This window comes from Sphingobacteriales bacterium (assembly GCA_016706405.1).
In the GTDB taxonomy this organism is placed as follows: Bacteria; Bacteroidota; Bacteroidia; order Chitinophagales; family UBA2359; genus BJ6.
Genome location: JADJJT010000003.1, coordinates 634,386 through 692,056, shown reverse-complemented (window position 1 = coordinate 692,056; position 57,671 = coordinate 634,386). Strand labels below are relative to the sequence as shown.

Below are 57,671 nucleotides of genomic sequence, written 5' to 3'. Positions count from 1 at the left end.
ACCAACCAACAAATTAAACCAATTTACAACAATGTAAAAGGCGGTTTGGGCTTGTTTGCTTCGAGGTCGTCCACCAAAACTGCCAAACTACAACTAAGTGCCCCAAGCTTAGACGAGCTTGGTTGCCTGCCCGAAAATAGCGCAATGCAATTTGCCCCGTCAAAAAATAACCCGCAGTATCCTTATTGCCAGTAGTAATAAGAAGCAAGTTAAATATAAGCTTGGCCGGAGATGCTTTAATGCTTAGCAGTTGGTTTTTTTATTTGAAACTTATTGCCGTTTTTTAAACAAACTTTCAACGTAGTTGCGTTTATTAAACACTTGTAGGCGGTCAACAGTTTCGCCAACGCCCACGTATTTGATGGGTATTTTAAATTGATCAGCGATAGAAATTACCGCTCCTCCCTTTGCTGTACCATCTAATTTGGTTACGGCAATACAAGTAATTTCGGTAGCTTTAGTAAACTCTTCGGCCTGGTGCAGGGCATTATGTCCTGTTGAGCCGTCGAGCACCAACAATACATCGTGGGGTAAATTGGGATGAACTTTTTGCAAAACGCGCTTAATTTTTGAAAGTTCGTCCATTAAATATTTTTTATTGTGCAGCCGTCCAGCCGTATCAATAAGTAGTACATCGGCTTTGCGGGCTATGGCGGCTTGGGCGGCATCGTAAGCAACGGCGGCGGGGTCCGTATCTTGGGGGTGTTTAATAATTTCTATACCAACACGTTGGGCCCAAATATTTAGCTGTTCAACGGCGGCAGCCCTAAAAGTATCGGCAGCCCCAACCATAACATTAAGGCCACGTTGTTTAAATTGCCACGATAATTTGCCAATAGTTGTAGTTTTTCCGGCGCCATTAACTCCCACAACCAACATAATATACGGCAAAGGTTTTACATCCGGAATATTAAAATTGGTGTAATCTGGTGTATTACTTTCGGTTAGCATGTCAATTATTTCTTGTTTTAACATACTGTAAACCTCGTTAGTATTCAGGTATTTGTCGCGGGCAATTCTGTCTTCTAACCGTTTAATAATTTTAATAACCGTATCTACCGCTATGTCCGAGGCTACCAAAGCTTCTTCAATAGCATCCAAAACATCTACATCAACCTCGGTACGCCCGGCAATGGCCTTGCTTATGCGGTTAAAAATGCCATCATTACTTTTTTCTAAACCATCTTCTAAGGCTTTTTGGTCGGCGGCTTTATTTTTACCAAATCCTAAAAATGAGAAAAAGCCTCCACCTTCGTTTTTTTCGGTTGTTGTGTCCTCATTGCTTGAAGAATTTTGCTGTTCCGCTACCGGAGTGGGCGATGGTTCGGAGGGTTGTTGCTCCTCTTCTTGATTTTCTTGGCTTTCTTCCGGAGTTTGGGTAGTAGTTACTTCCTCCGGATTAGTGTCCTCAAAATCCGGATCCTGTGGTATTTCGGTTTCTTGTTGTGGTACTTCGGTTATAAGGGGCTCTTCTGTTTGGGGTTTATTTTTTTTGCCAAACAATTTATCAAAAAACGACATTGGGCTGTATTTTAAGTTGCTTATATAAATAGATGGATAGATGCAGGTAGCGAGGTGGTTGGGTATTAAAAAATAAAGAGCCTCCCTATGGCATTGAGGGAAGCTCTTTACCTATTAAAGCATAGGATAATTGTAGCAACAAACACAAATGTCTATTCTTTCAAATTGACACTTAAATAATATACATGATTAATAAAATCAAATATATTTAAATTAAGCGTTGCCTTTAAGGGCTTCTTCTAATTTGTCTTTGTGTACAATTTTCGATTTATAAACGTAAGCACCGGTTTTAGGGTCGCGTTCGCATACTACCACTTTAACGTGATCTTTGCCACCACCACCCCGGGTTACACGGGCGTTTTTAGATACTTTTGCCATTTTATAATATTAATATTTTGTGTTTTGTAATTTTAAAGATAAATACTGACAAACAGATGACAGTTATTTAACTGCAATATTGTTTCGCTGTTTATTTAACTTCTTTGTGTAAAGTATAGCGACGCAAAATTGGGTTATATTTTTTTAACTCAATACGGGCTGGCGTATTTTTGCGGTTTTTAGTTGTAATGTAACGCGAAATTCCGGGTACACCGGTTGCTTTATGCTCAGTACACTCTAAAATTACCTGAATTCGATTTTCTTTTGATTTTTTAGCCATGGTGGTAAATTAATTACAATTTTAAAAGTTAACAGATACACCCTTGGCACTAAGTTCGTTTAAATACGCACTAATACCTTTTTTATTGATGGTGCGCAATGCCGAGGTAGATATTTTTAAGGTTATCCAACGGTCTTCTTCAGGAATAAAGAAACGCTTTTTTTGCAAATTGGGGGCAAACCAACGATTGGTTTTGCGGTTCGACTTAGAAACCGAGTGGCCGGTAATGGGCTTTTTTCCGGTTAATTGGCAAATCCGTGACATATTCTATTACAATGCTTTTTTAATTAAAGTGCAAAGGTACGATTATTGTTTTGATTATACAAACCTTTAGGTGATTTTTTTGTAATTAATTCTTTAAAAACTATGTAGCCTAACAAAGATACACATAAACCCATCGCTAAAATTGCTTCAAACATAAAATAGATTTTTTGCTACCCAAAAATGGTACAATACTTTAAACTTGTAAAAAGGGTTGTAACTTTGAACTTTGTTAGTTCATTAACTTGTTATAGGTGCACGCAATTCGCTCGCGTGTGTATCTGTTCAGATGTAATTTAAATTTAATTAATAAAACATAAACTAAATATAATATTTTTTTATAGATGCCAAATAATTCTACCTCACCCACTAATAATACCGACCTGCTTATTTATGGTGCCAATGGCTATACGGGGCAATTAATAGTTGAGCAAGCAGTGCAGCAAGGCCTTAAACCTATATTGGGCGGTCGCTCGCACGAAAAATTAGTGCCCATAGCCGCAAAATATGGCCTTAAAATATTGGTTGCCGACCTAAAGCAGCGCGAAGCAGTAAATGATATGGTATTGGCTGCCGACGTGTTAATTAACTGTGCCGGGCCTGTTATAAATACTTTCGAGCCGTTAATAGAAGCGTGTATGAAAAACGGCTGCCATTATTTAGATATAACGGGCGAAATTGCCGTTTTTGAAAAAATAGCTACTTACGATTATTTGTTAGAGCGAGCAGGGATAGTGGCCATTCCCGGAATGGGCTTTGACGTGGTGCCAACCGACTGTTTGGCGGTTTATTTAAAAAATAAATTGCCCAGCGCAACGCATTTAAACTTGGGCGTTATGGGCTTTGGTGGCGGATTTTCGCAAGGAACGGTAAACACAGCACTAATGAGTTTAGGCTATGGCAGCGTGGTTAGGCGCAATAACCAATTGCTAACCGTACCACATACCGACTATTTGCGCGAAATAAATTTTGAGGGCAAACGGCCCCGATTGGCGGTAAGTGTACCTTTGGCCGATGTTTCGTCGGCGTGGTACAGTACAGACATACCCAATATTACAACTTTTTTAGGCATCAACAACACTTTGTTGCGCATGTTTAAATTGGCCGATGGCGCTAAATGGTTGGTTAGGCGTAAGTTTATTAAAAATATAATTACCAGTATGACCCAAAAAATTTATGGCATTGGCCCCAACGAAAAAAACCGGCAGCGCGGCAATAGTTTAGCCTGGGGCGAAGTAACAGATGAAAACGGAAACTTGGTATCAGTAAGGCTAATTTTGCCCGAAACCTATACCTTAACCGCCTTAACCGCCATAGCAGGGGCAAAAAAACTGCTCAATAAAACCGATAATTCGGGCCAAAATTTGAAAGGCTTTTTTACTCCCGCACAAGCATTTGGACCCAATTTTATTTTAGAAATACCCAATACCATACGCGAAGATTTAACCCAATCTATTCAAATAAAAGTAGGATAATTATTTGCCAATAATCTGCAAACTTTGCTTATCTCAAGAAAAACAAAATAATAACAAAGTAGTAAAACCATGAAAACTAATGCAGTTGCTAATTTTACGGAGGGCATTCTAAATAATAGTTACCAACAGCCCGTTATTGCTTATTATCAGGCTGAATGGAGTAGCCCCTGTTACAAAATGGGAGTTATTTTAACTGCGCTGGCTCAGAAAGCAGCCGGCACATGGGTTTTGGCCAGCATTGACGTTGATAAAAACAGAGAAATTACCCAAAAACAAGGCATAAGGGGCGTACCACATTTGCAAATATTTTTTGAGGGGCAAAAAATTGCCTCCTTAGTTGGCGTACATACGCAAGAAACCATTGAAAAATGGCTCAATGCAGCGCTAAATAAACACCAGCTTGTTAATGTTAAAAATCCGGAAAACGAAGGAATAAATCCGGAAAATGAAGGAATAAATCCGGAAAATGAAGGAATAAATCCGGAAAATGAAGGAATAAATCCGGAAAATGAAGGAATAAATCCGGAAAATGAAGGAATAAATCCGGAAAATGAAGGAATAAATCCGGAAAATGAAGGAATAAATCCGGAAAATGAAGGAATAAATCCGGAAAACGAAGGAATAAATCCGGAAAACGAAGCTAAAGAGGTAGAAGCAAACCTTATATCTAATTCAAGTATAGATAATTTTCAAACTTTAGATTTGGATTATATAGCCGACCTTGAAAAGGAGCTTATTTTATTGGTTAATCAGCACAGAGCTAATGCCAACCTTGCCCCCTTATTACAAAATTCGGTCTTACTAAATGCCGCCTCTGACCATGTTGCCTATCAGGTGCAAACGCAAAAACTATCGCACCAGCAAGCTGTTGAGGGCAAAAAAACGGTTATTGACCGGGTGCAATTTTATGGTGGTGATTTCTTCAATGTAGTGGAACTTTTACAGCAAAAAGGATTAGCACAGCATCAAAAAGGCGGCGTTACACGTTATGTTTTGCCATCAGCTACAGGTTTGGCTCGCGAAATTTTAAGTTTATGGCAGAATTCAGTTAGCCATAATACTTATCTTTTTAATGCTAATTTGAGCCATATTGGTTTAGCTGTTGCAGCATCGCAGGCCGGTAATAGTTTGTTTGTTACTTTGGTTTTAGGCAGAGATTAAGTATAACGTTAAGCAGGAGGTTTTCATCAATAAGCAATAATAAAATACTACCGTGAAACTTGTCAGAAAAGTATTACCGCCATTTATTGTTATATATTTAATAATTGTGGTTGCCTTGGGTATTGTTCTGCTGTTTGCGGTAGGATACTGGTATTATAACGATATAGAAAGTAATTTAGTAGAAAAACGCGACCACGTAGTGAGGCAACTCATGGAAACAAAAGATATTAATATTACTTTAGAATCGTTTAAAAACGATAAAGACGTTGTTATCACCGAAATTGAATCGAACCCGCTTAAAATTAACTATACCGATTATTTTACCCGCGAAGTATCGTACCACGCACCGTACTCGATTTACAAAGTATTAGTTGTAAACACCTATATTGAAGGCCGGTATTACGAAATAAAACTGCGGCAATATACTAATAACTGGTTTAGTTTTAGCATGTCAATACTTATGTATTTGGTTTTATCGATTGTGTTAATGTGGTTATTTATACGGTTTGCCCGTTGGTACACGCGCGGCCTGTGGCAACCTTTTTATAACTCCTTAACAGCCCTGCGAAAATACGACCTCGAAACAAACAGCCAACTTAATTTGCCTGCTACCGATATTGAGGAGTTTAGCCTGCTAAATACTACTTTAAACAGAATTGCCCGCAAAGCACACCAAAACTATATTAGCCAAAAAGAGTTTTCAGAAAATGCCTCGCACGAGTTGCAAACGCCTATTGCTTCTATGCGTGTAAAATTAGAACTGCTAATGCAAAGCGAAAACTTAGGCCGCGAAGAAATGGACACCATCCAAAGCATAGATGACCAGTTAGGCAAATTATCGAGGTTGGTAAAAACTCTAACCTTGTTAAGTCGGATAGAAAATCGCCAGTTTACCCTTACCGAACCCGTAGATATGTCGCAATTGGCAAAGCACGCTGTTGATATGATGGAGTTTCAGATAGACCAAAAGCAACTAACCATTGAAAACCAAGTGCAACAAAAACTAATGGTAAATATGAACCCTACTTTGGCCGAGGTGCTTATGAATAATTTGGTCAAAAATGCCGTATTGCATAATATTTCCGGCGGCTTTGTCCGGATTAGTACCCTTCCGCGCGGTTTTGTAATTGATAATTCGGGCGCACCTTTGCGGGTTGACCCCGATACCTTGTATCAGCGTTTCTTTAAAAATGACCAGGCAAGTAAATCAATGGGGTTGGGTTTGGCTTTGGTTAAAAAAATATGCGATTTATATAATTTTACCATTACTTACAAATACCAATACAACTCTCATCATATTGAAGTGCGATTTTAATATATTCTATCTATTTGCTCCTTCCTTTAGGTAATTGAAGCGTATTGACAGCTATTATTTTATCCGGAAAAAAATAACGGTAATTTGCCTTCCTAATTTATTGTTTTATAAATTTTTGACTCAAAGGTGTAATTGATTTGTCTTTTGAGTATAACGAGGCTAAATAAATTCCTTTTGGCAAATGGCTTAAATTTAGCAGCAGGGGTTGGTTGTCGGTAGTATTTATAGACGTACTAACAATTAATTGCCCCAACATATTATACACTCTAAATATTGTTTTTTTCATTTTGATATTGCCGTTTAAAACATTTTGCGCGTTTAAACTAAGTGAAAACCATCCATCTTGCGGGGTAGGTAAAATATGCCAGTTTAATGCCGTTGCCGACTGATTTTGCACTGTTTCGGCACTTGTAATATAAGGGTAAGAGGCAACTAAAGTGGTGGCGCAGCCAAAATAATCGGCAATAGTACAAAATATTGTTGGCGTTTCGTTGGGGTCAAAACTAATATTATCAGTAGTTGTTTCGCCATTGTACCAGTTAAAAGTGTAAGGCGGGGTGCCGCTTTTTGTAATGGCAGTTACCTGCAACATATCGTTGGGCAACACGGTGAATTTAAAAACGGCATCTAAAGTGTCGCTAACTTTAACGATTATCTTTTTGCGTTCAACTTTTCCGCATAAATCGTTTGATATTAATAAGGTATAATAAGTTGTTTCTGCCGGCGAAACGGTAAAGCTATTCGTGTTTTTTGCTAAAATATTGTCTTTTGCGTCCATCCACACCAAAAAGAAATTGCCCATTGTTGTGGCTTCAATTGTTGCCGACTGACCCTTGCACATGCTAACTTGGTTGGGCACACTAACGCTAATTTTAGGCGTTAGATTTACTGCAATAGTATCTTCAAAACCGCCACAATCATTATAAGCAGTTAATATTATTTTGGCCGTGTTGCTAATTGTATCCGTAAATAAAACAGTTATACACGATTCATCTTGGGCAATTATGGTAGCACCTTTAGTTTGCCATTTAAATATGGTGTTTGTTCCCGTAAAACAATATTCAGCGGTAAAACCTACACAAGAAACAGTATCACCGATTAAAATGGTTTTAGGCGGGCCAGTTACATACACTTTTATAGGGGGCGACATGGGCCCTTTGCAGCTGTAATAGGTCTCTTGTACGGTTACGTCAAATACGGTTCCGGGCGGGCTATTAAAAAATACCCCCATTGCCGGGCCATGGTAAAATGAACTTCCGTTAAAAAACCATTCGTAAGTCGAGGCGGGGTCAACGTTGGTAACATAGAAAAAAGCTGTGTTACCCGTACAAACTACCGTGTCGGTGGCATATACCGATGGAGGAGTAAGTTTTTTAACACCGATAGTTAAATGGATGAGCGTGCCCAATAAATTTTCCGGATCGTTTGAATTAGTGCCTACAATACGCATATAATACATGCCGGGTTTCATGCCCAAAGCCCCTAAATCGCCCCATTTCGGCATACATACCTGCACTACATCGTTGCTAGTTCCGGGAAAAATACCCAAGCCACCCATATTCACCAAGTTAAGAAACATAGGGTCGCGTATTTCGACTATAAAATTATTAGCCGGGTCGTATAAAATATTGGGGTCAAAATAGTTGATATCAATTTTAACATCAACACAAGCACCTTCTTCGGCGGTTATACAAACTTGTATATCTTTTTTGTCGTTGGTTTTAATATCGCACTGTTTGATGCAGAATGGCCCCCAGGGCGCACCAAAAGTACCTGGCAAACTCGAGTTTACCCGTATGTAATAGTTGGAGTAATGGACAAAAATTAGGCTATTTTTTAGACGCTTGGTTCAAGTGGACATTTTTAATGCTGTTTTTTTATTCACTTTTTTACATTATTCTTGAATATTTTATTTCTTTGCATGTCTGTAAAAACGGAAACAAGCTCTGCTGGGGAGCAACTTGTCAGGGATAAAACAGATGCTTGACGAAAATGTCTTATCAAAGGCTTACTGTATATTGTAAGCCTTTGATATTTTCAGAAAGCCCTTATACCTTTAAAACCCATCTATAAATTTCATTTTCCGTTTCATTGATAGGCCATTATGGTTTCTTAATTTGTTTTTAAATCTGCGAAATGTCCATCAATAGCATTGGTTGTGTTAGGTATTTGAAGTTCCTGTTATCGTGCCAAGTAAACAAACCAGGTAAATTATTCTTCAAACTACGATAAGCACTTCTAAGCCTTTTATGCGTATAAAACGATTTGTTTGTAGTCGGATTTACAGTTCTCTCGTTTAGAAACACTTTCCATTTTTCAAGCCATAGCCCTAATGCTCCGACAAAGCTTTCTTTGTCTGTTTGCTTCATCAAATCTACAACATCCATCAGCTCTTGTGCAGCTTTTAGCTTTGGCTTACGGGTCAAATATCTTCGAATTATTGCTGCTTGATGAAACTGGCACATTTGAACAGGAATACCCTTAAACGACGCAATTAAGCCTTTTCTTCCGTCCTGAAACAATAGCCGAAATAGTAAAACCTCGCCTTTTTAACTCCTTAATTCCTTCTATATACAGCCCATTGGTCTCTGTCTTTACATAATATTTCAAAAGGTTTTCTTTGGTGTAGGCATCTTTAAAAAGCATTACGCCAAAACCCCGCCCCCAATAGGTGGTGTCCATTAATACAACGACTACTCTACCTGTTTTTTTCGTAGCCACTATTTTAATCTTGTCTAACCGCCTTTGAATCGTTTTAACAGAACAATTATACTTGTGAGCTAACTGCAAATAGGTCTGTTTACCACTTTTGTATTCTTCCCATATTTGCTCGTTATTGATGCGTTGCCCACCTAAAAATTGTTTCCCACAATGAGCACACTTATACAATTGAACTCCTTTTACAAGTCCGTTTTTCTTTACAAACCTTTTACCACAGTAAAAGCATTTTTTTTATTCATAACCTTTGATTGTCCTCAAAGCTAACAATAGTAATGCTTTCGAAGGTTTTTAGCCTAAAAAATGTCCATTAAGCCTAATAGTTGCAACTTTCGGGGATGGTATCGGGAACTAACCCGCCCACACTGCCTACGGGTGGGAAAAACAAATCGTTATAGGTTTTATCATCCGGATTTTTGCCTAAAATTTTAGGTTTGCCCGGAGGTGGGAAAGTGCCATCGGGTTTGCTTAACTCAAGCATATAAAGATTACCCGCATTAAATACCCCCCAGCTTTGAAAGGGGGCATCAATGACGCTGCCCATGCACAGGGTGTCGCCGTTGCCCTGCTCAAACGTGACCGGCGGCTGCCTGGTGGTTATAGTATTATCGCAATCTAATATTTTAAAACATACCGAGGCAATACCTTCAAGGGCAGGCAAAGGTGACAAGCGATTGATTTTAATTTTATAACAATTGCCCGGATATACATCTGTTGGAAGGGTTAAACCAAAAGTGCCCGTAGTGAAAGGGTAGGGGTAACTGAACGACCAATAACTGGTTGGGTTATCAAACGAACCCGTGTCGTCTGAAAGCATAATTAAATACGAACCATCGCAAAGGGTGTCGGTAAACTCGAAGGTAAAAATAAAAGTGGTTCCTTTGCAAACTTCAGCAACAATATCGCTAATAATAATATCAACGGGGTTGGCGTTGGGGGCGTAGGTGCCAATTATATGCACATCGTCAATGGAAAACGACATGCTGTTTTGCGATTCGCCGCCTGGATTCACCCACCTGAAAGCAAAACGCAAATCTTCAACATTTTCAAACGAAACGTCTTTAATTTCTTCAAATTTCCAAATGCCTTGATTATTGTATTTGGTTTGGCCAATTTGCGTCCAAGCGCCATAGTCGGCGCTATAATATACTTCGCCAAATGAGTTTGCCGAGCCTTCGGCCAACCAAAAAAACACAAACCTAATATCAACCAACGACATGGTGCAAATACCTTGCGGTAAAATTGCCCAGGTTTCGCTGGCATTAGTTGGGTCAAAATTGGCATTGGCTGCCCCGCCGGGCTTTTTCGAGTCGTGAATATGTAAATAATGTTCGTTGGGATTGCCTATTTGCTCAGACATAGTTGTGTTTTGGTCGGTAGTATTGGGGTAAACGCCCGAGCCATTGTAAGTTTTATTGACAATCCATTTATTGTCGCCTTTGGCCGGAATGGTATCCGAGTTTAATTGAAATTGAAAATACTTAGGTTTTTCAAAATTCTCTGAAAACAAACTAAAAATTTTAGTTTGGGCTTGGCCATAAATAGAAGCCATTAAAGTACATACGAAAACAAAAATATTGCCCTTAAATAAGTTCTTTTTCATGGGAGTATCTGATTATGAGAAAAAAAAACTCTTGTCTAAATTTACGGCAATATTAGGGTTAATCATCAAATTAATTTGTGACTTTTTTCCCTCTTGTCGCTTAATTTGGTTCGATTATTTAGAACAAAACACCTTAGATTACATCGTTACCGCCAAGTTTACCCACCCAATACAACACCTCATTTACAGCTATCAGGCGTGGGTTTCGGTAGATGACGGCATAGAAATATGCAGCAAAACCTACAAAACTTATAACTCGAAGCAAGAAAGAAGAATAGTCATTGTGAGGCAAAAAATTCAGCAAAGACCTAATGCACCCGGAAAAATACTGTCGCTATTTCCCGAAGACGAACTGCATAGAAACTACCGATATTCAGCCTATTTTACCAATTTAAAACATAGTGCCACCGACATTTGGAGAAGCTATAGCGCTAGAGGCGATGCCGAGAACCGAATAAAAGAACTCAAGAACGATTTTGGAGCAGAAAGTTTTAATTTAAAAGGTTTTTTTGCAACAGAAGCAGCACTAATCTTTGTGATGATTGCTTATAATCTCATGTCCCGGTTCCGCTTCTTTGTGTTACAAGAAAAAACCCAAAAAACATTATCCACGCTCAGATACAGAGTCTTTGCTATTGGTGCTTATTTTGAAAAAGTAAACGGCGCTTTAAAACTCAAAATAGCACTCACCAAAAAACGCCGAAAATGGTTCGCCGCTCTTTGGGATTACCCCATCGACTTTAACCCCAAAAATCCTATCGCCTATTTTGGGTAAATAATCCAGCACTTACCTTTCTTTTTTGGGAGCCACAGCACGACCAAAATCTTACTTATATTTCTTTGGTATGGAGGTAGTCAGAGATAATGCTAAGATTTTGCAAGGCACTTAAAAACATGCGATTATAACATAGTCGAATAATAGGCTGCGCTTAAAATTTTATTCCGGATTTCGATTGCCTTTAAAACGCTCCCAAAGCAAATGAAGTGCCTTGCCCAAGGTTAAATTGGGGTCGTAAGTTTCAACCTGTTGCATACTTACCTGCTCTTGCGCGTTTTCGCTAATTTTAAACCCAAATACATAATTATTGTCGTTTCCACGCCCAACAATATTCATCCGGCCAAAAATTAGGTTATACATAAACAACTCGTTGTTTTGTTTGCGAATCGTATAATAATTGCGACTAAACCATTTAATACGGTTTACCACATAAGCATTTTGCATGGCTGGGGTAAGCAGCGAATCATTTCGACTTACAAAGTCGAGGTCAATATGCGGGCCATCGTCAAAAAACGAATAGTAGCCCATATAATAGCCATCTTTTGTTTCGCCTATGCCGTACCACATAAGGCAGTTGAAGGGGGTAGCATCGGTTAAGTAGCGGCTAACGTGTAAGTTTTGGTTGGCAAAAGCTTGTTCAAAGCGGTAATTGGCATATTGTTTGCAAACCAAGCCAAAACACAAATAAGCACAACTCATTATTAAACCAATACGGTTAATTTTGCGCCGTTTTGGGCTTTGTTTGGGCAGTCGCCAGCACCAAATTACAGTTATTAAAAAAGGTAAGGTATAAAACGGGTCAACAATAAAAACACTATTAATACCTACCCTTAAATCGGTAAATGGCCAAAATAATTGCGTACCATAAACTGTCAGTGCATCGAGCAGGGGGTGGGTTAGCAAACCTAAAAAAAACAGCCAAAGCCAGTCGGTATAAGTGGTGGTATTGGCAGTGGCAGGGCTATTTTTGTACCATCTATGCAGTAAATAAGCCAAAACAGGAGCAATAACTACCGAAAAAAATATGGAATGGGTAAAACTTCGGTGGATGGTAATTTTACCTAACTCGTCTAAAAATGGGTTGGCTAAAATATCTAAATCCGGAATTGTGCCGGCCAAACCGCCCCATAAAATAGCTTTGTTACCTATTTTTCGTCCTAAAACTGCTTCGCCAATACCGGCACCAAGTACAAATTGAGTAAGTGAATCCATACAATTATTGTGTGTAGTAAAATATATTAATTTATTTTTTGTGTGGCCCCAAACAATAGCAGGTTTAAATTTTGCGCTTGAATTACCGTAGGTTTTTTTTGCTTTTTTATAATAAAACTACGCCTTACCAATTTTGTTTGCGCTGGGGCGGTTATTTGTATTTCGGAAGTTTGGCGTTTTACACTAAGGTGTATCGTGTCGGTTGGCTGCGGGTTGTAAAGCAGGTATTGCAGTTTGCCAAACAGTGCAATGGTAAGGGGTTCGCCGTTTATGCTAAGCAACTGGTCGTTGTTTTTTACATTTAAATTATTTGCCTTAACCTTTACAAAATGCAGCGATTTTTGTTTGTAGTTGGGTGTAATCCAAAATTTACCGTAAGTACCCAAAGTATCGGTATAGTTTTGATGAAAGGACAAGCCCATGGGCAACAAAATTTCATTAATAGGAAGTGGCTGCCGGCCAGCTATAAATAGGTTGTACCAAGCAATTATTTCCGGATAATTTGCCAACAAAGCCCAAATTTCGGGCAACAATGTTTCGTCAAATGGTTGATTTTTTTGTTTTTTGGCCATTTTTTGAAGTAATTCTATCAGGCTAATTTGTTTATTATGCTGTAACTGGGCATCGAGCAAAAAAGCTACGGCGGCACCTTTGTGGTATAACATGGGCATAGCCCATTTTGGCGATTTTTTAGTATTGATTTTAGCCGATGTTTCGGTTAGTGAAACATCCGGATATTGTTGTGTTTGAAACAGGTATTCGCCCATTTGGTAAAAAAACTCGTGTTCGGTTAATTGTTTTTCGCGCAGCAAGGCTAACAACGTAAAATATTCGGTAAAACCCTCGTATAACCACAATAGTTTTGTTGGTGGAGTGTTGGGGCAAAAGCCAGCGCAGGCTGCCTCTGCGCTAAACAAATGGTAGGGCAAAAACGTATGTAGCAACTCGTGCGTAAAAACGTGCTCGGTTCGTTGTAGTAAATGCTCGGTTTTAGTAATATCGGGCAAAACAAAAAAAGCACCCATGCCGCCCGTAACTCCGCCGTACGCCGATATAAATTTGTTGGCACTATGGCCACGGGCATCTAACAAACTGCTATCGGCCAGTTCGTTAAAAAATAGGCTGCACGTATATTGTTTTACCTCAAAACCGCCCAAAAAATTACTCGCTGCTTTTGCCGCCCTTTTAAAGGTGTAAAACAGTTTTTTGCTGTTTAATTTATTGCCGGTGCTATAAACGGCTAAGGTAAAACGTGTTTGGCCTAAGGTAAAGCCCATTGTATCGGGCAGGGCATATAAAATTGGGTGCTGCGCTAAATTAATAAACGAATCGGCGGTAAAAATATCGCTCGTGTCGGTGCTATTAATATTGGCTAAACCTGTTGCCCCATAATAGCCTTTAGGTTTGATTACGGTTAATTCAACGGGCAAATCCGGATATTGGTATAAATAGCCAAGGCATCCGCGGGCATAAATTAGCCATGCTTTTTTTTGAGCATTGTCTATAAAAGTTGCCGCCGACGGGGCCGGGTCGTTAGTGGGCAGTTGCATTTCATATTCAATATACTGCAGTTCTGTGGCATTAAAAATAGTGAATCCATCGTTATTAAAGGTTTCAATTTTTAATTTTTTGCCTTTTTGGTCAATAGCTCTAAATAAACTTAGCCTGTCTGAAAGTTTTAGCCGGCCTGCGTTGCCATAACCTGCTATCGGAAAAACAAAAATACAGGTTGTGGTCGTTTGTTTAGGCACATATTGTTTTACTTTAATGGTAGCAGCACTTTCATTGGCTTCGTTAATTTCTAAGGTTATTTTGTAGCCATTAGTTTGTGCGTTAGCCGTTTCAACTGGGTTTAAAATAGTAAACAGCCCAAAAACCACTGCTGTTAATAGCCTAAATTGGCCGATAATGCCTAAATTTGCACCTTGTTTTACCATAATTGCCGGCAAAGATAATCATAGGCTATCTATTTTGTGAACAATACACTTTATTATCAATTATTGCATAAAGAGGCCAAATTGGCTGTAATTGGCTTAGGCTATGTTGGCTTACCTATTGCGCTTGAGTTTGCCAAGTTTTTTTCGGTGATAGGTTTCGATATTAATGCAGCGCGCATTGATTTAATGCGGCAAGGTATTGACCCCAGCCGCGAATTAGAAAAAGAAGCTTTTTTAAATTGCGATATTTTATTTACCCATACTCCGGATGATTTAAAAAATGCCCAATTTTATATAGTGGCTGTGCCTACTCCGGTAGATGAACATTCTGTACCCAACCTCGAACCTTTAAAATCTGCTTCGCAAACTTTAGGACGGGTGCTTAAACCGGGCGATTATTTTGTTTACGAAAGTACGGTTTACCCCGGATGTACCGAAGAAGATTGCCTGCCAATACTCGAGCAAATATCCGGATTAAAACACGGTCGAGATTTTAAAATTGGCTACTCGCCCGAGCGCATTAATCCAGGCGATAAAGACCATACCTTAACCAAAATTACCAAAGTAGTATCGGGCTGCGACGAAGAAGCATTAAATACCATTGCCCAAGTATATGAACATATTATTACCGCCGGCGTGTTTAAGGCAAGTTCTATAAAAGTTGCCGAGGCTGCCAAAGTAATTGAAAATACCCAGCGCGACCTCAATATTGCCTTAATGAATGAGCTGGCGCTTATTTTTGACCGGATGGGCATTAGCACCCACGATGTTTTAGCTGCATCAAGTACCAAATGGAATTTTTTGCGCTTTTATCCCGGATTAGTGGGCGGCCACTGTATAGGCGTTGACCCCTATTACCTCACGCACAAATCGAATCAATTGGGCTACCGGCCACAAGTTATACTAAGCGGGCGCAGCGTAAATGACGAAATGAGTTCGTTTATAGCCAAAAAAGCGGTTCAGTTTATTTTGCGGGTGGGTAAAAATTTAAGCCAGTCAAAAGTGTTGGTTATGGGCATTACCTTTAAAGAAAACGTTAGCGATATTCGAAATACTAAAGTTACCGACTTAATAAAGGAACTACAATCTTTTTCGGTGCAGGTTGATATTACCGACCCCTTTGCCGACTCTGCCGATGTTTACCACGAGTACGACCTCGAAATGGTTGGGCAACCCAAAGGAAGCTATGATTGTATTATTATAGCGGTGCAACACGAGCAGTATTTAAACCTTGAAGAGGCATATTTTCAATCAATTTCAGATAAAAACGGCATTATAATTGACATAAAAGGAATTTACAAGGGAAAAATTAACGAACTTAAATACTGGACCTTATAAATGCCTGACCATGCCTTTGATATACAAACGGTTTTTTTTTCTCCGGATAGAAAATATCACTAAAAATACATCTTTGAGCTAAAAAGCAACGCCTGCATTAAGGCGGTCGTTTTATCTAATAATCCAATTTTGTTCTTTTAAAAAATGTGTTTCACTAATATGCGTGCTTCTCTTTGTTTGGTATTAACTGTTTTGGTCTTCAGTTTAAGTGGTAAAGCCCAAACCTTAAAAAATGGCAATTTTGAGGACTGGGAAGATGCCAAACTATGTTTCGAGTTTGGGGGCTCGTTGCCTTTAAACTGGACTACGCCCTGCGACGAACCACTTGGCTTTTTTAGCGGCCTAAAACAGACAACGCAAGCCTATGCAGGCAAATATGCTGCCGATCTTTCGCCCTCAACGCAAGGCGATTTTGTTGCCATGCCCATACCAACCTTGCTTAAATATAATTTAGAAAAACCAAATGCCGGCAATTTTTTATTGGCTGGGTATTACCAATATGCAGCCAATTGTACCAACTGCGAAGCCATGGTTTATATTGCAAACTGGGCGGGCGGCAGTTTAAAGAGCGAAGTTTCGCAAAACTTAATTGTTAACAAAGAGTACGAACAGTTTTCGGTAAATGTTAAAATTGAACAAGGAACAGACAGTACCACTTTTATTTTTTCAAGCCGTGTATTGACTCCAACAGATATTGCTAATTATCCGGCGGTTACCTCCGATTTTGATTTTGACGGCGAACTGTATTTAGACAATCTAAGTTTTGAACAACCGAGCGGCAATCCGGAACTAATTTTTGGCAACTTTACAAATCCAATTGTAAAAATGCAAAATGACGGCCTACACTTGATAATTGACCAACTACCCTCTCATTTCAACAATTTTCAAGTAGCGGTTTACAATATTCAAGGCAGTTTAGTAGCAATTTCTAGAAATACATTAAATATGGGCAATAACGGTAATATTGCCACTTTAAATCAACGAGTAAACACGGGCTTATATTTGGTTGAAATTATAAGCGCAAACGGTTTTAAATATACTTCAAAAATACAAATTAGCAGGTAAGATATTGATTGTTAAATGTTGGAGCAAATGTTAAGCCAAGGTTGTTTAAACAATAACCTATAATTATGCTAATATCCGGATGAGCATTTCGCGCAAAATTTCAGCATCGTCAGTATTTGGGTTGTTTACACCTTTGCTGTGTAAATCGGCAAGGTATAGTGCCTCAATGGCTTGTACAGTTTGGGGTGCTGTAAATTGTTTTGCCGCTGTTTGATAATCAGATAAAAAATACTTGCTGCTCATATCCATAGCAGCTAAAATTTCGGCTTCGGGCTTGCGGGCTACCGTATGAAAGACTAATAATTTGGCAAAAAAACGATATAAACTGGCTACTACAACCACCAAAGGATTATTTTTTAGGTTGGCGGCAAAATAGTCGGCTATTAAAAATACTTTATGCGTATTGCGGGTTGCCAAGGCTTTTTGAAGCTCAAAAACGTTAAATTCTTTGCTTATGCCTATATTGTCGGCAATTAGGTTGTGGGTTATAGTGGCTTTGGGGGGCAAGCCAATAAGTAATTTCGAAAGTTCGTTTGTAATGCGGCTCAATTCATTGCCCAAATATTCGACCACCAATGAGCTGGCATTAGGCTCAATAGAAAACCCCTGCTTTTTTAGCCACCCCGAAACCCAGGCAGGAACTTGATTTTCGTAGAGCTTTTTTGAAGCAAAAAATATACCGTTCTGGGCTATGGCTTTAGCTAATTTACTGTTGGCATTTAAACTTTTTCCTTTGTATGTAAAAGCCAAAACGGTTGTTGATACTGGTTTTTGTACGTACGAAAGCAATTTTTCTATATCGCGAAGGTGTTGGGCTTCTTTTACAATAATTACTTGCCTTTCGGCCATAAGCGGATAGCGCATAGCCGCGCTGCGTACGGTATCTACGTCAACATCTTTACCATAAAAAATAGTCTGATTAAAACTTTGCTCGGCAGGCTCAAGCAAACAAGTTGACAGTAATTCGGTAATTTCGTCAATAAAAAAAGGCTCGTCGCCTTGTAAAAAATAGACGGGCTTTGGCAGACGCTGCCTTATGCCGCGGCAAATATCTTCAAAATCGTTAACCGACACAAAAAAATATATATAAAGTTAAATTTAATTAAGTAAATTGATGCGATAGGACTTTAATCCGGATAAAACAATTGTTGCCCATTTTCTTTTTCGGTTTTTTTAGCTGCCTCCCATAATAGGTCCATTTCGGCAAGGGTCATATCGGCTAAACGAAGCCCTTTTTGAGCTGCCATTGCTTCCATTTTTACAAATCGGTTGGTAAATTTTTTATTGGTGCGTTCAAGGGCTTCTTCGGGGTCAATATTAATAAAGCGGGCATAATTAACAATGGCAAACAGCAAATCGCCCAATTCTTCTTGCATGTTTTTTGTTTGGTTTTGGGCGGCTGCTTCGGCTAATTCATTGGTTTCTTCAAGCACTTTTTCCCATACTTGTTCGGGTGTGTCCCAATCAAAGCCTATTTTTTGGGCTTTGGCCTGTATTCGCATTGCTTTTACCAAGGCGGGTAGGGCGGTTGGCACGCCCGCTAATGCCGATTTTTTACCTTCTTTAAGTTTCATTTGTTCCCAGTTGCGTATTACTGCATCGGCGTCAGTTAACACCATATCGCCATAAATATGTGGGTGGCGGCGTTCCATCTTGTCGCACAAGGTATTTATGATGTCGGCAATATCATATTCGTTATTTTCTTCGCCAATTTTTGCATAAAACACTAAGTGCAGCATTAAATCGCCTAGTTCTTCGCGTTTTGCGCTTGCATCGTTGTTTAATATTGCATCGGCCAGTTCGTAGGTTTCTTCAATGGTAAGCGAGCGCAAACTTTCGTTGGTTTGTTTTTTATCCCAAGGGCATTTTTCCCGCAGTTGGTCCATTAGGGCGAGTAAGCGGGTAAAAGCTGCTATTTTTTCGGGCAAATTTTGCGACATAAAATTTCGTTTGAGTGGCCAAAAATACGGCTTTTTTAGTTTATACCCCAGTTTAAATTGTTCCGGATGTAAGCGATAGTATTTTTATAATTTCCGGATAACCATTTTTTACAGCCTTGTATGTTTAGTGAGGTAAATCCGTTTTCAACAGGCAAGTTATGCGCTGCGGCAATATTATCATCAATTTGCACTATTTGTCCCTTGCAAACTACTAATTGAATATTTTTTGTTTGAGTCAATGCCCATTGAGAGGCCGTATTGTTGGCCAAATCATCCGGATTGGTGGCTGATATTAGCTCCGGATAGGTAGTTACAAAAAAGTCTGCCTTAGTATCATTTGTTATTATGCCGGCATTATTGTAATCGGGCAGATTAAAAATGGATGCTCCTGTTTTTGTGGCTGCTTGGTACAACGTTTCGGGGCTTAATAGTTGGGTTTGGGTAGCTGTTTGTATGTGTTGCCACCAGTCCCAGTGGCTGCTTAAAGTTGAGTCGGTGCCAAAAGCAATGGGTAGTTGACTTGTAAGCGTTTGGAGGGGTGCTGTGGCTCCATACAATTCTAAATTCGAGTAGGGACACCACACAAGGCCTTTCAGTTGCTTTAAAATGGGGTGGTTGGCTGTTAAAGTAATGCCATGTATGGCTATAAATTTACAATAACGGGGTATTATTTTTTGTAATTCGTTTGGCTCGGCGGCGGCTAAAAAACTACTACCTTCGGCAAGGTGTATGGTGGGTAGCCTATGTGGTTTGGGTAGCCAAAATTGCCAAAATCGATATTTTTTTTCGTGTGCTAACGAGTGTAAAGTGCGGCAGTAATAAACGTTTATGGGTGGGGCGGGTAATAATTTAGCATAATTGCGTCCATGTTGGCAAATAGTAGTTACCCCGGCTAAGATATTTTTTACCATAGTGCATTGCAGGCGCAATGTAATTGGCAACGCTTCTATTTTTGCGATTTGTTGCCTGCATGTCTGATGCAAAAAGTCAGCCCATTGGGTATAATCGGCAAATTTTTGATTGGTGAGGGTGGGGTAGGCGTTGAAAGCTAAATGCTCGTGAGCGTTAATATTTCCGGGCCAAAGCCATCCATTTTTTATCCGGATATGGTATTGAGCATGGGCAATAAATTTTGGGTCAAGGCTTTCATCGGGATAAATATTTTTAATCTTTCCTTCGGAAATACAAATCGCAACAGTTTGATTTTGGTGGGGTAAATGTATGCCGCTTAACAGCCAATACGGTTGGTTTGGGGTAAGCTGGCTGGGTTGCTGCGGCATTTTTGTACTTTAATCTATTTTATGAGGCAACAAAATTAGTGTTTTATTTTCGGGCAAAAATAAACTTTATAGGGCAATATTTGTCTTAAAAGCAGCGTAATACACACTAAACTAAGTTTTGTTTTATTTTACCGTACTTTAATTTATTATTTTTCCGGAATTATTTATGAAAAAACTTTATTTGTCCTTTGCCTTACTTTTAACCGGATGGTTATTAGCTGCCCCCCAGTTGATGGCGCAACCGCAACTCCCAAATTTTAATTTTAAAGATTTAGCAGGTAAAACAGTGCGCGGCCACGAAATAGCCTTTACCAAGTATTTAACTATCATATACTTTGACCCCACTTGCGAGCATTGTTTGGCTACAACACAAGAAATGCTTAAAAATATAAAAAAATTTAGTGCTACCAAAATAGTATGGATTTCGTTTGCCGAAAAAGAGCAAATTGCCGATTTTAAGAAAACGTATTTTCCAAAAAACAAAAACATGATATTTTTACACGATAAGGATATGAAAATTTTTGACTCGTTTGGCGACCTTTACGACACGCCAACTTTTATTGTTTACAACAAAAACAAAACACTTATTAAATCAATTACCACCCCTGCAACCATTGACGAGGTGATTAGTATTTATAAGTAAGCCCTTGCATAATACCTTCAACGTGAATTCGGAGCTAAGCTATAAAAAATAGGGGGATTAGTATAGTTGATAGGAATAAAAACAGGAGCATAGTTATCTTTGTAGTGTCCAAAACTGCAAACAATACTACCCCCTGTTTTTATGAAGTCCAAAGATACAAAATTTGATGTGTCCATGTTATTTGAATTATTTTTTTTTGTAGATAATGCCTGTTTGCTGATGCAACAATGGGTTGCTCAGCATTGGCTTAGCGAAGGTAAAACAATGCCACGCCTCGTAGTGTGCCCCAAAATTTCGGAAAGTGAGATACTTACGATTCTGATTTTCTACCACTATTCGGGCTATAAATGTTTTGAATATTACTATAAAGCATTGGTTTTGAATGACTTAAAGACCTATTTTCCTACTGCCCCATCCTACAACTATTTTATAGAGTTAATAGAACGGGTTGCTCTTCCTATGGCGATTTTAGCCAAATTAACCTGCCAGCAAGCAGAAAAAACAGGAATTTATTACATAGATGCCAAAGCGCTACCTGTTTGTGACATGCTGCGAGCCAAGCAACATAAAGTTTTTTGCTCAAACCGCCTCGAAAGGAAAATCTTCTATGGGGTGGTTTTTCGGCTTTAAGCTCCACCTGATAGTCAATCACAAAGGACAAATCGTGGACTTTGCTTTGACTACAGGGACAGGTGGCAGACAATAGTAAAGACCTCTTAAACAAGCTATTAGAGAAAATATCAGGCACATTGTTTGGCGATAAAGGCTATTTGACTACCTTATGGAACAACTTTTTTGAAAAAGGACTAAAAATAATTACCAAAGTCAAAAAGAATATGAAAAACAGACTAATGTCCTTAGAAGAAAGGCTCTTATTGAAAAAAAGACCTATGATTGAAGCCATTAATGATATTTTGACCTCGGTTTTTGACTTAGAACATACCAGACACAGAAAACCACAGAATGCTTTTGTCCATATAGTCGCTAGCTTGGTAGCCTATCAGTTTTACCCCAATAAACCTCAAGTAGATCTTGCTAAAATTTACTAAGTAAATCTCCGAACTCACGTTACCTTCACTAATTATTTTTTTACCACTGCCTTAGTTTACCTAAAGCAGTGGTTTTTGTTTTTATTGCCTATTTTTGCCGTTATTTCAATTTAATGCGATGACCAATTTTAAAAAGCTGGCAATAACCGAAATGGGTCGGCTTAGTGTAGTTGATTTCAAACAAACACAAAAATTGCCTGTTTGTGTGGTGCTCGACAATGTGCGCAGCGCTTATAATGTTGGGGCGGTTTTTAGAACTGCCGATGCTTTGGCCATCGAAAAAATATGGCTTTGCGGTATTACTGCAACGCCACCTAATAAAGAAATTGCAAAAACTGCACTTGGCGCTACGCAAAGTGTAAATTGGCAGGCAACCGAATCAACGCTCGAAACGGTAGAACAACTTATTTCAGAGGGTTGGCAGGTTTGGGGGGTCGAGCAAACTACGCACAGCACCCTTTTGCACGAGTTTAGGCTGGCCAATCAACAGCAAAAAATTGCTTTGGTTTTTGGTCACGAGGTTAATGGCGTTGACCCACAGGTATTAGACTTATGCCATGGTTGTATAGAAATTCCACAATTTGGCACCAAACATTCGCTCAATATTGCCGTTAGCGCTGGTATGGTTTTGTGGGAGTTGGTGCGGCAACAATTAATAAAACAGTAATATGATGTTTTTTTTGCCTGTCAATAAATAAAATGAAACGAAGCCATCCGGTATTTGGTTAACTCCGGATGGCTTCGTTTCGTATTTAATCAAAAAATTAAGTGTGGTTATTTATTTATTCGCTTCAATTTTTTGTTTATAAATTGCTTTTGATGCTGCGCCTACAATTTTATCAATAACTTGGCCGTTTTTAATAAACAAAACCGTAGGAATACTACGAATGCCATAGTTTAAAGATACTTGTTGGTTGTTATCAACATCAACTTTGCCAACATTTACTTGGCCATTGTATTCGGTGGCTAACTCTTCAATAATTGGGCCTACCATACGACATGGGCCGCACCATTCAGCCCAAAAATCAACAACACTTAATTTGTCTGAGTTTATTACAGCTTCGCTAAAATTAGCGTCGGTAAATTGCATTGCCATAGTTAAAATAGAAAAAATTACAATTGTGGGTTAAAAAATTAATACAAAGGTAACTAAAAAATAGCAGTTAAAGTTCCAGAAATAGCGTTAATTTAACAATTTGTAACCCAATTTTTGCTGAAAGAGGCAATAGTGCTTAAATTTTCCGGATACTAAAAAATAGCAACGAAACGGCAGGGAGGGCGGGTTAAAAATTTAAACTATTTGGTTTATTTGTTCCTCTAATTTTCGTCTTTTAATTCAATGGCTTTGCCTTGTTTTTTGTTAATCAAATCGTCTAAAATCATATCAATTTGCTCATAGTTTATGCGTTTGGCAATAATTTTTTTATCCTTATCAAGTAAAAAAATGGTTGGTGTAGAGTAAATATCGTAAAGTTCGTGCATGCGTGTTTGCCCTGTTGGGTCGTATAAATTATACCAATCTAACTGATGTTCTTTAATATAGTTAAGCCATTTGTCGCGCTCTAATTTGGTTGATATACCTACAAACTTTACGTCTTTATTTTTGTATTTATGGTAGAGGTCTAAATAGTGCGGCGTTTCTTTTTTGCAGTGGCCACAATCGTAGCTCCAAAAATATAAAATTGTATAATCGGCATTTATTTTCCGGATAGAAACTTTTGTCCCCGCCGAGTCGGTAAGTAATAATTCTGGTGCTAATTTTCCAATTAAATTAGGTTTCAACCGCATTACACGCTCTCTAATTTTTTTCAGGTTGGCTTCGGTTAGCCATGTAGCTTCTCCGGTTAAAAAATATTTATCTGCCAAGTGCACAAATACCGACTCCATGCCCATAATTTTTGAACTCTCGTAAAACTGCGCCAAATAACCAACTGTAAATTGAAAAAGCTCGCGGTTTGGTTTGGTGCGTGGCACTACTTCGTCGCAGGCTTGAATAAGCGAATCGGGAATTTGCATGGTCAGCCGTTCAAAATAGGTTTTTAGTTTGTTGTAAAAAATTGGCGTTCGTGCCAAACGCGGGTCGGCAAAGTCAAAACTATCCCAAAAATGATTTCTAATAAAATAACGTGTTTGTAATGGGTCGGGCGTTGCGTTATTGTCTGTATTTTTGTAGGCTGGTTCGGCCATAGCAGTTAATAACTGGGCATAAAAACTGCCTTTGTGGGCTTGTGCTTCTTTTATTCTAAATTCGTTAATTTCTTCTGTTTTTGCTGTTAATTTTTCATTAATCGCACTCGAGTCGCTATGATTTTCGGCTTTCGATAAAGCAGTTTTAAGGATTTCAACCTCATCGCCTATCTTTTTTAAAAATAATTGACAGTTATTAAACAATTTATTTTCTTTAGAGTTTTGAACCTTCATTTTTCCAATAAAATCGCTTGTATCGGTTTCAATGGTAAAATTTGGCTCATTACCACTCACTAAAAACTCAAAAAACAAGGTTTTTTTTATAACTGCTACGTAAATCCCTCCGGGTAATGAATTTTCGGCGTGCATTTCGCATACACCTTTCGAGTTAATCAAAAAAGTATCCTGAACTAAAATCCTGTTTCCAAAATGATAAGCTAATATACAGGTGTCGTTTTTTATGCCATTTATCTTTAACTTAATCCGCCATGCATCTTTTGTTTTTGCTTCGACAGGTGTAAAATTAAATACATGTATTAAGGTTAAAAGTAAAGTCGTTAAAATAAATTTTTGCATATTTGCGGGTCTTATTTGTTGATTGTACGGTTTTGAAGCCTAAAATTACGATTAATGCGGTAAAATTTGCCCCAGTTTTTTCATTTGACCCCCTTAACCAGAGTAGCACTTAATGAAATCGAGTTTATCCCACAAATTTAAAGCCGAACTACCTTACTACACCATTTTGGCTAGTTTTTATGTAATTTTAACTATTTTGACTTTGTCAATTCCATTTTTTTGGGACAATATTGCGTTAATAAGCAAACCAGCACAAGCTTTTTACGAACAGCATCTACAAATCCTATTATTACCACCCGAGTTTAATCCTATTCATCCACCATTTTATGCCTATTATTTAGCGGTTATTTGGACAGTTTTCGGCAAATCTTTGGCAGCGATGCATTGGGCAATATTGCCATTTTTATTTGGTGTTGCCCTGGCAACCCTTAAAATTGCATTTTATTTTTTCCCTTCCTCCGGAAGATTTTGGGCGGGTTTATTCATTATTATTCAACCCGGATTATTGGCTCAGGGTATCTATGCAGGTTCAGACCTGCCTTATCTTTGTGGTATTATGTTTAGTTTGATGGGTATTTTAACACAAAAAAGGTATTACTTAACGTTCGGACTAATATTTGTTTTGTTGACAAATTTAAAAGGTCTAATTTGGCTTCCAATATTGTTTGTTATTGATGTTTTAGTAAGAAATTATTCAAATACACAAAACTATTTTTCCGGATTTAAAAGCAGTTTAACAAAAATTTACAGGGCATATCTACCCGGATGTATTTTGGTGGTGGCTTGGTTTGTTTATCAATACCTGCATTTGGGCTACTTTATTTACCCCAAACATTCGCATTGGTCGCAGGGCGAAGGTTTTTTTGGCAATTTTTCGCAAATGCTGCGCAGTTTGGCTGTTTCGGGGTGGCGTTTATTAGATAATGGGCATATTATAGGCTGGACTATTTTGCTCTTTTGCCTTTTTATTATCCGAAGGGAAAAATTGCCATTTACAACAGCACAAAGCAAATTGTTATTGACTTTAATAGTTAGTGCAGTATTGTTTCCGGCTGCTTTAATGCTGCGCGACGCCCCTAACATGCATCGGTATTTTATTCCTGTTTATTTATTGTTATGGCTTGCAGTACTTGCTTTTATTGAGGTTTTACAACCTATAACACAAAAAATTGTTGTAATATTGAGCTTGGCAGCTTTGTTGTCGGGGCATTGGTGGGTATATCCTTATCCGATAGCTAATAGCTGGGACAACACACTGGCAACGCTTCCATACTTCAAACTCAATGCGCAGGCCGATATAGTTATTTCAAATCTCAATACTTCAAAAAAAATTACTGTCGGAACTGAATTTCCACTATATGCAGCACCAAAATATAAAGATTTGACAGATTTAGTTGTCGATGGTTTGATGGACATCGGTGAATTTTCCGGAAAACGCGACACTGTGCCTTATTTCTTGTGGAGCAATGTTTCAAACGATTTTCCGCCCGAACTACATGATAGCTTATCGCAATATTGTAATGTATTATGGCAGGGGCAAGATGGTTTTATAAAAATGACCTTGTTTGAATGTCAATAAATAGTTTTAACTACTGCAATATTATAAATGATAGCCCTACAAAGACGACTAATTGTTTGGCTGTTCGGGTTTTCCGAGGTTTTTACCCGTTTTTAAATCATATTTATAGGCTACCCGTTGAACCTGTTCGGGTTGGTTATCCATTTTTATATGGTAAATCCACTCAATAATCAGTAAACTGTCGCCTATAGTGTATAGGTCGTAATGTAAGTTCAGGTCGTTACCTTTTGAATTGCTGTCAAGGCATTTTATTTTAAAACGCTTAACTTCTTCTTGGGCGTATTTGTAAAATTCACCATTTAAATTGGCGAACGAGGCTTTATTTTCGAGGTTTTCAAAAAAGGGGTAGGTGGCGGCAACGCTGTACGAGCCCGTTTCGGAGTATTGGTTGATGGTTTTGACTTCGTGGTTTGGCGATGGGCCGCGCTGGTTTTTGGGGTAGGCGTATTTTTCGGCAGGATTGCTGTTGGGCTGGCATCCGGATATTAGATTTAGCACAGCCAATAATAGAATATAAACACTGCTTGTTACAAAAATAAAGTTCCTCATATAAAATAAAGATTCAGAAATATTGAAAAAAAAAAGGATTTTAAACCTGAGCGGCCTAAAATCCTTTCAAAATGGTGAACCCGAAGAGATTCAAACTCCTAACCTTCTGATCCGTAGTCAGATGCTCTATTCAGTTGAGCTACGGGTCCTTCTTTTTTTGTTTGCGGCACAAAGATACGTGATTTGCTTTGAATTGCCAAATTTTAAATAAAAAAATGGGCGAAAAAGCAAAAAGCCACTACAAAACGCTTGCAATGGCTTTTTGGGTATTTATTTTAGAAAGGTCTAATGATGCTAAATTCTACTGAAAATGGTTTTACATCGGGGCCTAAACCTTCTTTAAAGGTATCGCTTAGTTGGTAGCGAAGGCCAAAATTTATAGGCCCATATCCAATCCGGCCGCTAACACCGTAGCGCATATCTTCGGTAAAAAACTGATCTTTAATTTTATCTTTACCGCCGTCATCTTTCATCCGGAAACTACTTGCTGTACGAAACCCAAGGTAACCACCGCCGGCAATTCTAAACGAATGACGCAATGATGCAGGGCGACTTTCGTATTGTAGTTGTAGTGGTATGGTAAAAAATGATTGGAAAAGATTTTTCTTTTTAAGGTCTTCTGCTGATTCAGACCAAGTTAACTTGTCTAAAGGGCTATTTTCTTCTTCGGTTAGTATAATATCGTTTTTAAAGCCATAATGGTTAAACTGAAACTGTATGCCAGTGCCAACATATATTGCAGGTTTGCGGCTTAAACGGTATTGAGTGGTAAATGGGCTAAGTGTCATGTGCACCGAGCGACCTGTGTTTATTTCTAAGTCGTGGTAGGTTGTACCCAAATCACCCATCCAGGTTCCAACGCCAATTTCGAAGCCTAAAATGCGTGTTTTGGTTTTTCTTAGTTCGCTTGATTGGGTTTTTTGGCCAAGTTTGAACAGTGAATTTTTGTTATTTTTGTCGCTGTTATCATCATCGCTGTTATTGGTGCTGCTACCACTTTTGGGTACAGTTTTGCCCTTGTTACCGCTGCTGCTGCTCGAAGAAGAAGAAGAATTGCTGTTACTGCCGGTTGAGGTTTTGCTTTTGGTTTTTCCTTTACTTTGCGCCATAGCAGGGTTAAAGGTAGATGTGGAAAAAATTAGGGCTAAAAAGCATAAAAATAAAGTTAATCGTTTCATGGTTGTTAGATGTATTATTAATGTAAAAGGGTGTTTAGTGTGCTTTATTTGCTTGCTAAATGTACGAGCTAAGAGAAAAGTTACAATATGGCGTAAAATTATTCTATTATTGGGTATTTTGCACGGTAAATTGTTTTTGGGTATGCTTCAAAATGCCACCATTCGCTTTGAATGGCAATAAAACCTGCTTTTTTCATGGTATTGCGCAATAACAACCGGTTTATTATTTGGGCGTGAGTTAATTTGCCTTCGGCTAAAAATTGGGCTTCGAAGCGAGGCTGTGCCAAAGTACCAAAAAAATCGTAAGGTGTTCCCATATCTATACTTTGACCTAACGAATCGGCAATAGTTAAATCAACGGCAGCACCATAATTATGCGCCGAGCCGGGGTATGGTTCGGCTACATATTTTTCTTTACCATTGGCTTTGGCGTGGGCATACATAAGGCGTTGTACCGAGCGTGGACGGGCGGCATCATATACTAAAAGCCTATAGTATGGGTGAGTTGCTGCTAAAATTTCCTGTGCTTTGGCCAGCATGGCGGCAGGTTCGGGTTGTAAAAAAGCGCGTTTTACATCACCATAAAGATTTGTTTCTAAAAAATTTGACTCCGAGGCATATTTTAAATCTACTAATATATCCGGATGCACTGTTTGAATATCTATTAATCCGGATTTTTCTAAACTTTCCTCTATCTTGGAGAAACTTGTTGTTTTAGTTGATTTTACATCCGAATTGTGTTCGGTCATAGATGTATTTATATTGGTTTGCTCTTGAGACGGGGGCTGTATATCCATTGCAATGTTTTGTTTTGGAAATGTTTGTTGTTGGCTTCTATCTTCCGGATGTTTATTACTGCCCAGATTTTGTGTTGACTGAGGACTTTTATTTTCATTTGCCTTTTCGTAGCTACAACCCCAAATAAAAAGAGTAAAACTCAAAGTGGTCAGTAAAATTGCAAAAAAAACTTTATTTAAAAAGGTCTTTAATAGCATATTCAAGGAAAAAATAAGCACAAAGATAATTTATTTATTGTCCACATGCCGCTAAAAAAACAAGCGACCTAATACAATTAAAGTCGCTTGTTTATTTGTAAGATGCTATTCAAATAACATCATTCGATTTTTTGAACTTAGTTTAGCGCAACAAGGTTACATTGCCCTTGTGTTTTTCGTGCGACATGGTGCCGTTGGGCAGGTCGCGATTAAACTCAATAGCCCAAACATACACGCCAAGCGGAGCTATTGAATTGCTAAACATGCCATCCCAGCCTTGGCTAAAGTCGTTTGTTTCGAAAACCTTTTCCCCCCATCTGTTATAAATTCTAAAATAGTAGCTAAGTGGTTCGCATTGGAACTTAGGTATAAACAGGTCGTTTACGGCATCGTTATTAGGCGAATAAGCGTTTGGCACAATAATGCAGGGTAAAATTTCGCCACAATAAATGGGGTTAATAATTATCGAGTCTAAGCGGGTGCCGCAGTCGTTGGTTACTGCTACGTTAATTTGTAAGGGCCCATCTTTAAATTTGGGGACTACAACATCTATGGTTGGGGTATTTGCGCCTGTACTCCATCCGTAAAATGCGCCGGGGGTTTCACCGGGGGTAAGCGTAACGGTCGAGTCTTCGCAAACGGTTAAGTCGGGTCCTAAATCAACAATAGGGAATGGGTGGTCACTAACGGTAGCGGTACCGGTTGTTTCGCAGCCCCATGCACTAACGGTTACGGTATATTCGCCGGGTTCGGTTACATCAATAGTTGGGTCTGTGCCACCGTTGCTCCAATTAAAGGTAGCACCTGGATTTTTGGCATCAAGTGTTACCTCGCCACCTTCACAAATTTCGTAGGGGCCTCCCAAATCTACAACCGGTATAGGATGGAAGGTTACGGTATGTTCTGTGGTAGCCTTACAATCGCCTGTGCCATTACTTGCTTCAACGGTATAAGTGCCCGGAAGCGTAACGTTCAAAATTGGCCCTGTGGTGCCATCTCCCCAAACATAGCTTGAGCCACCTGTTGCTGTTAAGGTAACGGTTTCGCCTTCGCAGGCATCGGTTAATCCGGTTATTGTTGGCGTTGGAATTGGGTTTACAATTACTAAAATATCTTTTTTAGTTTGACATTGCCAGTCTATAGCTAAAAGCGAGTAATATCCGGTATTTGGTGGTGTAAACGTTACCGATGGTGTTTCAACGCCAATTTCGTTGCCCAATGGGTCTGTCCAAATATAGGTATCGGCGCCGGTTACAATGGCATTTAAGGTAACAGATTGCCCGGTACATACAACAACCATCGAGTCAACAGTTACTTCGGGGGCTTTATTTACTTGTACCTCAAAAGTACCAAAAGCTTCACCGCAGGCATTCAGTGCTTTAACGTTAAGAGTTGCTATTCCGGTACCGTCGTCAAAAAACTGAATAGTAACACAACTGTTCGAGGTGTCCACAAGGGTAGCACCTGTAAATTGCCAGTCGTAATAGGTTTTTGGTATAAACGGCACACAATATTGCACCACTTCACCGGCGCAAACCACTTTTTTACCATCAATAACTGTTTTAGGCGGGCCAGTTACATACACTTTTACAGGGGGCGACATAGGCCCTTTACAGCCGTAGTTGGTTTCTTGTACGGTTACGTCAAACACTGTTCCGGGCGGGCTATTAAAAATTACCCCCATTGCTGAACCATGGTAAAATGAGCTTCCGTTTAAGAACCATTCGTAAGTCGAGGCGGGGTCAACATTGGTAACATAGAAAAAAGCAGTGTTACCCGTACAAACTACCGTATCGGTGGCATATACCGATGGAGGAGTAGGTTTTTTAACACCGATAGTTAAATGGATGAGCGTGCCCAATAAATTTTCCGGATCGTTTGAGTTGGTGCCTACAATGCGCATATAATACATGCCGGGTTTCATGCCCAAAGCACCTAAATCTGGCCATTTTGGAATACATACCTGCACTACATCGTTGGTAGTTCCGGGAAAAATACCCAAGCCTCCCATATTTACTAAGCTAAAAAACATGGGGTCGCGAATTTCGACCATAAAATTATTAGCCGGGTCGTATAAAATATTGGGGTCAAAATAGTTGATATCAATTTTAACATCAACACAAGCACCTTCTTCGGCAGTTATGCAGACTTGTATATCTTTTTTGTCGTTGGTTTTAATATCGCACTGTTTGATGCAGAATGGCCCCCAGGGCGCACCAAAAGTACCTGGCAAACTCGAGTTTACCCGAATATAATAGTTGCAACTTTCGGGGATGGTATCAGGAACTAACCCGCCTACACTGCCCACAGGTGGGAAAAACAAATCGTTATAGGTTTTATCATCCGGATTTTTGCCTAAAATTTTAGGTTTGCCCGGAGGTGGGAAAGTGCCATCGGGTTTGCTTAACTCAAGCATATAAAGATTACCCGCATTAAATACCCCCCAACTTTGAAAGCGGGCATCAATGACGCTGCCCATGCACAGGGTGTCGCCGTTGCCCTGCTCAAACGTGACCGGCGGCTGCTTGGTGGTAATAGTATTATCGCAATCTAATATTTTAAAACAGACAGAAGCAATACCTTCGAGGGCAGGCAAAGGTGACAAGCGATTGATTTTAATTTTATAACAATCGCCCGGATATACATCTGTTGGAAGGGTTAAACCAAAACTTCCCGTAGTGAAAGGGTAGGGGTAACTGAACGACCAATAACTGGTTGGGTTATCAAACGAACCCATATCGTCAGACAACATAATTAAATACGAGCCATCGCAAAGGGTATCGGTAAATTCGAAGGTAAAATTAAAAGTGGTTCCTTCGCAAACTTCGGCAACAATATCGCTAATAATAATATCAACGGGGTTGGCGTTGGGGTCGTAGGTGCCAATTATTTGCACATCGTCAATGGCAAACGACATGCTGTTTTGCGATTCGCCGCCTGGATTCACCCACCTGAAAGCAAAACGCAAATCTTCAACATTTTCAAACGAAACGTCTTTAATTTCTTCAAATTTCCAAATGCCTTGATTATTGTATTTGGTTTGGCCAATTTGCGTCCAAGCGCCATAGTCGGCGCTATAATATACTTCGCCAAATGAGTTTGCCGAGCCTTCGGCCAACCAAAAAAACACCAACCTTATATCAACCAACGACATGGTGCAAATACCTTGCGGTAAAATTGCCCAAGTTTCGCTGGCATTAGTTGGGTCAAAATTGGCATTAGCGGCTCCGCCGGGCTTTTTCGAGTCGTGAATATGTAAATAATGTTCGTTGGGATTGCCTATTTGCCCTGACATAGTTGTGTTTTGGTCGGTAGTATTGGGGTAAACGCCCGAGCCATTGTAAGTTTTATTGACAATCCATTTATTGTCGCCTTTGGCCGGAATGGTATCCGAGTTTAATTGAAACTGAATAAACATATCATTTTCAAAATCCTCGACCAATAGTTGTACTTGAGTTCCTTGTGCGCTGGCATTTTGGTTTGACACTAAAAGACCCAAAAATAAACAAATGAAGAACGAAAAAAAAGAATTTTTGAATAAATTGTAAAATAAGGCCATATTGTGCGATTTTAAATATATTGTAGATGGTGGGAAAGGTTACTATATTATAATGATATTGTTATTGAAACGCAAGGTACTATCTTTTATTTGTTTGTACAAATAATTTGCCTGAATATAGCGCAAACTTAATACAAAGATGGTAAATATTTATTTTCTGTGTTTGTTTTGTCTTAAAATTGACAATAAATTTAAACTTATTCAAAATGTGTATTAAATATTTAAACGCAATTTTGCCGCAGATAGATGCCTAATTGTTCAAAATTTTAGTTCAATGTTATAGATATGTGGTCATTCATTTTCAATCTCGCTTTGTTTCTTTGCAATAAACACAATTGTTGTGTGTAGTCTTTTTATTGTCAGATATATTAAAAGTATCACAATTTGTGTTTTGCTCAAAAAAATGCTTACCTTTGCCGAACACTCCAAACCTGTTTAAGTGTGTTAAAAATAGACATTCATTCGCACATCATTCCGGATCATTTACCCCGTTTTGCCGAAAAATTTGGTTATAGCGGGTTTATTCATTTGGAACACCACCGCCCCGGTTTTGCCCGTATGATGCTGGGCAATACATTTTTTAGAGAAATTGCCGAAAACTGCTGGAATCCGGAAATCAGGCTTAATGATATGGAGCGGAACAAAATAGATGTGCAAGTAATATGCACTATTCCGGTAATGTTTAGCTATTGGGCTAAAGGCCAAGATGCTTTGCAGTTATCACAATTTTTAAACGACCATATTGCCAAAGTAGTGCAAACCTACCCAAAACAATTTGTAGGTTTGGGTACTGTCCCACTTCAAGACCCACAATTGGCTATTGCTGAAGCCGAGCGCTGTATAAATGAACTTGGTTTTGCCGGAATTCAAATTGGCACCCACGTAAACGACTGGAATTTAAATGACCCCGAACTTTTTCCGTTTTTTGAATCATGTGAAAAAATGGGTGCTTGCCTGTTGGTTCATCCTTGGGATATGATTGGCAAAGAAGTTATGCAGCGCTATTGGCTGCCTTGGTTGGTTGGTATGCCCGCCGAAACTTCAAGAGCTATTTGCAGTATGATTTTTGGTGGTATTTTTGAACGCCTCCCTAACTTGCGGGTAGCATTTTGTCATGGCGGTGGTGCTTTTCCGGGTTCAATTGGCCGCATTGAGCATGGCTTTAAATGTCGCCCCGATTTAGTTGCTATTGACAACCCCACTAATCCGCGCTCGTATTTAGGTAAATTTTGGATTGACAGCGTAGTCTTTGACCCTGCTTTTTTTAAATATCTCCTTGAAATTATTGGACCCGACAAAATTGCCCTTGGCAGCGATTACCCTTTTCCGCTTGGCGAACTCGAAACAGGCCATTTAATAGACAGTTTAAACCTGCCAAACGATATTAAAAATAAACTGTATAATGGCTCGGCCTTAAAATGGCTTAACCTTCCGGCCGATAAATTTTGGTAAAAAAAATAAAAAAAGATTAAAAACACTTGCACAACCTAAAAACACAACCTATCTTTGCACCATCAATTGGAAAATGACCCTTCCAATTTTGTTTTTCCTTTAGGGAGCTTAGCTCAGCTGGTTCAGAGCACCTGCCTTACAAGCAGGGGGTCATAGGTTCGAACCCTATAGCTCCCACTGTTTTCATAGCATGAAATTTTAGAGGTTAGAGCTTACGGTTTATCCGTAAGCTTTTTTTATGCTTTCATTTTGTTGCGTTTATTAAACTAAACTGCAAAGTATTTGATGCTATATTGACAATATGAATGCTGCTTTCGATGCCCATCTTTCCGGATTTTCTGATTATTTGCGCTTAGAGCGTTCTTTTTCAGAACATACAATAATTGCCTATCAGCGCGATTTATCAAAATTGATGGCATTCTTTCAATTTCAATATCCGGATTTAGTTTTACCAAATATTGGCGTTCCTCATTTAGAAGCATTTATTTTTTGGCTCAATCAAATGGGTATTGCCTCGGCATCTCAAGCGCGAATTTTGGCTGGTATAAGGGCATTTTTTGAGTATTTGCTTTTAGAAGAGATATTGCCCTCCAATCCGGCATTATTGTTGGAAACGCCACGTATTAATCGCAAAATTCCGGTTATATTAAGTATTTCCGAAATTGAAACGATTCTAAAAAATATTGATTTGAGTAAAAATGATGGGCATAGGAATTATGCTATTATTGAAGTTTTGTACGGAACAGGCTTGCGCGTTTCAGAGCTAACGGGGCTAACTATTTCGGGATACTATCCCGAAGCTGGATTTTGCCGCATTACCGGCAAGGGCAATAAAGAACGTTTAGTGCCTATTAACCCAACGGCTATAAAAGCGGTTGACAATTATTTACAGCACGTGCGCTCAAAACAGCAAATTGCCGCCGCCGACACTGACATTGTATTTTTAAACCAAAAAGGAAGAGGTATGTCGCGCGTGGCTATTTTTAACATTGTTAAGGCCGCAGCCATACAGGCCGGAATAACCAAAATCATAAGCCCACACACATTTAGGCATTCGTTTGCCACTCATTTGTACGAAGGTGGTGCCGATTTGCGTGTTATCCAAGAGCTGCTTGGGCATAGCTCTATTTTAACAACCGAAATTTACGCCCATGTAAACCGCAGCTACCTGCGCGACGTGCTGGTACAATACCATCCGCGTTTTTAGTGGCAACTAAACGATAAGTTTCATTATTTTTTAGCTTTAGGGAAGCTGTATTTTGTGGCTTAAAGTTTTTCGAGTAAAAAATTGGTCATTTTGGTAAAAAGGTGCATGCGCGAGTTGCCGCCATAGATGCCATGATTTTTGTTGGGATAAAAATAGGTGTCAAATTGTTTGTTGGCCGCAATTAAGGCGTTAGCCATCTCGGCGGTATTTTGAAAATGCACATTGTCGTCGCCCATACCATGAAGAAGTAAATAATTGCCTTTAAGTTTGTCTGCAAAATAAACGGGCGAATTGTCATGGTAGCCCTTTGGGTTTTCTTTTTCGGTGCGCATAAAACGTTCGGTATAAACGGTATCGTACCATTTCCAGTTTGTAACGGGTGCAACGGCAATAGCTGTTTTAAAAACATCGTTGCCCTTTAAAAGGCATAAAGACGACATATAGCCACCGTAGCTCCAACCAAAAATACCAATGCGCGAAGAATCGACAAATAATTGATTTGATAAATACGTTGCGGCAGCAATTTGGTCTTCGGTTTCGTATTTGCCAAGCTCAAGATAAGTCATTTTTTTAAATTGTTCGCCGCGTGCACCGGTGCCCCTGTTATCAACCGAAACAATCATATATCCCTTTTGCGACAATAGTTGAAACCAAAAATAGTTGCTTATACCCCATTCATTTTTAACCGTTTGACTACCTGGCCCGCCATAGACAAACATTAAAACCGGATATTTATTATTACGATTAAATCCGGATGGTTTAATTGTCCACGTATTTAGTTTGGTATTGTCGGCTCCGGGAATGGCTTGAAATTCAACCGGATTAAATTTATACTCTGCCATTAATTTAATCAAATCGGCATTATCTTCTAAAACGCGCACTAGTTTGCCGTCTTGCTCGTGCAAAGTGTAGCGGTTAGGGGTACCTGCTTTCGACCAGTTTAACATATAATAGCTAAAATTTGGGCTGAATTGTGCCTCGCTTGTGCCGGTTTCTGTTGCAATTTTTTTTAGGTTAGCTCCATTGATATCAATACTAAATACTTGGCGTTCTAAGGGTCCGGCTTGTTGTGTGCTTTGGTAGTAAAGCATATTATTTTTTTTATTGAAGCCATAAAAGGCAGTAATTTCCCAATCGCCTTTGGTAATTTGGCGCACTAATTTTCCGGTTAAATCGTATAAATACAGGTGGTTATATCCATCTTTCTCTGATGTCCACAAAAAGGTTTTGCCATCTGGTAAAAAGGTTAAATTATCGTGAATATCAATGTAATATTTGTTTTCTTCGGTTAGCAGAACCTCGTATTTGCCAGTTTTAGCATTGGCTAATAATAGTTGCAGTTTATTTTGATGGCGGTTAAGGTGAGTTATACATAAAGTTTTGTCGTCTTGCGTCCATTTAATACGAGGCAGGTAAAAATCGCCTTCCGGAATGGGTACCTGAACGGTTTTTTCATTTTTTACATCGTAAATATGAACGCTGACAATAGCATTTTTTTCGCCCACTTTGGGATATTTAAAAGTTTCGTAATCCGGATACGTTTTATCGCGAAAATGGGTCATAGTAAACTCCGGAACTTGTTTTTCGTCAAAACGAATATAGGCTAAATAATTGCCTTCGGGCGACCATTCAAAGGCTTGGGTAAAGGCAAATTCTTCTTCGTAAACCCAATCGGTTTTGCCGTTAATAATTTCGTTATGCGCACCATCTGTTGTAACTGCTATTGGCGGTAAAGCGCCTTTTTTTGCACTAAATTGTTGGATGTATAAATTGTTATTTGCTACAAAGGCAAGCCATTCGCCATCGGGCGAAAAACTGGCCAATGCAATTTTATGGCGTTCGTTTACAGGCCATGCTGTTTGGGTTTTTACATCATAAACATAAGCAGTAGCTATGGAAGAGTGGCGATAAATTCGCTCTGAGTCGTAAAATAACAAAACGCGATTTTCAGTTGGGCTAAATTTGTAATCGTCAATATCCTTAAAATTCCAATTTGGGTCGGCAGTTTGCATGGCTTTTGGAATATTAAGGTTTTCAAACTCTTTGTCGTCTTTTACCTGTTTCAGTACAATTTCGGCGCCTGCGCGGGTAGGAGCGGTGGTTGAATACGATTTTCCGTCGTTCATAAAGGTAAAGCCCGGCACCCACTTAGCCCCAAAAGTACCCTTTTGGAATATATCTTCTAGGGTTATTTGTTTGGCGGTACTTGTAGCTGGTTGTGCAGCCAAATTTATATTTGCAAAGAATAAACAAAACGCGCAAAGGCAAACAATTAAATTACGCATAACTAAAAAAAAGTTAGGGATGAACAGAGAAAAAAGCAACCGGGGTTGATTTCGCAAAGATAGACAGAACGATTATTATTGACTATAAAAAACACTATTTTGAAGGCAAAAAAACATGGGCTATGGGCTATAATTTACCATTCGTTGTATTCCCAAATAGTTCGGTACAAATTATTTCGCTCGGTGTAATCTAAAAAGCGTTGGTAAAATGCGTTACTGCTAATGGTTGCACTATTGCCAACTACTACTAATTTAGTTTTAGCGCGGGTTAGTGCCACATTCATCCGGCGGGTGTCGCTTAAAAAGCCAATTTCGTTGTTGGCATTACTTCGTACAAGGCTAATACCAATACAATCGCGCTCTTGCCCTTGAAAACCATCAATTGTTTGAATAGTAATTTGCGCTTTTGCCTCCCAAAGTTGCGGGTAGTTTTGTAGTTGTTCGGCTAAGTACTTAACCTGAGCTTTGTAAGGCGATATAATACCCAAAGTTTTAGTATGCCACGAGTTGGGCTGCTCGGCAGCTAATTGCAGCCATATATTGTTAAGATGACGAAGTAAAAAATCGGCCTCTTGCGGATTAAGTTTGCTTTCTGTTTGATTATCAGTTTGTTCGTCAAAACCGCTTCCGGCTGTATCTATAAATTCAAATGATGTTTGCAAAATCTCGGCCTCACCCAATTGCCGGCTTTGCACAGTTGGGTGGGCAATTAATTGTTGGTTGTAAAACTCGCCGCTCGAAAAACCCATAATGGTTTGGTGCATCCGGTATTGTTCGTTTAGCATTACGCTTTCGGGCAGGGTATCTATACATTTTTCAAACAAGGTAACGGCAAAACCTTTGCGCAAAGCCTCATTTGATTTAACGGTTGGAGGCAGTTGGCAATGGTCGCCGGCAAAAACTACCCGTTTGGCTTTTAAAATTGGTATCCACGTGGCGGGTTCAAGGGCTTGCGAAGCCTCGTCAATAAATACGGTGCTAAAAACTTTGTTTTTAAGCATGGGCGTTGCCGCGCCAACTAAGGTAGTGGTTATAACTTGAGGTATGTTTAAGGTATCTTGTATTAAAAATTTTTCTAAGTTGCGCACTTCGTTCATTAAGTCGCGGGCTGTTTGCAGTAGGTTTTGCCTTTCGGCGCGTTCAATAGGCCCAAAATTGCGTTTAAATTTGCGGGCTTGTTGTTGTAGTTTTTGTGCCTCGCGCCGCCAGTTTTTTAGTTGTTGATATTGGCTATGCCGTTCAAAAGAGGCATCGAAGGTAAAACGTTGCAAATCGCTGTCAATACGTGCCGGATGCCCTAAACGAAGCACCGTTATTCCGGATGCTGCTAATTTTTCGGTCAATAAATCAACGGCGGTATTACTTTGGGCACAAACTAATACTTGTTTTTCTTCGTACAGGGTATGTATAATGGCTTGTACTAAGGTTGTGGTTTTTCCGGTGCCGGGCGGCCCATGCACAACGGCAACATCGCGGGCGCGCAAAATGTGGTCAATGGCTTTATTTTGAGAAGCATTTAGCGAATCTATATATACCGGATAATGTACTGTTGAAAAATAAGCGGGTTGTTTTCCGGATAAAATTTCGCGCAATTCGGCAATCCGGTTTCCTTTTGCTTCAATTACCGTTCGCAGGGCAATTTCCATTTCTTTAAATGTTGTTTCATCAAAAAGCAAATCAACCCCCATTTTGGCATCATTGTACCATTCGGGCAGGTCGGTATTGTCGTTCATTAACCGCACCGACAGCCATAGGCGTTGCTCGTTAACCTTTTGCACAATGCCACGCAAAGTTTGTTTGTGTGGTTTGCCGTTTGTATCGAGGCCAAATAGTGCCAAGGTTTGCCCTTGTTGAAACTTATGCGGTAAGGCAATAGGTCGGGTTTGCTCAATTTCGATTATGTACTGCTCGCCTAAACCAATTTCTTCGTTAGATATGCGCACCGGATACCAACTTACCCCCATCTCTACCCGCTTTGCTAAAGGTATATTTTGAATTAGGTTACTGCTTTGTTTAATTTCTTCATTTCTTTCTAATTCGAGTAGTTGTGCTAATTGTAAAAGTTCTTGGTTGGCGGTAATCATAATTTGGTTGGCGTTTTTGGCTGGCTGGGTTTAGCTTTGTGGTGGCGGCGACGAGAGGTGTAAGATTAATTTAAAAAAATCCCCTGTTGGTTAATTGGCCAGCAGGGGATTTTTTATATAGTTGTAGTAAATAGATTTTTTACTACAAAATTATAAACTATACCATTTATAATTACAATTACAAGGGTAATTTTAGTGTAGTATAGTAATTTTTTGTGTAACAAATGTTTGTTGGCCATTGGTTACAGCACAGTAATAAGTGCCGTTGGGCAAATTGGTTACATCAAATTTAAGATTGTTATTACCAGGGTTGGCAGTTTGGGTAGCAACTGTTTTTCCGGCCAAATCAAGGATATTAACAAATAAAGTTTCGTTGCTATTGTTAATATTAATGTTTAATGTTTTGTTGGTTGGGTTAGGGTAAACATCGCCAATACTAATACCATTTAAAGTTACGATACCTACGTGGTTGGCAACTTCAGTTTCGGCGGTTTTGGTTTCAACGCCATCACTTACAGAAACAACATAAGTACCATAGGGCAAGTTGCTAACGGTAGCAGTTGTTCCAACAGTTTGGCTGGTGGCTTTGTAAACCCAGTCGTAAGTATAAGAGCCGGTGCCGTTGGTTACAACAACGCTAACGGTGCCAAGGTCGGTGTCGGTTTGTGGTGTGCTACTTACTTGTAAATCCATAGGCACATAAACACTGCCACCAGTAACTTTAAACGGCACCTCAAGGATACTGCTTACTTTTGCTCCACCACTTTCGCAGTGAAAGCAATCCATAATTATATTACCATCGCTATCTTCTACTAATACCGAAGCGTTCATTGCCGAGGGCAAACCATCGCCGTAGGCATCTTCCCAAACCATTTTATAGCAACCTTCTACACTTTTAATATCGTATTCAAATTCGTAATCGGTATTGTTTTTGTTTACTTTTTCGCTGTATAATTCTTTGCCATCGGGGTCAAGAATTTTAAAACGGGTGTTATCTTCTTGTGCGTATTGGTCAGTAGTTACGGTAACTTTAATTTTGCCATTGCTTTCTACGGCTAATAGTCCGGGTATTGCGCTTAGGTCTAATACGTCATTGTCGGTATTTACGTTAGTATCGGTAATTTTTACCATTAATTTTTTGCCTGAAAAACTACCAAGATTAACATCGGCGGTAGCAAATTTAACTAAGTTGCCAGTCCATTTATAATTGCCAATAACATTACCGCCATCTAAAATATCAAAATTAACTTCTTTGATGTCTTCTGTGCCATTATTTTGAACTACAACACTAATATCAACACTTTCGCAAGCGCCATAACTTCCGGTGTATTTTAAAATAGATGGGTCATAGCCAGTTGATGGCTGTGGGCAATTAGTTGCAAAATCAACAAAATCGGCAACTTGCGCTTGGCCAACTTCGGTTACAAGGCGGTTTGGGCAAATGCCATATATAGTTGGGAAATAGGCAATTTCGTAGTCTAACATAAATTGGTCTTTGCCCTTTTGAATATCAATGATAGGGAAGGGGGTGCCAGTTATCCAATCGCCTTGCGTAGCGCCAGTTTTACCTTCTAAGTCGGCTTGGGTGGTGGTAACATCGCCTTCAATAAAAAATACCATTAGGGTATTGTCGCCGTCTGGTCCGTGTTCGTTGTAAAGTTCTTCTAATGTGCCGGTGTTGCGGTATGCCCAGCAAGGGCCGCACCAAGTGGCCGATACATCTATAATAACGGTTTTGCCTTGGTCAAGTAACGAGTACAAGTTCCATTCAGTGCCGTTAATATCGGTAAAAGTCCAGTCGGCAGCAACACTTCCATTGGGTAATTGTGCGAAAACCGAGGTAGAGGCTATAAATAAAGCCAATACGGTAAGTAAAATTCGTTTCATGAAAAAGAATAATTTTTGTTTAGGATAAGGTGTTATGAGTAAAAACTGTAAGTGCTTGATAATATTGTTTACAAGCTAAACTAAGGCGCAAATTTAACCTTTTTTTTGTAGTTAATCTGTCAATAAATAGACTTGTATCAAAATAAGATTGTTAAAAAAAGTAAAAATCAAAATAATGTTACAATTAGAGTGAAGTTTTGTAAATTTACTATAGTGAAATGTTGGACTATAAAAACCACAAGGAACTACTTCTTTTTGGTATGTATTTCCGGAATTAATATACCTACACTCGCACCTATTATATAACCCACTACAACATCGGTAGTATAATGTCGGCCACCTTTAATCCGCCAGTAACCAACTAAGGCCGGTATGGCGGCGGCGGTAGCCCAAACAAAATATTTAGCCTTTGATTTTGGGTGATATTTTGCATACATCGAGGCCGAGGCAAAACACATGGCAGTGGTAAACGAGGTGTGCCCCGAAAAAAATGAGGAGGTTGCATCGCGTTTTGTTTTGTTTGCCAAACTTACCTCCGGATTAAATACATAAGGGCGTTTTCGTCTTACCGTTTCTTTAGTTAAGGTTGTTAATGCGCTTGTAGTCAAACCTGTTTCTACTAAAATTATTGCCATTGGCTTGATGTTTTTGCGGGCAATAGGGCTTAACAATAAAAGGGTAGGTGCTACGATGCTGAAATGAAGGCCGTAATCGCTGTTGCGCCGCGCTGTTTTATTGTTTTGTTTGGTTGAATAGGTATCAAATCCAAATAAAAAATCCGGATGACCTAAATTATTTATTTTATCTTCGGTTAAAATGGGCTTCTGCAAGCGCAAAAAGTGGGCAAGCCCTAATCCGGCTAACGAGGATGAGAATAATGTTAGCTCTCGCTTTGTATTTAAATGGTATTGGGGTAAATTATTGTTTTGACTCAGGCATGAAAATGGAATTGCCAAAGCTAAAACTATGCTAAGTATTACCAACAATATTAGGGCGTAGCGCCTTATAAAAAAAGTCATACTAATAAGTTTATTGTTTAAATGTCTTTTGTGTTATGTTTTTTTTAGAGGCAAGGCAGGAACAAAAAAAACAAACTTCAAGAAAATTGAATAACTTGTTATTTGTTCCCTCTTTTTCTTAGAATATGACAAGTTTTATATTCTTTTAGGAAAATTGCAAGATGCTTTGTTTCATTTGTATTTTATTTTTTAATTTTGCCTTGTTTTTTGTTATTTCGTATATTGTGTTAATATATTGCCATGCCTTTTTAGTGAAAATGCATCATAGTATAATGTAAAAATTAAGCCTAAAGTTTAGAAGCATTAAAATGGCCCAGCCTACATGTAACCCAAACTTAGTTTTTCGTCCCTAAAAAACATTAAATTATATTCCCTAATAGACTTTTTAAATAATAATTTCTTCGTATTGGAATACTTAGAGACTGTCTAAAAATTAAAAATTGGCATGCCAGTCCTAAAAATTGATAGGAAAAAAGTTATTAAAAGAGATGTGAATAAAAGACTATCAGTTTGACGTTTAAATAATAATTCATAGCTTTATGAAAATCAAACACATAAAGTAAAATGAAAACCTACCCAAGCAGTCTCACCGATAGTCAATGGAGTGCAATATTAGGCATTTTAGACGACAAACGGAAACGAAAACACAGTTTAAGAGAAATTTTTAATGCGCTGTTCTATTTGCTTAAAACTGGCTGTCAATGGCGCATGCTGCCGTTCCATTTTCCGTCATGGAAGCTTGTTTACTACTATTTTACCAAGTGGAAGAAGGATGGGACGATAGAACTCATCCATGAAATACTCAGGGATAAGACTCGAAAGCAAGCAGGCAGGGCTTCATCGCCAAGTGTTGGTATAATTGATAGCCAGAGCGTAAAGACAACAAGCGTCGGAGGCTTGTGCAGAGGGATTGACGGGGGTAAAAAAGTTAAAGGCAGAAAGCGGCATATTATTGTAGATACAATGGGACTACTTTTAGCGGTTGTGGTTCATGCGGCAAATGAGCATGACAGTAAATCAGCCCCAATGGTTATAGCTGACCTCAGAGGCAGGTTTTGCAGATTGGTAAAGATAGTAGCTGATGGCGGGTATAGAGGCGAGTTAATTGAAAATACCCGCAAAACGTTTGGGTGGGTGGTTGAGGTTGTAGGTAGATCGAATACAGCCTCGAAATTCGAAGTATGGCCAAAAAGATGGATTGTTGAAAGAACTTTTGCATGGCTCGAAAGCTATCGAAGATTGAGTAAAGACTTTGAGTTCCAAACCGAAACGAGCCAGACAATGATCCAACTTGCCATGATAAAATTGATGCTTAATAGAATTAGAAAATAAAATTTAGACAGGCTCTTAATAGCAAACGGGTTTTTAACTCTTGTGTGTTCTTATACTTGCCTCTTAGCATGTATGTATAGTCGAACAAAAAATTAATATTCTATCTTTGCCGTAATGCCTACTTTTTACTCGAAATTAAAAACAATCTGTTATTTTTTGCTGACTATTTTAGTTTTTTTGGGTTTATACCACCAAAAAATGCAAGCCCAGGAAACTAATGTGCTTCATTTTAATTTTTACAGTGAAGATATTTCACTCGTTTTTGACCCACAAATGCTTAATATACGATTAGAGCAGAACTCAGATTTAGCGGTCAATTACTCTAACTACTTTGATAATTTATATGAAAAAACCGCATATTACTATATAATTGGCAGTTTGCGCGAAATCAGGACAAAATTAAAACTGTCTAATTGGTTTTATTATTTATTAATCCAACAAACAGTTGATAATTTATTGTCCGACCATAATTTGCCTCCAGTTTATAACGAATTGCTTACCTGGTTTTTACTTACAAAAGCTGGATTTTATACTTCCCTCAATTTCGACAACAGTGTTGTCTCTGTAAGTGTTTTTACCTCTAATACAGTTTTTGATACACTTTTAGAGCCATTTTCTATTAACACAAAAACCGGATGGATGGTAAATTTAAGCGCGTCTAATGCACTTAGGAAGGGAGACAAGGCCTTGTATCAAAAAATTCAGAAGCAAACCAATTTTGAACCAATTTACAAACAAAAAATCATTCTACCCTTTGCGTTTTTTATCGACTCGCTACCTAAGCTTATACAACCAAAGGTCGATAAAAAATATGTTCACTTTTTACATGATAATAAAGAAGAAGAAATTTCATATTTAAATGATATAAACTATATTGAATTATTATACTACCACCCTTCGCTTTCGCTCGAAAAAAGTTCACATATCCCACTGCCCGAAATTACCAAAACCTCGCTGTTTGACGAGCTTAAAAGCAGAATGGCAAACATGAATGATACCGAAGCGGTGCGTTATTTAATGAGTTTTACCCGTCAGGCGTTTGTATATGCAAGCGATGATTCGCTGTATAAAGATACTTATGATCTAATAAATGTTACTTTTTCGCCCACCGAAACATTGTATTATGAATCCTCTGACTGCGAAGACCGCGCCGTATTGTTTGCTTATTTGGTGCGCGAACTTTTAAAATTAGACGTAATTATAATTGAATACGACACCCACGCAAATACCGCTGTTTTGTTTGACCCGCCAATTGGCAACGACCATATTTTTTACGAAGGTAAAACCTATTCAATCTGTGACCCTACAGGCCCTTCAAACGATATGGGTATTGGACAAACTCCACCAAAATACCGCAACGCAAAATATACAGTCGTTAAAAATTAAACCCATGGTAAAACAGTATGAAAGCTGTTTTAACTAAATATTAAGGTTTGCCATAGCCAAGCCCGCTAAATATCCACCCGACCAAGCCGCCTGAAAATTAAACCCTCCGGTTAACGCATCAATATTTAAAACCTCTCCGGCAAAAAATAAATTTTTTAACAAATTAGCTTCCATTGTTTTAAAGTTAATTTGGGGCAAGGCAATTCCGCCGGCGGTAACAAACTCATCTTTGTTGGTACTTTTTTGAGTTACATTTAATTTGGTTTGCGTTAATACCAAACTTAGTTGTTTTAAATAATGGTTTGAAACATCGGCCCAGCGAAGATTTTGCCCTATTTGTGCCGTTTGGCAAATACGCTCCCATAAACGGCGCGGCAATTGGTATTGAGGCGAGTTTATAATGGTTTTTCCGGATATTGCAGGTCTTCGCCGAAGCAAGTCCAAATCGGCCAAAACAGTTTCGTAAGTGTAAAATGCCAACCAATTGATGTCAAGGCTAAATTTATAGTTTACCGCAGCCAACTCGTGTGCTGCCCAGGCCGACAGTTTTAAAACAGCAGGGCCACTAAGCCCCCAGTGTGTAACTAATAAAGGACCACTTGTTTGATGTTTTTTACCGTTAATATTTATACTTAAAACGGCATTTTGAATGGTAACACCCGATAGATCATGCAAAAAACTATCCGGAATATTAAATGTAAACAACGAAGGCACTAAAGGCTCAATTTTTAGGCCAAGAGGCTGTAAAATTTTATATATTGTTGAACTTGCTCCGGTTGCTATTAAAACAGCATTAGCTATAACGATTTGTCCATTCGAAAATGTAAGCTCCCAGTTATTTGTTGTATCAGAGTTAATAGTTTGTTGTTGCAGTCCGGTTAATCCCGATTGCATTTTTACCTGCACACCTAAACGCTGAGCCGTGCTAAATAGGCAATTTACAATAGTAGCCGAGGTGTTTGTTTGCGGAAACATGCGCCCGTCGGGTTCTGTTTTTAAGGATACGCCTTTTTTCTCGAACCAGGCTATGGTGTCGGCTGGCTGAAAACGGCTAAACACACTTAGCAATTCTTTATGCCCACGCGGGTAGAATTTAACCAACTCGCGCGGCTCAAAACAGGCATGGGTTACATTGCAGCGCCCTCCACCCGAAATGCGGACTTTATCTAAAACACGGGTGCTTTTTTCGTAAATGGTTATTTGTGCGTTGGGGTTTGTTTCGGCGCAGGTAATAGCTGCAAAAAAACCGGCAGCACCACCACCAATAATGGCAATTTGTAAGGGCATAACGAGGCAAAAATACAGCAATTTATTATCTTTGCCCGCAAGTTTATGCCCAACAATAAAATAGATACCATACGAGCCGATGTTTTGCCTACAATACCCGAACTTCCGGGTATTTATAAATATTTTGATGCTAAAAATAATTTATTGTATGTAGGAAAAGCTAAAAATTTAAAAAAACGGGTTGCCTCTTATTTCGTACGGCAGCATACGAATACCCGCACCCGCTTGTTGGTATATCAAATTGACCGATTAGAGTACGCAGTAGTTGAAACCGAACAAGACGCACTTTTGCTCGAGAACGTTTTAATTAAACAATGGCAACCTAAATACAATGTTCAATTAAAAGACGACAAAACGTATCCGTTCATTTGTATCCGGAAGGAGCGTTTTCCGCGTATTTTTATTACCCGGAAAATAGTGCGCGATGGCTCGGAATACTTAGGCCCGTTTAGTTCAACACAACGTGTAATGGTGGTTTTAGATTTATTAAAACAACTTTTTCCAATCCGGAATTGCAATTTAGACCTTAGCGATAAAAAAATAGCATCCGGAAAATTTAAAGTTTGCCTAGAATATCATTTAGGTAATTGCAAAGGGCCTTGTCAGGGTTTTCAAACCGAAGCCGAATATGACGAAAATATAAATCAGGTAAAAAAATATATTAAAAGGCAATTTTAGTTCGGTTACTAACTGGCTCAAAGCCACCATGAATACCTACGCTCAAAATTTAGAGTTCGAAAAAGCCCACCACATTAAGCAAAAACTCATGGCATTTGAAGCCTATCAAATGAAAAGCACCATTGTTAGCGCCACTATTACAAATGTTGATGTGTTTAGCATTGAATCTGACGAAGTGCGTGGTAAAGAGTATGTTGGTTTTTTAAAAATCATTAACGGGTCTATCATTCAAACGAAAGTAGTTGAAATAACCAAAAAATTAGACGAAACTTTAGAAGATATTTTAGTTTTTGCAATAATGTATTACCGAGCGGAAATGGGCAGGTCGGCCACCGAAATAATTGTGCCGTTTGCTGTAAATTATCCGGAAGAAGGCATAAAAATTACCATTCCAAAGCGTGGCGATAAGAAAAATTTACTCGATTTAGCCCAAAAAAATGCGTATTATTTTAAAAAACAACAAATAGAAAAAAATGAACGATACAAATCGGCTGCCGAACGGCAATTAGATGTATTAAAAGAAATAGAAACGACATTAAAATTAACCGCCTTGCCCACACATATTGAATGTTTTGACAACTCGAATTTTCAAGGAACAGATGCCGTTTCTTCTATGGTGCTTTTTCGCAATGGGTTGCCCTCCAACAAAGAATACCGACATTATAAAGTTAAAACCGTAACCGGCGCCAACGACTTTGCCACCATGGGCGAAGTGGTAGAACGCCGCTATAAACGTTTACTTGACGAAGAACAAAGTTTACCTCAACTAATAGTTATTGATGGCGGCAAAGGGCAACTAAGTGCAGCTGTTGAAAGCCTAAAAAAACTTGGTATTTATGGGCAAATGGGCATTGTAGGTATTGCCAAAAAATTAGAAGAAATTTATGTGCCTAACGACCCGCATCCTTTGTATATTGACAAACGAAGCCCAGCGCTTAAAACTTTACAGCATTTGCGGAACGAAGCACACAGGTTTGCCATAACGTTTCATCGCAAAGTACGCTCGAACAACACCATAAAATCAACCTTAGAACAAGTGCCAGGAATAAGTAAAAAAACCACTCAAAAATTGCTCCAACAATTTAAATCCATAGCCGCAATTACCGCCGCCACCGACGACGAACTCAAAACTATTTTAAACGCTAAACAATTACAGGCTTTACGCAACTGGTGTGAAAATTGAGACTTTTAGCTGATGGCTGATGGCTGATGGCTAATGGCTTTTGGCTGATGGCTTTTGGCTAATGGCTAATGGCTAATGGCTGATGGCTGATGGCTAATGGCTGAAGGCTAATGGCTGATGGCTAATGGCTAATGGCTGATGGCTAATGGCTGATGGCTGATGGCTAATGGCTAATGGCTGAAGGCTTTTGGCTGATGGCTAATGGCTGATGGCTGATGGCTGATGGCTGATGGCTGAAGGCTTTTGGCTGATGGCTGGTGGCTTTTGGCTAATGGCTTTTGGCTTTTGGCTAATGGCTGGTGGCTAATGGCTGGTGGCTGGTGGCTTTTGGCTGATGACTAATGGCTTTAACTTATAACTCAAAACTCTATCAAAATGAAATATATAGCACTGCTTAGAGGTATAAATGTATCGGGGCACAAAATAATTGCCATGGATAACCTCAAAAAATGGCTAACAAGTTTTTCCGGATTTAGCAATGTAGAGACATATATTCAAAGCGGAAATATTGTGTTTACAACTAATTTGCAAACCGAAACTGAAATGGCCGATAATATAGCCCATATCATCAAACAAAACACGCAGTTTGAGGTGCCTGTTTTAATTATAACACCCGCGTATTTGCAAGAAGTATTAAACGACAATCCGTTTGCCGATTTATCCGGTTTTGATCCGGCAAAAATGATGTTTACCTTTTTGAATCAAACACCTTCTCCGGAAAATATAGAAAACATGTTGCAGTTTAAACATCAATCTAACGATGTATTAAAAATAAATGGCAAGATTATTTATTTGTATTGCCCCGATGGGTATGGTAAAACCAAATTGAACAACAACTTAATTGAGCAAAAATTGAAAGTAAATGCCACAACACGCAACTATAATACTGTGTTAAAACTACTGGCAATGGCAGCGGGGTAATAATTGGAGGTAGTTAATCTGCTTGCGGGTATTTTTTTGCCAATTCGGTTATTTTTGAAAGTAACCAGTTTGTATGTCCGGCTAATTGCAACCCTTTAAGTACTTTTTCTTTAAATTGATGTATTGATTTACCCTCACCCATTTTATAATTCATTAAGCGCTTTACCTGCTTTAAAAAAATAACGTAGTGGTATTTACTGGCTTTGGCGGCGGTTTTGTTGCGCAACAGGTAAGCCCGCATTGTTTCAATGAGGTTGTAAAGCGGAATTTCTTCGCCCATTTCGTAGTAACATTTAAGCAGTAATATTTTGGTATCTAAATGGTAAAAAGCATCGGTAAATTCTACCTGATTTAGGGTTTGAACGGTTTTATCGAATTGATTTTGATGAAAATACCAGTTTGCCTTGTTAAAAGTAAAGGCATTGGTTTGATTATCGGGGGGCAGCCATTTTTTATAGTCGTGCATAAAAGTTTGGGCAAAATCAAAATGACCTAATTTAAGCGCCAAACTTACAATATTTTTGTACATACGCTCGCTTAATGAGCCTACGCTGATTAATATTTCTTTGTCAATTAGTAGTTTATATATATTAAACAGATGCTGCATGAAATGATATTGCCCCTTATTTATTTGCCGGATGCAATAATTGCAGGCATAGGTGTATATTTCGTACAATTCGGTTTTTTGAAATTGGGTGTCGTATAGGTTTAAAATATTTAGTAGTTCGTGGTAGTCGGCCTCGGCATTTTGTTTGGTGAGCATGTGCCAAACTTGCCTGTAAACCAATACCGCCGGAGGTAGTTGCGCCGGCTCAATTTGTGCTAAATATTGTAAAATGGCATCTAAAAACAATGGGTTTGGGTAGTTAAGAACAAACACATTTTGGTTGTTGGCAAACTCGCATGAGTAACGCAATTTTTTTGCCACATAAAATAAATCTAAATTGCGAATTAAGTTCTCTAAATCCTGAATAATATTTTCGTTTTCAACTACCTGACGATTGTTTACAGAACTATAAATATAACGCTCTTCTTCTAATATAAACTTGTTGAAATTGTATTGAACATCGCGCAGTTCATTTTTTTCAATTGCCTCTTTACCTGCTTCAATACTTTGGTAAAAAAATTTCGACAGGCCACGCTCGGCATAGGCGCGTTGCAAGTGATGGTTTAAATGCGTAGCATCGGACATATAGTTTAGCTGGGCAATAAACTGTTCGAGCAATTTGGTTAAATCGCTGATAACATACCTTAATTTTTGTTCGTTGAATACTTCGCGTGGAAATATTTGCCTGAATACACGCACACGGGCTAATTTTTTTTCGTCAAAATCCGGATACAATTTGCGCAAAATATTAAATAAATTAACAGCCTGTGCGGGGTGTTTCCACAAGGGCGAAGCTACAAAATCTTCGAGCCGTTTAAACTCTTTATTAGTAAGTGTGCGTAATATTTGTATTGCTTTGCTTTTAAACATAGTTAAAGCAGTTTAATGTTAGAAGTTACCCAACAAATAGCAACCGAACAGGAAATTTAGTACAAAGTCGTTATTTTCCGGAAAGATAAAAAGAATTACTTAAAAAGTAAATAAATTTGCCTACAAAACAAATTTTAATGTATTTTTGTCTTACAAAACGTCAGGTTTTTGATTCTCTTCCCTTTTTAAATATAATTAAAAAAACAATTGTTATGAAACACACCATTCTTCAGTTAGTAGCTGTACTTTTTTTTGTGGCTTGTAGCACAACAAACATGCTGGCTCAAAATTTTAATCCCGGCGACCCCATTCCATTACCCCCTATTGATGAAAATTTGGCAGTTATTTTTTACAAAGATATTCAAAATAAAGCCACCTACGCTAACGATGTGGTAAACGAATACCTGCCAACACCAACAGTGCCGTCAGTAATTGGCTCAAACAATACAGAGGACGAAAATCCTACCGTCCAACAAACTGTAACCCACGCCGCCCAAGCCCAACAAACATTCGAAATGCAAACAGGGCATAGCACCCTAAAAAGGGGACTAACCGTAGCTAAAACTATAAAACCAAGCTGCCCTAATCCGGCAATTGAAGATTTAATTTTACATGTACCGGTTTCGTATGGCGCATATCAATTAATATTATATACTACAAACGGCCAACCAGTAGCCCACTATCCACCTAACAATAATTTACAGGTTGAAGGGCATTTTGACGTAAGGCATTTGCCCCCAGGCGTTTACATAGCGCATATAAAAGGGCAAACACAAGAAGCTAATTTGCGTATTGTTATATTGTAATATACGTTTTTAAAATATTTTCTTATTTTTCAATCTCTGCCAACTTCTAACAGTTGGCAGGTGTTTTTATTTGCAAAAATGCAACCTTTTTAATCGCAACACATCCTTAGCGTAGTAAATTTTGGTAATTTTACCAAACAAAACGAATCTACCCGATTTTTGGTATGAATAGTAAAACGCATCGATATACATTAGTTATAGTTAATATTTTTCTGTTGACTTTTTTTACTAACCCAGTAATTTATGGGCAAAGTGTGCAAGGGCAACATAACGAAACATTAGTGCAAGTGTCGGGTGTAGTGATGGCTGCCAAAACAAATCGTCCGCTGCAGTTTGCGGTAATCATATCAAAAAAACAACCTAATAATAACATCTTAACCAACGATAAAGGCTTTTTTTCGATGGTAACAGTGCCCGGCGACACCTTACTTTGTTTGGCTTATGGCTACCTTACCAACCCACAGCCAATTCCAAATTACGAGTTCGAACATGGCTACTCGCTAAACATTATAACTATGCTTGAGGATACAAATTTTGTGCGCCAAACAGCCAAAATGCCCTATCCGGAGCCCAGCGATTTTAACCGCGCCTTTTTAGCCCTCGAAACTCCCGAAGACGATTTTGACCGCGCTTTGCGCAATTTAGATCCCGAACTTTTGGCCTATTTGGCTACTATTTTGCCTTACGATGGGGGCGAAAATTATAATTTGTTTGTTAAGCGCGAAATGGAAAGGCAATACACACGCGGGCAATACCCCAGCTACAAAATATTTGATGTATTTGCCTGGGCTAAATTTGTAAAAGCACTTAAACATGGCGACATCAAAATTTCGATGCCAAAACCTCCAAATAAAAAAAATTAAGTAAACAGGTATAAAAAAATGGCTATAAACTGCTACAGGCAAATGGTAAAAAGAATTATTTTATTGGGCGCAATAACAATGTGCAGTATCTTTTTTTTGAGCTCGATTTGTAAGGCTCAGGAAACAGTCAATAAATTCCAAAATTATCCGGAAAATATTAAGAAAGCCCAAATTTCGTTTCAAACTAAACCTTTGTCCGGAAAAAAAGTAGCTGACATTTTGCCTCAACTTGCTCCATCAGTATATCAACAAGAAGGGGGTAATTTGCAATTAAACAACCAACAAAGTTTTTTAACCCATACAGTTTATAATTACAGACAATATTATTTTGATACGCCAATATATAACGCCTATTTTCAGGTAACTGTTGATGCTTCGCATAAAAATATCCGGATGATTGCCGACAATACCCTTACAGTTGTTCCTAATCCACAACTATCCGGAAAAAGTTTTGCTAACCTGATTGCCAACTCCGAACAGCTAAAAAACACAATCATCGAAACCTATATTGCCCAACAAGCTGGCAATAATAATGAAAAACCGACCTTGGTTTGGCACGAGTGGGTATTTTTTGCACCTGCCAACGAGCCTGTAAATTTGGCCTTGGTTGCCCATTTTACTACCAACGAATTGCACGATGAGCTTGTGTTTGATGTGGCTGGAAATATATTGCTAAAACGCGATATCCGGAATTTTTATGGCTGTAAGGGCAAATGCCGCCATCTTAAAACCGAAGATGCCGAAGCAACAGGCACAGGTTTGGTGTTTAATCCCGACCCGCTTACATCGGCCAATATTAAAAATTATGGAACAAATGGCAAATATATGGACAATGACGATGCCGACAGCCCCGAACTAAACGCCCAACTACAAACAAAAACCCTCGACCTGAGTTTTGAAAATAATATTTATAAATTAAAAAATAATTGGGTTGAAATTGGCGATATATCTATGCCATATATTGCACCGCCCACCTCGGCTGATGGTAATTTTTTTTATAACCGAGGCCAGGATGGTTTTGAAGATGTAAATGCTTTTTATCATATTACAAGCTGCGCTAAATATATAGCCGGTTTGGGCTTTTCTAATTTTAACACCAAGGTATTAGTTGATGCACACGGCTTGACCGCCGACCAGTCGTCTCATTCGGTTTCGGGAAATAACCACACTATAAAATTTGGCGAAGGTGGTGTGGACGATGCCGAAGATGCAGATGTAATTGTACACGAATATACCCACGCCTTGTCGGCTATGGCCTGCCCCAATAATTGCAACGATGGCTTTGAACGCAAAGCACTTGACGAAGCCTTGGGCGACTATATGGCCACCTCGTACTCGCGCGAGTTGAACGAACTTAATTGGGAAAAAATGTTTACCTGGGATGGGCATAACCCGTTTTTCCAGGGGCGAAATATGAATACCAACAAACATTACCCCGAAAATATTGTGGCTACAAGTATTTATGAAACATCAGAAATTTTTTCGGGCTGCTTGATGGATATCTACGAGGTGGTTGGCAAACAAATCACCGACCGCTTGGTTTTAAGTGCTTTAACTAATTTTACCGGAAATATTAACTTTAAAGACGCAGCCCAAATTATACTGTTGCACGATGATTTATTGTTTGGCGGGGCAAACAGAACTGCTTTAATTGAACATTTTACAAAAAGAGGTTTGTTAGAGTATAGCATTGATGCCGGAAAAGACCAAACAATTTGCTTAGGCGATACCATCTATTTAGGAAGTCCAGCAGCCAATTATGCCAACGCAAAAATATATTGGACGGTGGCCAACGAACCGCATTACTACCAAACCGGCAATATTATGCCCGCCCTCGATGTGCTTGAGCCCTACAAACCCTATGCCGCTGCAACCCCCGATAAAAGCCAAACCTATGTGTTAAATGTTGAAGATAAATTTAGCGGCCTGCTTTACCAAGACTCAATAAATGTTACTGTAAATTATTGCTTTGACCCTACACCCGGCCAAAATATTGAACTGCTTAATACCGACCGCTTTATGAAAGCACGGGGCGAAGTGGTTATTAAAGTACCCAAAGGCACAACCCGCACCCAATTAGAAATATATGATGCAGCAGGTCGCCGCCTTGAGCACGTTGAAAACTTTGGCGATGCCTTTTTTACTTTCAGTAAAGGTAATTTGCGGGCAGGTGTTTACCTCGTTCATATAAAAACAGACACCCATCAATTAACACAAAAATTAGTCTTAACCCGATAAATAATTTTAAATTGGCTTTGTTAAATTTTGTAAATATTTTTTTAACTTATTTTATTTGCAAAATTATTTATAAACTTTTGTCTTAATTTAAAACAAGGCTATCGTTTAACTTATTCTGTTTTAGTATTTGCCTTTTTTGTTTCGACCTTATTTTTTTCGAGCTGCGATGATACAGATGATATCCCAGTGCAGGCGTATCAATCCGGATTTTTTATTGTAAACGAGGGCAGTTTTGGCACCATACAGTTTCAATCACGCATATAAACGAGCAAGCCAATATAGCTACAGCCGATGTATGGCAAGCTGCAAACTTTAACAATATGGTTTTGGGCGATGTAGCCAACTCAATGGTTTTACATCACGATTTAGCTTATATAGTTGTTAATAACTCACAAAAAATTGAAATCGCAAAAGCCAACGATTTTAAACATACAACTACAATTTCCGGATTTGCTTCGCCACGCTATATGCTTCCGTTAGGCAATGGCAAAGCGCTGGCAACCAATTTAGTCAGCAATATTATTAACGAAATTGACTTAGCACCAACACAATTACCAAAGAGATTAAAATACCTTGTAATGGCAATACTTGTTGGACTGAACAATTGATTTATGCCAATGATAAAGTGTTTGTAGCCAATATGAAAGAAAAAACCATATTAGTGCTAAATCCGGAAACCTACGCTATTGAAAGCCAAATAAACGTAACTTTAGACCCCAGCTATATGATTTACGATGGTGCAAATTCGCTTTGGGTGCCGTGTAACGGCGGCTTCTGCCCCGATTGCGAACTGCCGGTTTTATACCAAATTAATACGCAAACCCTAAGCATTGAAAAAAATCTGCCCTTAACCTACCAAACCCTTGCCACTTATAATGCGGGAGTTGTACCAAGTAAAATTTACTTTAATTAATTTAATTAGCTGTACTCGTTGTAATACTCGTTAAAAATAATACCTAACTCGGCCAATTTGCTTAAAACGGGATTATAAATATGCGGTGCAAAGGGCAAATGCACACCCGGCGATAATTGCAGATTTTGTGTTAAAACCAACTCAATCGTAATAGCTACCGGATAGTCTACTTTTTGCGCAATAGCGGTCAACTAGTGGTAAATACCGGTTTGTATTAAGGCGGCTTTTAAGGTAAAGTTTTTTCCGGATGCAGTTAAGCCGCTAAACTCGTGAAGCATCACAATTTGGTCGTTATCGTGGGGCTCAAAACACCATTTTTCGCCTAATATTTTTTCTAATACTTGTGCTGGGGTAGCTGTTGGCAGTCCAATAGGGGTGTTGTCAAACAGGCCTAACCAGGCAATTTGGTCAATAATTGGGTCAGAGATGGGCAAACCCAAGTAGTTGGCAGTAGCTTCTTTTAAGCTATTGGAGTTTTTGCGGATATTGGCGGGTAAAAATCCGGATGTAAACTCGGCGAGGGTAAGGTTTGGGGTATCCGGAAGAGAGGTTGTATTATCTGTCATTCCTAAATATACAAGGCAGTTCCAAGCCTTGCAATAGCCTTGCCGCCGAAGCGTTCCGCGCAAAAAATTGGGTATCTCATAAATTTGGTAGGCGTTTATATAACTTAGTGAGTCGCGGTTAGGGTAGCCTTCAAAACTGCCGGCGTTAGGCACTTCAATAGGTTGTGGCTGGGCAAACAACCGGTGGTAGGGCAAATATTGAGGCTTGCCGTTAGCTAAATATTGCGCCATACCCCCTTGGCCGGCCAGAACTACGTTCATGGGTGCCCATGTAAATTTGTAATGCCAGGGGTTATTATCACTTTCGGGGGCAATTAGTGCGCCGCACCACGAGTTAATACTTTGAATTTTAGCACCTTCGGAACGCAATTTGGCTAAAGTTTGCAACAAACTTAGGTGGTCAATTCCGGGATCTAAGCCCATTTCGGCCAACAAAAAGGCATTATTGGCTTCAAAAGTAGGTGCTAAAGCGCGCTCGGCTGCCGATAAATACGAGGCGGTAATCATGTTTTTGCCTAATTTGGCACAATCTTGAGCCACTAAATAATGCAGACTTGCGGGCAATAAAGAGGCAACTATATCGGCGTTTTGTAGGGCATTTTTCCGGATATTTTCATCGGCAACATCAAAATAAATAGCTTTTCCGTTGGGGTGGTTTGCAATTTTAGCTTCGGCTAAGGCAATATTTTTATCGCCAACATTAATTTGCCACCCATAAACAGGAGCTTTTTCTAACAAATAGCGAATAAGTGCTGTGGCCGACTTTCCGGCGCCGAGTATTAAAATTTGTTTCATTCTAATTTATTGTGTGGATATGTGTTGGTATCTTAGAGACTGTCTAAAAATTAAAAATTGGCATGCCAGTCCTAAAAATTGATAGGAAAAAAGTTATTAAAAGAGATGTGAATAAAAGACTATCAGTTTGACGTTTAAATAATAATTCATAGCTTTATGAAAATCAAACACATAAAGTAAAATGAAAACCTACCCAAGCAGTCTCACCGATAGTCAATGGAGTGCAATATTAGGCATTTTAGACGACAAACGGAAACGAAAACACAGTTTAAGAGAAATTTTTAATGCGCTGTTCTATTTGCTTAAAACTGGCTGTCAATGGCGCATGCTGCCGTTCCATTTTCCGTCATGGAAGCTTGTTTACTACTATTTTACCAAGTGGAAGAAGGATGGGACGATAGAACTCATCCATGAAATACTCAGGGATAAGACTCGAAAGCAAGCAGGCAGGGCTTCATCGCCAAGTGTTGGTATAATTGATAGCCAGAGCGTAAAGACAACAAGCGTCGGAGGCTTGTGCAGAGGGATTGACGGGGGTAAAAAAGTTAAAGGCAGAAAGCGGCATATTATTGTAGATACAATGGGACTACTTTTAGCGGTTGTGGTTCATGCGGCAAATGAGCATGACAGTAAATCAGCCCCAATGGTTATAGCTGACCTCAGAGGCAGGTTTTGCAGATTGGTAAAGATAGTAGCTGATGGCGGGTATAGAGGC

At 38.9% G+C, this 57,671-nt stretch carries 47 protein-coding genes, 2 tRNA genes and 3 pseudogenes (2 of these 52 cut by a window edge); 25 read left to right on the top strand and 27 right to left on the bottom strand.

Features of this window, described 5'->3' with window-relative positions:
- Positions 1 to 195: the final stretch of a DUF4249 family protein gene (locus tag IPI59_14640; GenBank protein ID MBK7528745.1), read on the top strand. The gene continues 921 nt to the left of window position 1, outside the view; 195 of the gene's 1,116 nt are visible here — the last part of the coding sequence; its start codon lies off the left edge, out of view; the stop codon is at positions 193 to 195.
- Between the two features lie 75 nt (positions 196 to 270).
- On the opposite strand, the gene ftsY is transcribed toward IPI59_14640, so the two are convergent.
- The 4 genes from ftsY to rpmB all read right to left on the bottom strand — a co-directional run bounded on the left by ftsY (position 271) and on the right by rpmB (position 2,443).
- On the bottom strand, positions 271 to 1,521 hold the full coding sequence (gene ftsY / locus IPI59_14635; protein MBK7528744.1) for a signal recognition particle-docking protein FtsY: 1,251 nt from the start codon (positions 1,519 to 1,521) through the stop codon (positions 271 to 273).
- A 213-nt stretch (positions 1,522 to 1,734) separates the two neighbouring features.
- Entirely contained in the window at positions 1,735 to 1,899 is a 165-nt protein-coding gene (locus IPI59_14630) for a DUF4295 family protein (GenBank protein ID MBK7528743.1), read from the bottom strand.
- Between the two features lie 91 nt (positions 1,900 to 1,990).
- Positions 1,991 to 2,179 (bottom strand): 50S ribosomal protein L33, encoded by a 189-nt coding sequence (gene rpmG, locus IPI59_14625; protein MBK7528742.1) that lies wholly within the window; start codon positions 2,177 to 2,179, stop codon positions 1,991 to 1,993.
- 21 nt (positions 2,180 to 2,200) lie between these two features.
- Positions 2,201 to 2,443 carry a 50S ribosomal protein L28 gene (gene rpmB, locus IPI59_14620; protein MBK7528741.1) on the bottom strand — a complete coding sequence of 81 codons (243 nt, stop codon included), beginning with the start codon at positions 2,441 to 2,443 and terminating at the stop codon, positions 2,201 to 2,203.
- A gap of 341 nt (positions 2,444 to 2,784) precedes the next feature.
- On the opposite strand from rpmB, the gene IPI59_14615 reads away from it, so the two are divergent.
- From IPI59_14615 to IPI59_14605, 3 genes are all read left to right on the top strand, one after another.
- A complete protein-coding gene (locus tag IPI59_14615; GenBank protein MBK7528740.1) occupies positions 2,785 to 3,915 on the top strand; it encodes a saccharopine dehydrogenase NADP-binding domain-containing protein in 1,131 nt (376 codons plus the stop codon).
- A gap of 69 nt (positions 3,916 to 3,984) precedes the next feature.
- On the top strand, positions 3,985 to 5,076 hold the full coding sequence (locus tag IPI59_14610; GenBank protein ID MBK7528739.1) for a hypothetical protein: 1,092 nt from the start codon (positions 3,985 to 3,987) through the stop codon (positions 5,074 to 5,076).
- Between the two features lie 52 nt (positions 5,077 to 5,128).
- On the top strand, positions 5,129 to 6,391 hold the full coding sequence (locus IPI59_14605; protein MBK7528738.1) for a HAMP domain-containing histidine kinase: 1,263 nt from the start codon (positions 5,129 to 5,131) through the stop codon (positions 6,389 to 6,391).
- Positions 6,392 to 6,488: 97 nt separating this feature from the next.
- Here IPI59_14605 and IPI59_14600 read toward each other — a convergent pair whose 3' ends face one another.
- The 3 genes and pseudogenes from IPI59_14600 to IPI59_14590 form a co-directional block, all read right to left on the bottom strand.
- A complete protein-coding gene (locus IPI59_14600) occupies positions 6,489 to 8,171 on the bottom strand; it encodes a T9SS type A sorting domain-containing protein (protein MBK7528737.1) in 1,683 nt (560 codons plus the stop codon).
- A 276-nt stretch (positions 8,172 to 8,447) separates the two neighbouring features.
- Positions 8,448 to 9,232, bottom strand: a pseudogene (locus IPI59_14595) (hypothetical protein).
- A gap of 193 nt (positions 9,233 to 9,425) precedes the next feature.
- Positions 9,426 to 10,712 carry a hypothetical protein gene (locus IPI59_14590; GenBank protein ID MBK7528736.1) on the bottom strand — a complete coding sequence of 429 codons (1,287 nt, stop codon included), beginning with the start codon at positions 10,710 to 10,712 and terminating at the stop codon, positions 9,426 to 9,428.
- A 103-nt stretch (positions 10,713 to 10,815) separates the two neighbouring features.
- Between IPI59_14590 and IPI59_14585 the strand changes: the two genes are divergently transcribed.
- A complete protein-coding gene (locus tag IPI59_14585; protein MBK7528735.1) occupies positions 10,816 to 11,487 on the top strand; it encodes a transposase in 672 nt (223 codons plus the stop codon).
- A gap of 162 nt (positions 11,488 to 11,649) precedes the next feature.
- Here IPI59_14585 and IPI59_14580 read toward each other — a convergent pair whose 3' ends face one another.
- Both IPI59_14580 and IPI59_14575 read right to left on the bottom strand, forming a co-directional pair.
- On the bottom strand, positions 11,650 to 12,702 hold the full coding sequence (locus IPI59_14580; GenBank protein ID MBK7528734.1) for a metal-dependent hydrolase: 1,053 nt from the start codon (positions 12,700 to 12,702) through the stop codon (positions 11,650 to 11,652).
- 26 nt (positions 12,703 to 12,728) lie between these two features.
- Positions 12,729 to 14,639 (bottom strand): hypothetical protein, encoded by a 1,911-nt coding sequence (locus IPI59_14575; protein ID MBK7528733.1) that lies wholly within the window; start codon positions 14,637 to 14,639, stop codon positions 12,729 to 12,731.
- 27 nt (positions 14,640 to 14,666) lie between these two features.
- On the opposite strand from IPI59_14575, the gene IPI59_14570 reads away from it, so the two are divergent.
- Both IPI59_14570 and IPI59_14565 read left to right on the top strand, forming a co-directional pair.
- Entirely contained in the window at positions 14,667 to 15,977 is a 1,311-nt protein-coding gene (locus IPI59_14570; protein ID MBK7528732.1) for a nucleotide sugar dehydrogenase, read from the top strand.
- A gap of 159 nt (positions 15,978 to 16,136) precedes the next feature.
- Positions 16,137 to 17,042: a T9SS type A sorting domain-containing protein gene (locus tag IPI59_14565; protein MBK7528731.1), complete on the top strand. Its 906-nt coding sequence runs from the start codon at positions 16,137 to 16,139 to the stop codon at positions 17,040 to 17,042.
- Between the two features lie 63 nt (positions 17,043 to 17,105).
- Here IPI59_14565 and holA read toward each other — a convergent pair whose 3' ends face one another.
- Genes holA through IPI59_14550 form a run of 3 tightly spaced genes read right to left on the bottom strand, consistent with a single transcriptional unit; the run spans position 17,106 to position 20,262 of the window.
- On the bottom strand, positions 17,106 to 18,116 hold the full coding sequence (holA, locus tag IPI59_14560; GenBank protein MBK7528730.1) for a DNA polymerase III subunit delta: 1,011 nt from the start codon (positions 18,114 to 18,116) through the stop codon (positions 17,106 to 17,108).
- Positions 18,117 to 18,169: 53 nt separating this feature from the next.
- Complete coding sequence (gene mazG / locus IPI59_14555) at positions 18,170 to 18,982, bottom strand: nucleoside triphosphate pyrophosphohydrolase (protein ID MBK7528729.1); 813 nt, start codon at positions 18,980 to 18,982, stop codon at positions 18,170 to 18,172.
- Positions 18,983 to 19,017: 35 nt separating this feature from the next.
- Positions 19,018 to 20,262, bottom strand: a complete 1,245-nt coding sequence (locus IPI59_14550; GenBank protein MBK7528728.1) for an amidohydrolase family protein — start codon at positions 20,260 to 20,262, stop codon at positions 19,018 to 19,020.
- 166 nt (positions 20,263 to 20,428) lie between these two features.
- On the opposite strand from IPI59_14550, the gene IPI59_14545 reads away from it, so the two are divergent.
- The 4 genes from IPI59_14545 to IPI59_14530 all read left to right on the top strand — a co-directional run bounded on the left by IPI59_14545 (position 20,429) and on the right by IPI59_14530 (position 22,621).
- Positions 20,429 to 20,905, top strand: coding sequence for a redoxin domain-containing protein (locus IPI59_14545; protein ID MBK7528727.1), 477 nt, complete (start codon positions 20,429 to 20,431; stop codon positions 20,903 to 20,905).
- Positions 20,906 to 21,446: 541 nt separating this feature from the next.
- The gene (locus IPI59_14540) at positions 21,447 to 21,611 is read left to right on the top strand and encodes a hypothetical protein (protein MBK7528726.1); all 165 of its coding nucleotides are present in this window, start codon (positions 21,447 to 21,449) and stop codon (positions 21,609 to 21,611) included.
- Positions 21,598 to 21,954, top strand: a complete 357-nt coding sequence (locus IPI59_14535) for a transposase (GenBank protein MBK7528725.1) — start codon at positions 21,598 to 21,600, stop codon at positions 21,952 to 21,954. Before IPI59_14540 ends, IPI59_14535 begins: the two co-directional genes overlap by 14 nt.
- Before the next feature lie 118 nt (positions 21,955 to 22,072).
- Positions 22,073 to 22,621, top strand: coding sequence for an RNA methyltransferase (locus tag IPI59_14530; GenBank protein ID MBK7528724.1), 549 nt, complete (start codon positions 22,073 to 22,075; stop codon positions 22,619 to 22,621).
- 111 nt (positions 22,622 to 22,732) lie between these two features.
- Here the strand turns inward: IPI59_14530 and trxA are convergent, their stop codons facing one another.
- Both trxA and IPI59_14520 read right to left on the bottom strand, forming a co-directional pair.
- The gene (gene trxA, locus IPI59_14525; protein MBK7528723.1) at positions 22,733 to 23,050 is read right to left on the bottom strand and encodes a thioredoxin; all 318 of its coding nucleotides are present in this window, start codon (positions 23,048 to 23,050) and stop codon (positions 22,733 to 22,735) included.
- A 221-nt stretch (positions 23,051 to 23,271) separates the two neighbouring features.
- On the bottom strand, positions 23,272 to 24,717 hold the full coding sequence (locus tag IPI59_14520; GenBank protein ID MBK7528722.1) for a redoxin domain-containing protein: 1,446 nt from the start codon (positions 24,715 to 24,717) through the stop codon (positions 23,272 to 23,274).
- A 112-nt stretch (positions 24,718 to 24,829) separates the two neighbouring features.
- Here IPI59_14520 and IPI59_14515 point away from each other — a divergent pair, with 112 nt between their 5' ends.
- Positions 24,830 to 26,296 (top strand): hypothetical protein, encoded by a 1,467-nt coding sequence (locus tag IPI59_14515; GenBank protein MBK7528721.1) that lies wholly within the window; start codon positions 24,830 to 24,832, stop codon positions 26,294 to 26,296.
- Positions 26,297 to 26,344: 48 nt separating this feature from the next.
- Here IPI59_14515 and IPI59_14510 read toward each other — a convergent pair whose 3' ends face one another.
- The 5 genes from IPI59_14510 to IPI59_14490 form a co-directional block, all read right to left on the bottom strand.
- Complete coding sequence (locus IPI59_14510) at positions 26,345 to 26,845, bottom strand: hypothetical protein (protein ID MBK7528720.1); 501 nt, start codon at positions 26,843 to 26,845, stop codon at positions 26,345 to 26,347.
- 72 nt (positions 26,846 to 26,917) lie between these two features.
- Positions 26,918 to 26,994 (bottom strand) — tRNA-Arg (locus tag IPI59_14505).
- Between the two features lie 126 nt (positions 26,995 to 27,120).
- On the bottom strand, positions 27,121 to 28,023 hold the full coding sequence (locus IPI59_14500; protein ID MBK7528719.1) for a hypothetical protein: 903 nt from the start codon (positions 28,021 to 28,023) through the stop codon (positions 27,121 to 27,123).
- A gap of 98 nt (positions 28,024 to 28,121) precedes the next feature.
- Positions 28,122 to 28,964: a M15 family metallopeptidase gene (locus tag IPI59_14495; GenBank protein ID MBK7528718.1), complete on the bottom strand. Its 843-nt coding sequence runs from the start codon at positions 28,962 to 28,964 to the stop codon at positions 28,122 to 28,124.
- Positions 28,965 to 29,160: 196 nt separating this feature from the next.
- Positions 29,161 to 32,517, bottom strand: a complete 3,357-nt coding sequence (locus IPI59_14490) for a gliding motility-associated C-terminal domain-containing protein (GenBank protein ID MBK7528717.1) — start codon at positions 32,515 to 32,517, stop codon at positions 29,161 to 29,163.
- Between the two features lie 516 nt (positions 32,518 to 33,033).
- Here IPI59_14490 and IPI59_14485 point away from each other — a divergent pair.
- From IPI59_14485 to IPI59_14475, 3 genes are all read left to right on the top strand, one after another.
- Positions 33,034 to 34,029, top strand: a complete 996-nt coding sequence (locus IPI59_14485; GenBank protein ID MBK7528716.1) for an amidohydrolase — start codon at positions 33,034 to 33,036, stop codon at positions 34,027 to 34,029.
- 102 nt (positions 34,030 to 34,131) lie between these two features.
- Positions 34,132 to 34,206 (top strand) — tRNA-Val (locus tag IPI59_14480).
- A gap of 124 nt (positions 34,207 to 34,330) precedes the next feature.
- Positions 34,331 to 35,236: a tyrosine recombinase gene (locus tag IPI59_14475; protein MBK7528715.1), complete on the top strand. Its 906-nt coding sequence runs from the start codon at positions 34,331 to 34,333 to the stop codon at positions 35,234 to 35,236.
- 59 nt (positions 35,237 to 35,295) lie between these two features.
- On the opposite strand, the gene IPI59_14470 is transcribed toward IPI59_14475, so the two are convergent.
- The 4 genes from IPI59_14470 to IPI59_14455 form a co-directional block, all read right to left on the bottom strand.
- Entirely contained in the window at positions 35,296 to 37,521 is a 2,226-nt protein-coding gene (locus IPI59_14470; GenBank protein ID MBK7528714.1) for a S9 family peptidase, read from the bottom strand.
- A 134-nt stretch (positions 37,522 to 37,655) separates the two neighbouring features.
- Positions 37,656 to 39,605: an AAA family ATPase gene (locus IPI59_14465; GenBank protein MBK7528713.1), complete on the bottom strand. Its 1,950-nt coding sequence runs from the start codon at positions 39,603 to 39,605 to the stop codon at positions 37,656 to 37,658.
- A 192-nt stretch (positions 39,606 to 39,797) separates the two neighbouring features.
- Complete coding sequence (locus tag IPI59_14460; GenBank protein MBK7528712.1) at positions 39,798 to 41,492, bottom strand: T9SS type A sorting domain-containing protein; 1,695 nt, start codon at positions 41,490 to 41,492, stop codon at positions 39,798 to 39,800.
- Positions 41,493 to 41,737: 245 nt separating this feature from the next.
- Positions 41,738 to 42,511, bottom strand: coding sequence for a phosphatase PAP2 family protein (locus tag IPI59_14455; GenBank protein ID MBK7528711.1), 774 nt, complete (start codon positions 42,509 to 42,511; stop codon positions 41,738 to 41,740).
- A gap of 564 nt (positions 42,512 to 43,075) precedes the next feature.
- Here IPI59_14455 and IPI59_14450 point away from each other — a divergent pair.
- Both IPI59_14450 and IPI59_14445 read left to right on the top strand, forming a co-directional pair.
- Complete coding sequence (locus tag IPI59_14450; GenBank protein MBK7528710.1) at positions 43,076 to 43,843, top strand: IS5 family transposase; 768 nt, start codon at positions 43,076 to 43,078, stop codon at positions 43,841 to 43,843.
- A gap of 198 nt (positions 43,844 to 44,041) precedes the next feature.
- On the top strand, positions 44,042 to 45,229 hold the full coding sequence (locus tag IPI59_14445) for a hypothetical protein (GenBank protein ID MBK7528709.1): 1,188 nt from the start codon (positions 44,042 to 44,044) through the stop codon (positions 45,227 to 45,229).
- Positions 45,230 to 45,262: 33 nt separating this feature from the next.
- On the opposite strand, the gene IPI59_14440 is transcribed toward IPI59_14445, so the two are convergent.
- Positions 45,263 to 46,516, bottom strand: coding sequence for an NAD(P)/FAD-dependent oxidoreductase (locus IPI59_14440; protein ID MBK7528708.1), 1,254 nt, complete (start codon positions 46,514 to 46,516; stop codon positions 45,263 to 45,265).
- A gap of 45 nt (positions 46,517 to 46,561) precedes the next feature.
- Here IPI59_14440 and IPI59_14435 point away from each other — a divergent pair.
- Together IPI59_14435 and IPI59_14430 are read left to right on the top strand one after the other, a co-directional pair.
- Positions 46,562 to 48,377 (top strand): annotated as a pseudogene (locus IPI59_14435) (excinuclease ABC subunit C).
- A 375-nt stretch (positions 48,378 to 48,752) separates the two neighbouring features.
- A complete protein-coding gene (locus tag IPI59_14430; protein ID MBK7528707.1) occupies positions 48,753 to 49,298 on the top strand; it encodes a DUF1697 domain-containing protein in 546 nt (181 codons plus the stop codon).
- Between the two features lie 13 nt (positions 49,299 to 49,311).
- Here IPI59_14430 and IPI59_14425 read toward each other — a convergent pair whose 3' ends face one another.
- Complete coding sequence (locus IPI59_14425) at positions 49,312 to 50,775, bottom strand: hypothetical protein (protein ID MBK7528706.1); 1,464 nt, start codon at positions 50,773 to 50,775, stop codon at positions 49,312 to 49,314.
- Positions 50,776 to 50,987: 212 nt separating this feature from the next.
- Here IPI59_14425 and IPI59_14420 point away from each other — a divergent pair, with 212 nt between their 5' ends.
- From IPI59_14420 to IPI59_14400, 5 genes are all read left to right on the top strand, one after another.
- Positions 50,988 to 51,581, top strand: coding sequence for a T9SS type A sorting domain-containing protein (locus IPI59_14420; protein MBK7528705.1), 594 nt, complete (start codon positions 50,988 to 50,990; stop codon positions 51,579 to 51,581).
- A gap of 215 nt (positions 51,582 to 51,796) precedes the next feature.
- Positions 51,797 to 52,444 carry a hypothetical protein gene (locus tag IPI59_14415; GenBank protein ID MBK7528704.1) on the top strand — a complete coding sequence of 216 codons (648 nt, stop codon included), beginning with the start codon at positions 51,797 to 51,799 and terminating at the stop codon, positions 52,442 to 52,444.
- A gap of 42 nt (positions 52,445 to 52,486) precedes the next feature.
- The gene (locus IPI59_14410; protein MBK7528703.1) at positions 52,487 to 54,682 is read left to right on the top strand and encodes a T9SS type A sorting domain-containing protein; all 2,196 of its coding nucleotides are present in this window, start codon (positions 52,487 to 52,489) and stop codon (positions 54,680 to 54,682) included.
- A gap of 320 nt (positions 54,683 to 55,002) precedes the next feature.
- Entirely contained in the window at positions 55,003 to 55,290 is a 288-nt protein-coding gene (locus IPI59_14405) for a hypothetical protein (protein ID MBK7528702.1), read from the top strand.
- 32 nt (positions 55,291 to 55,322) lie between these two features.
- Positions 55,323 to 55,595: a hypothetical protein gene (locus tag IPI59_14400; protein MBK7528701.1), complete on the top strand. Its 273-nt coding sequence runs from the start codon at positions 55,323 to 55,325 to the stop codon at positions 55,593 to 55,595.
- Between the two features lie 5 nt (positions 55,596 to 55,600).
- Here IPI59_14400 and IPI59_14395 read toward each other — a convergent pair whose 3' ends face one another.
- Both IPI59_14395 and IPI59_14390 read right to left on the bottom strand, forming a co-directional pair.
- On the bottom strand, positions 55,601 to 55,786 hold the full coding sequence (locus tag IPI59_14395) for a hypothetical protein (protein ID MBK7528700.1): 186 nt from the start codon (positions 55,784 to 55,786) through the stop codon (positions 55,601 to 55,603).
- On the bottom strand, positions 55,787 to 56,956 hold the full coding sequence (locus tag IPI59_14390) for a saccharopine dehydrogenase NADP-binding domain-containing protein (GenBank protein MBK7528699.1): 1,170 nt from the start codon (positions 56,954 to 56,956) through the stop codon (positions 55,787 to 55,789).
- A gap of 181 nt (positions 56,957 to 57,137) precedes the next feature.
- Between IPI59_14390 and IPI59_14385 the strand changes: the two are divergent.
- Positions 57,138 to 57,671, top strand: a pseudogene (locus tag IPI59_14385) (IS5 family transposase); it runs 233 nt beyond the window's last position.

What these genes read in the sequence shown, in the direction of transcription:
- ftsY (MBK7528744.1), bottom strand. Translation starts at nt 1,521, where the DNA reads ATGTCGTTTTTTGATAAATTGTTTGGCAAAAAAAATAAACCCCAAACA.
- IPI59_14630 (MBK7528743.1), bottom strand. Translation starts at nt 1,899, where the DNA reads ATGGCAAAAGTATCTAAAAACGCCCGTGTAACCCGGGGTGGTGGTGGC.
- rpmG (MBK7528742.1), bottom strand. Translation starts at nt 2,179, where the DNA reads ATGGCTAAAAAATCAAAAGAAAATCGAATTCAGGTAATTTTAGAGTGT.
- rpmB (MBK7528741.1), bottom strand. Translation starts at nt 2,443, where the DNA reads ATGTCACGGATTTGCCAATTAACCGGAAAAAAGCCCATTACCGGCCAC.
- IPI59_14615 (MBK7528740.1), top strand. Translation starts at nt 2,785, where the DNA reads ATGCCAAATAATTCTACCTCACCCACTAATAATACCGACCTGCTTATT.
- IPI59_14610 (MBK7528739.1), top strand. Translation starts at nt 3,985, where the DNA reads ATGAAAACTAATGCAGTTGCTAATTTTACGGAGGGCATTCTAAATAAT.
- IPI59_14590 (MBK7528736.1), bottom strand. Translation starts at nt 10,712, where the DNA reads ATGAAAAAGAACTTATTTAAGGGCAATATTTTTGTTTTCGTATGTACT.
- IPI59_14580 (MBK7528734.1), bottom strand. Translation starts at nt 12,702, where the DNA reads ATGGATTCACTTACTCAATTTGTACTTGGTGCCGGTATTGGCGAAGCA.
- IPI59_14575 (MBK7528733.1), bottom strand. Translation starts at nt 14,639, where the DNA reads ATGGTAAAACAAGGTGCAAATTTAGGCATTATCGGCCAATTTAGGCTA.
- IPI59_14565 (MBK7528731.1), top strand. Translation starts at nt 16,137, where the DNA reads ATGCGTGCTTCTCTTTGTTTGGTATTAACTGTTTTGGTCTTCAGTTTA.
- mazG (MBK7528729.1), bottom strand. Translation starts at nt 18,982, where the DNA reads ATGTCGCAAAATTTGCCCGAAAAAATAGCAGCTTTTACCCGCTTACTC.
- IPI59_14550 (MBK7528728.1), bottom strand. Translation starts at nt 20,262, where the DNA reads ATGCCGCAGCAACCCAGCCAGCTTACCCCAAACCAACCGTATTGGCTG.
- IPI59_14545 (MBK7528727.1), top strand. Translation starts at nt 20,429, where the DNA reads ATGAAAAAACTTTATTTGTCCTTTGCCTTACTTTTAACCGGATGGTTA.
- IPI59_14530 (MBK7528724.1), top strand. Translation starts at nt 22,073, where the DNA reads ATGACCAATTTTAAAAAGCTGGCAATAACCGAAATGGGTCGGCTTAGT.
- trxA (MBK7528723.1), bottom strand. Translation starts at nt 23,050, where the DNA reads ATGGCAATGCAATTTACCGACGCTAATTTTAGCGAAGCTGTAATAAAC.
- IPI59_14520 (MBK7528722.1), bottom strand. Translation starts at nt 24,717, where the DNA reads ATGCAAAAATTTATTTTAACGACTTTACTTTTAACCTTAATACATGTA.
- IPI59_14515 (MBK7528721.1), top strand. Translation starts at nt 24,830, where the DNA reads ATGAAATCGAGTTTATCCCACAAATTTAAAGCCGAACTACCTTACTAC.
- IPI59_14510 (MBK7528720.1), bottom strand. Translation starts at nt 26,845, where the DNA reads ATGAGGAACTTTATTTTTGTAACAAGCAGTGTTTATATTCTATTATTG.
- IPI59_14500 (MBK7528719.1), bottom strand. Translation starts at nt 28,023, where the DNA reads ATGAAACGATTAACTTTATTTTTATGCTTTTTAGCCCTAATTTTTTCC.
- IPI59_14475 (MBK7528715.1), top strand. Translation starts at nt 34,331, where the DNA reads ATGAATGCTGCTTTCGATGCCCATCTTTCCGGATTTTCTGATTATTTG.
- IPI59_14470 (MBK7528714.1), bottom strand. Translation starts at nt 37,521, where the DNA reads ATGCGTAATTTAATTGTTTGCCTTTGCGCGTTTTGTTTATTCTTTGCA.
- IPI59_14465 (MBK7528713.1), bottom strand. Translation starts at nt 39,605, where the DNA reads ATGATTACCGCCAACCAAGAACTTTTACAATTAGCACAACTACTCGAA.
- IPI59_14460 (MBK7528712.1), bottom strand. Translation starts at nt 41,492, where the DNA reads ATGAAACGAATTTTACTTACCGTATTGGCTTTATTTATAGCCTCTACC.
- IPI59_14455 (MBK7528711.1), bottom strand. Translation starts at nt 42,511, where the DNA reads ATGACTTTTTTTATAAGGCGCTACGCCCTAATATTGTTGGTAATACTT.
- IPI59_14450 (MBK7528710.1), top strand. Translation starts at nt 43,076, where the DNA reads ATGAAAACCTACCCAAGCAGTCTCACCGATAGTCAATGGAGTGCAATA.
- IPI59_14445 (MBK7528709.1), top strand. Translation starts at nt 44,042, where the DNA reads ATGCAAGCCCAGGAAACTAATGTGCTTCATTTTAATTTTTACAGTGAA.
- IPI59_14440 (MBK7528708.1), bottom strand. Translation starts at nt 46,516, where the DNA reads ATGCCCTTACAAATTGCCATTATTGGTGGTGGTGCTGCCGGTTTTTTT.
- IPI59_14430 (MBK7528707.1), top strand. Translation starts at nt 48,753, where the DNA reads ATGAAATATATAGCACTGCTTAGAGGTATAAATGTATCGGGGCACAAA.
- IPI59_14425 (MBK7528706.1), bottom strand. Translation starts at nt 50,775, where the DNA reads ATGTTTAAAAGCAAAGCAATACAAATATTACGCACACTTACTAATAAA.
- IPI59_14420 (MBK7528705.1), top strand. Translation starts at nt 50,988, where the DNA reads ATGAAACACACCATTCTTCAGTTAGTAGCTGTACTTTTTTTTGTGGCT.
- IPI59_14410 (MBK7528703.1), top strand. Translation starts at nt 52,487, where the DNA reads ATGGTAAAAAGAATTATTTTATTGGGCGCAATAACAATGTGCAGTATC.
- IPI59_14405 (MBK7528702.1), top strand. Translation starts at nt 55,003, where the DNA reads ATGGTTTTGGGCGATGTAGCCAACTCAATGGTTTTACATCACGATTTA.
- IPI59_14400 (MBK7528701.1), top strand. Translation starts at nt 55,323, where the DNA reads ATGAAAGAAAAAACCATATTAGTGCTAAATCCGGAAACCTACGCTATT.
- IPI59_14390 (MBK7528699.1), bottom strand. Translation starts at nt 56,956, where the DNA reads ATGAAACAAATTTTAATACTCGGCGCCGGAAAGTCGGCCACAGCACTT.